Raw genomic sequence first — 57159 nt, forward strand, 5'->3', positions numbered from 1 at the left:
GCGACTCACGACCCGAGACCCTGCCGGGCCCGACGAGGAGCCGGCCACCGCGGCGCCGCTCGGCAGTGGTCCGATCGGATGACGGTGCGGGCGGTCGGCGCCGGACACACTAGGCTTCCGGCCCATGAAACTGCGCGTTCTGATCATGTCCGCCGCCCTGGCCACCGGCGCACTGGCCGGCACCGTCGCCGGAATCACCGCTCAGGCCGAGGCCAGCACCCCACGGCTCGGCGCGTCCTGCTCGGTCTCCGAGATCGGCACCTTCGCCCGCACCGCGAACGGGAAGAAAGTCCGCTGCACCTCCACCGGCGCCTCCGGCGTCAAGTGGGTACCGGTCGCCCAACCGGCCGCCCAGTAGGACCGGTGCGTCGCACCTACCCGGAATGGGAGGGCAAGACGCAGACCGTGTCCAACCCGAGGACCCGGTTCAACCGGCCGAAGGCCAGCCACGAACCCAGGCACATCGACAGTTCGACGATCTCCCGGTCGGTGTAGAGCGCGCGCATGCGCGACCAGAACTCGTCGTCGATCCCGTGGTGGTCGAGCGCATAGCGCTCGGCGTACTCCGCGGCGATCCTGGCTCGATCGTCGAGGGCCCCGCTGGTGCGCCACTGCCGCACCTCGTCGTCGAAGCCGGCCTCGACCTTCTGCCCGTCGCGCTCGGTGCGCCAGTCCTGGCAGAACACGCACCCGTTGATCTGGGCGATCCGTAACCGGGCGGCCTCGAACTCGCGCAGCGGCAGCGTGCTGTGTTCGTAGACGCTGGTCGCCGCCGTCGCGGCTGCCGGGCCGATGCCGGGGACGAGCTCGCCCCACACGTACGCGATCGGGTCCTTTCCTTCTGGGACGTCGAGGAACATGATCAGGCCTCCACCTTCTCGTCGGCGACGGTGCGCAGGTAGGCGCTCGGCGTCAGCGGGACGTCGAGGCCGTCGTAGATTCCCGGCGCCGCTGCGCGCAACCACGGGATGGCGTTGACGAGTCGGTTGGCGGCGGTGGCGTTGCCACCGGCCGATCGGTTGCCGTCCTCGTCGGTGGCCTCGATGGTGATTTCGATCCGCGGCCGGCCGTCGATGATCACCCGGTGGGCACCGGCACCGCCGTCGGCCGGGGTCGGCCACTCCGGCGCGATGTCGCCGGTGATCCGTGTGACGTGCTCGACGACGATGACGGGTCGGCCGTCGACGATTCCCTGGACCTCGAAGCGCAAGGCACCCTGCGTGCCCGCGCCGAACTCGCCGAGCGCGGTGGTGACGTCGGCCGACAGGGGCAGCCGGTCGACGACTTCGCGCACCTCGTCGACCTCGATGCCCAGCGCCCGGGCGATCAGTTTCACCTGCCCGCCCCACACCATCGTCGGGACCCCCGCGGCGACCATCGGCGGGTCATAGTCCATCGGCTGGCCCATCCCGACGAGGTAGCGGACCGAGTCCTCGGCGTCGTAGGTCGAGTAGTCGAAAATCTCTTGGCAGCGCACCTGCTCGACGGTGGCGGCAAGACCGCTCGCCAGCACGGGCAGCAGGTCGTTGCCCCAGCCCGGGTCGATCCCGCTGACGAAGAGCGACGCTCCACCCTCCCGACAGGCCCGCTCGACGGGGTTGCGCATTTCCACGGGTGCGTTGCGGTGGTCGTAGAGCGCGTAGACCGACGGGGTCACCACCACGGCGCCGGCGGTCAGGGCGCGGCAGATGTCGGCGACCGCGTCATCGGGGCGCAGTTCCCCCGATGCCGCATAGGCGACGGCGTCGACCTCCGCGAGCGCGGCGAGGACGTCGGTGGTGGCTCCGACGCCCAGTTCCCGATCGAGCCCGGCAAGCTCGCCGGCGTCCCGGCCGGCCTTGTCCGCGTCCGAGGTGATCACGGCGGCGAGCCGCAGTCCCGGGTGCGCGGCGACGGCCCGGATGGCGGCCCGTCCGACGTTGCCGGTGCCCCACACGGCGACCGGGATCACCGAGTGGAACGTGTTCTCATTCGCCATACCTCGCGAGCATATGCGGCACCCGAGCGCGCCACGCCCAAAACAACCAGGCGGGCACCGCCGGGACCCGTCCGCCCGGCTAGCAGGTGCTGGGCGCAGGCTTCCCGTCGAACCGATCCTGCAGGTAGTTGAACGCCGGCAGCAGTCCGATGACCGCCGCACTCATGTGGTCCGGCGACGGGGTCAGCAGGCTCTGCACGCGCACGCCGGCGCGGCAGTAGCGGCGGGTGGTGTAGTCGATCGACGCCACCGGGATGAGCACGTCGGTCGGGCTGTGCCACTCGAAGATCGGCATCGTGGGGACGCCCCGGTAGAGCGAGAGGCTGTTCTCCTCGACCTTGCTGCGGGCGGTGCGGTCGTAGAAGATCTGCTTCCCGCCGATCGCGACCTGCTTGGCGCTGTGCCCCGCCCCGACGCGCAAGATGTCGTTGGTGCAGGCGTTGCGCAGCTCGCTGTACATCTGTTTGCCCAGCGGGGAGAGGAAGCGGCGCATCGGGATGGCCGCGGGGTATTCGCGCGACATGCCGATGGCGGCGGCGAACGCGAGCCCGAAGGCCGGGTGCGGGTTCTCATAGCCGAGTCCCTCGGCCATCTTGACCAGGTTCATCGGCACCCCGCCGTAGGCGGCTCCGGCGATCTTGAGGTCCTTGGCATAGGTGGGCTGCAGCGCTGCGGCCCACGCGGTAGCCATGCCGCCGCCGGAGTAACCGGCCATCGCCACCCGGCTGTGTCGGGCTGCCGCCGGCCGGAACTGCTTGACCGCGCGGATCCCGTCGAGGGTGATCTGGCCGCCGAGTTTGGCCGCGCCGTAGGCGCTGCGCGGGCCGAGGTGGTCGGGAATCGCCACGGTCCAGCCACGCTGCAGCGCGATGTTCAGCCCGGGCGCCTCGCGGATCGTCAGGTTCGGGTCGGTGGTCCACAAGGCCTGCGACGGGGCGCATTGCAATCCGGTGGCGTTGACGACGTGTTGGAAGGACAGCACCGGACCATTGGCCGCTCGGCGATTTGGCACCAGCACCGTGGTCACGGCGGCAATCGGCTCACCGCGGGAATCGGTGCTGCGGAATTTCACCTGGTAGGTGCGGATGTCGAAGAATCCCTGCGGATTCGAGCGCGACCGGGTGGCGAGAATGTCACCGTTGCGCTTCTTGTCCAGGTTGTTGGGCTTGCGGTAGAAGGAGTCCGGCAGTGGCGTCGGCAGCGCCGCCGGGTCCGGCTCCACGGGTGCGGCCTGCACCTTGGCGGCGCCGATTCCCGACGCGACCAGCGCGAATGCCAGCACGAGGACTGCCGCCGCACGATTGTGGCGAACCTTGTTCAACCCATTCATCAACGTTTCATCCGCCTTTGACTCGGCCCCCGACCAAGCATCAACGGTGGGTGACGCAGCTGACATTGTCAAAGCCGACAATGTCGCTAAATCCGGCGCAATCAACCTCGGAATAGCCGCCGAACTGCAGTGTTATCCATGGTTAACACGGAATTAGGAAACTCGAATTCTCATAGTTACGAAACTGAGACAGTAATGGTGAATGACATCTTTACCATGATGGCATTCCCATTGGGAAACGCATCGTTTCGAATCGCTATCGCGGATCGTCGTCCGATCCGCACCGCCGTGCCCGAATTCCGCGCACCATGAAAACAAGGCCCGTGCGGCAGATCGGGGCTGGCACACTGCTCGGCATGCGCAGGGTCATCACCATGGTCGCAGCGATCGCGGTGGCCGCGACGCTGCCCGCCACCGCCGTCTCGTCGGCCGCCCCGGAACCGCGCCCCGTCGTCGACCTCGCGGGGTCCGACGCCACCGGCCGGTGCACCACTCTCGACGGACTCGCACCGGGCCGGTTCCAGTTGAAGGCCGCCGGATTGGGCACCTACTTGGCATACCGCGACGGCCGGTTCCTCACGGGTTCGCCCGGCAAGGCCCGATTGACCACCGAGCCGTCTCCAGCGTCGATCTGGCGCGTCACCGGGCAGGGCGGTCAGACGGGGCACGGCGGGCCGACCCGGTGGCAGTCGGCGACGGGCGCCGCCACCCTGGTCCGGGTGCGCGACGCCGCCGGATGCCGACCGTTCCCCGAGGCCCAGGTGAACGTCGCCGGCGCTCCGTTCAAAGGGACCGGTACCGACGGGAATCTGCGCGGCTTCGTCGACTCGCATGCGCACCTCACGTCGTGGCAGTTCCTCGGCGGGAAGCTGCACTGCGGTGCACCGTTCAGCCCCTACGGGATCGCCGTTGCCCTGCGCGACTGTCCCGACCACGAGCCCAACGGTTGGCCGGCCGTCAGCGAACACATCCTGTCGCGACCGGGCCCGCACGACACGTCGGGGTGGCCGACCTTCACCGGGTGGCCGCGCTATGACTCGCTGACCCACGAGCAGACCTACTACCGCTGGATCGAACGGGCCTGGCGGTCCGGTCTTCGCGTCGTCACCAACTACTACGTCCAAAACCGGGTGCTGTGCGAGCGCTACCCGTTGCGCAACCAGCCGTGCGACGAGATGGAATCGGTGCGGATCCAGCACCGGCTGCTGCACCGCCTGCAGGACTACATCGACGCCCAAGCCGGCGGCCCGGGCAAGGGCTTCTTCCGAATCGCGACCAGTGCCGCGCAGGTCCGGTCGATCGTCGCCGCGGGCCGGCTCGCGGTGACCCTCGGAGTGGAAGTCTCCGAGCCGTTTGGCTGCCGGTCGGTGAACGATCGCCCCCACTGCACGCGCGCCGACATCGACCGCGGCCTCGACGAACTGAAGGCGATGGGGGTGCGCCAACTCATCCTCACCCACAAGTTCGACAACGCGCTCGGCGGTACCCGCTTCGACCAGGGCACCACCGGCGCCGCGGTCAATGCCGGACAACTGCTGTCCACCGGCCACCCCTGGCAGGTGGAACCGTGCCGCACCGCCCAGCACGACAACCCGGTGCTCGGCTACCCGCGCGGCCGCTGCAACATCCGCGGACTCACCCCGCTCGGTGCGTACACGGTGAACGCGGTGATCGCGCGGCGCCTCGCGATCGACGTCGACCACCTGAGCGTCAAGACGGCCACGGCGGTCCTCGATCTGGCCGCCGCCCACCGCTACCCCGGCCTGGTCTCGTCGCACACGTGGACCGACAAGACGAACTACCGCCGCATTCTGGGTGCGGGCGGTTTCGTCGGCCTGTTCGCCACTCCCGCCGAGGCCGAACACGGGGAGACCGGACGCCACGGCGACCTGCCGCCGGACTTCCTGTCGGCGTGGCGCGTGCTGCGGTCGCAGCGGTCGGCCCGGTACTTCTTCGGAGTCGGCTTCGGTCCCGACATGGGCGGGCTGGGCAAACAAGCCCACCCCCGCCCGTCGGCGAAGCGCTCGCCGGTGCGCTATCCGTTCACCGCCGCCGACGGCCACACCCGGATCAGCCGACAGGTCACCGGCCGACGGGTCTTCGACGTGAACACCGACGGCACCGCTCACTACGGCCTGCTCCCGGATTGGATCGAGAGCCTGCGGATCGAGGCCGGGCGCGACGGGCCGACGCTGGTCGCCGACCTGTTCTCCGCGGCCGAAGCCTATGCCCGCTACTGGGAGCGGCTCGAGGCATACCTGTGACCACGGGCAGCCGGTTGGACCGCCGGGTCGTCGGCGCGTATGCGATCGGCAGTGTCGGAACCGGCGGCTTCGGGGTCCTGCCGGGCTTGGTGCTCGCCTACTACCTCACCAACTCGCTGGCGGTGCCCGCGCTCGCCGCCGCCGCCGTCGTCCTCATCCCGAAGCTCGTCGACGTGGGGATCAACCCGCTGATCGGTGCGCACAGCGACCGGCTTCTGCGCCGCCGCGGGTCGCGGCGAGCGGCGATGCTGGTCGGGGCGGTGGCCTTGGCGCCGCTGTTCATCCTCACCTTCTGCGCGCCGGTGACCGACTGGTGGGTGTCGGCCCTGTGGGTGCTGGTCGCCTTCACCCTGACCGCGGTCGCCTACAGCCTGTTCCAGGTTCCCTACGTCGCGCTGCCGGCCGAGTTGACCGGCGACTACGACGAGCGGACGCGCCTCGTCGCGACCCGGATCGCCGTGCTCGCGGCCGCCATCCTGGCGTTCGGCGCGGGTGGGCCGGCGATCCGCGACGCCGTCGGCAAGGCCCACGGCAACGCGGTCATGGCGATCGTGGCCGGCATCGTCATCAGCGCCGGGATGCTGATCGCCACCCTCGGCACCACCGGCCGCCCGACTCTCGGCACCGACAACGCGACCGACGGGGACGGGGCGGCACCGTCGTTCACCGATGCGTTCCGGGCCATCCGCACCGATCACCGCTACCGGGTCTTGGTGGCGGTCTACGTCGTGCAGGCGCTGGCGACCGCGGTCATGCTCGCCGGGGCGCAATACCTGGCGACCTACCGGCTGGACAGTGCATCGGCGGTCCAAGGCCTGTTCATCGCGCTCGTCGCGCCCGCACTGCTGGTGATGCCGCTGTGGTACCGGTTCGGCGAACGACACGGCAAGCTCGCCGGACTGCGCGCGGCCACCGGCCTGTTCTCCGTGGGCGCCCTGGCCCTCGTCGGCACCCTCTGGTGGAGCGGGCCCTGGGTGTACGCCGCGGTGTGCCTGGCCGGGGCCGGCTACGCGGGCATGCAGACCTTCCCGCTGGCGATGCTCCCCGAGGTCCTCGACGCCTACTCGCGGCGCATCGCCCGACCGGCGGCCGGGTCCTTGTCCGGGTTGTGGACGGCGGCCGAAACCGTCGCCCTGGCCCTCGGTCCCGCCGTCTTCCTCCTCGTTCTCGCCGTCACCGGCTTCGTGTCGTCGACCGGCAACCAGACCGTCGCCCAACCCGGGTCCGCGTTGATCGGCATCTCGGTAGGCTTCGCCGCGATACCCGCGCTGCTCGGCGCCGCCAGCCTTCTCCTCCTGCGGCGGTACACCGAACCGACTCCGGAGGTCTCCGATGAGCTCTGACCGTTCCCCATCGCCGTTCGCCGGCGACGCCGATGCCATCCTCGCGCGCCTGCGCGACCTACGGTCCGCCGACGCCCCCACCCACGGCGGGAAGGTGCTGTCCTACGTCTACGACTCCGGGCTGGCCGCACTCGACGAGCTCGCCGCGGCCGCCGCCCGCGCGGTCCAACCCGTCAACGGCCTCGACCCCACTGTCTTCACCTCGGTGGCGATCATGGAGCGCGAGCTGATCACCTTCGCCCGCAACGCTTTTCACGGTCCCGACGCGGTCGGATCGGTCACCTCGGGCGGCACCGAGAGCTGCCTGCTCGCGGTCAAGTCGGCACGCGACCACGGCTCGCACACCGACCGCGGCTCGATCGTCGCACCCACCACCGCCCACGCCGCCTTCATCAAGGCGGCCCACCTGCTCGACGTCGACCTCATCCGCGTCCCGGTGGACCCCGAGTCCACGGCGGTGGCCCCCGAGGCCGTGGCCGCGGCGCTGCGCGAGGACACCTTCCTCATCGTCGCGTCGGCGCCCAACTATCCGACCGGGGTCGCCGACCCGATCGCCGACCTGGCCTCGCTGGCCCTCGACCGCGGGATCGCGCTGCACGTCGATGCCTGCCTGGGCGGCTTCGCGCTGGCCTGGTGGCCCGAGGCCATTGCGCCGTGGGACTTCGCCGTGCCGGGCGTCACCAGCATCTCCGCGGACCTGCACAAGTACGGGTACAGCCCCAAGGGTTCGTCGGTGCTGTTGCACGCCGACCGCGACCGGCATCGCGCGCAGTACTTCGCCACCACCGACTGGCCGGGGTATCCGGTGGTCAACCCGACGCTGCTCGGCTCGCGCTCGGCGGCCGGGCTTGCCGCGGCATGGGCCATCGTCAACTATCTCGGCGACGACGGCTTCGCCACGCTGGTCGCCGACATCGCGCGGGCCGCGTCGGCGCTGCGCGCGACCATCGACGGGATCGACGGGTTGCGCGTCGTCGGCGATCCGGTGGGCCCGGTATTCGCGGTGGCCGCCGATGCCGCGTCGGCGCCGGTCGATCCGCACCGGTGGGCCCGGGCCGTGGGCGAGGCCGGTTTCGAGCTGCAACTGCAGCCGTCGTTCGCCCAGCCCGACGGCACCGCGTTGCCCGCCACCACGCACCTGACGGTGACCCCGGTGACCGAGCGCGTGGTCGACGAGTTGTCCACCGCGCTGGTCGATGCCGCGCAGCGGGTGCGCGGCACCGCACCGGCCCAGCCGCCGGCCGCCCTGGCCGCACTCGCCACCGCCCTCGACTCCGGCGACGCGGTCCTCGACGACCTGTTGGCGCTGCCCAGCGCGGTCACCGGCGAACTCCTCGTCGCGGCCGGGATCGACCCGCACGACGCCGACGGCGAGCTGGACATGCCCGCGATCGTCGCCGCCGTCGAGGCGCTGCCGCGGCCGGTCACGGCGAAGATGCTCACCGAGTTCCTGGCCTTGTTCACCAACCCCGCGTAGCCGGGCGCGCCATACCCGCCGCAGTGCGGGCGACCTGCGCCGTTGCTCGTGTACAAATGTACATGTACGTTTGTACACATGACTCGGACTGCGAAGCGCGCCCCCGCGGACCGCCGCCAGCAGATCATCGCGGCGGCGGCCGAACTGCTCAGCGACGGCACCGGCGGCAAACTGACCCATCGGGTGGTCGCGCAACGGGCGGGCGTCCCGCTCGGCTCGACCACCTACTACTTCGCCACCCTCGACGACCTCGTGGCCCGGGCGGTCGAACACCTGTCGGCGCAGGTCGACGCCGACCTCGACGAGGTGGCGGCCGCCATCGCCGCGAGCGACCGCTCACCGGGCGCGATCGCCGCGCTGATGCACGAGTACCTGCGCGACGCCGACCGCGTCCGCACGGAGATGGCGGTCTACGCGGCCGGCATCGAGCGCCCCGAGCTGCGCGGGCTGAGCCGCCACTGGTTCGACGGACTGGTGGCCATCCTCGCCGAGTTCACCGACGACGAGACCGCGCGGTTGATGTCCGTCTTCGTCGACGGGGTCACCCTGCACGCCTCCCTGTACGACGAGCCCCTCGAACTGTCCGCCATCGAGCGGATCACCCGCCTGCTTCTCGCCGGCCCGACCGATTCGGATCGATCATGACCACCCGATTGCAGACACCCGCGACGAACCCCGACGGCTCGCTCGTCGAGCCGCTGCCGGCGTGGCGCCGCTGGGCCGCCCTCGCGGTCCTGTCGATCGCGCTGCTGACCGTCGTCATGGACCTCACCGTGCTGAACGTCGCACTGCCGTCGATCAGTGCGGAACTGCGCCCGTCGGCGACGCAGCAGCTGTGGATGGTCGACGCTTATTCGCTGATCCTCGCCGGGCTGCTCATCTCGATGTCGGCGTTGGCCGATCGGATCGGTCGGCGCACGATGCTGATCGCCGGCTTCGCCGTGTTCGGCGTCGCGTCCCTGCTCGTCCTCTGGGCCACGACGCCGGCGATGGTCATCGCCCTGCGCGCCCTCCTCGGCGTCGGCGGCGCGATGATCATGCCCAGCACGCTGTCGATGCTGCGGGTGGTGTTCACCGACACCCGCGAACGGACCCTCGCGCTCGGTATCTGGTCGGCGGTCTCGGCGGCCGGTGCGGCGATCGGGCCGATCGTCGGCGGCTTCCTCCTCGAGCACTTCTCCTGGCATTCGGCCTTCCTGGTCAACGTCCCGCCGATGGTGGTGGCGATCGTGGCGGCGGCGGTGTTGCTGCCCGAGTCACGGGTCGCCGACGCCGGCGGGTGGGACCTGCTCGCCTCGGTGCTGTCCATTGCCGGCATGGCCTCGCTGGTGTGGGCGATCAAAGAGTTCGGCAAGCACTACGTGGCCGACGGCCTGGCCAACGCACCCGCCTGGGCCGCGTTGGCACTGTCGGCTGCGTTGCTCGGCTGGTTCGCCCACCGGTGCCTGCACCGCGACGATCCGCTGCTGGACCTGAGGCTGTTCCGGCGGCCGCAGCTGAGCGCCGGCGTCCTCGCCGCACTCTTCTCGATGATCGCCATGGGCGGGGGCATCCTCGTGCTGGCGCAGTGGCTCCAACTCGTGGAGGGCCATTCGCCGCTGCAGGCCGGGTTCCGGCTGTTGCCGTTCGCCGGCGGGGCGGTCGTCACCTCGGTGCTGGCGCGCTGGTTCGTCGACCTGTTCGGCCCGCGGTTGGTGGTCGCGGTCGGCCTCTGGTTGCCCGCCGCCGGGATGCTGCTGATCTATCTGGCACCCGGGTTGTCCTACCCGTGGGTCGCGGCCGGAATGGCGTTGCAGGGTGCGGGCGCCGGTTCGCTGGCGATCGCGTCGGCGATGATCATGTCCGGCAGCCCCCAGGCCAAGGCCGGCAACGCGGCGGCATTGGAGGAGACCGCCTACGACCTCGGCAACGTCTTCGGCGTCGCGGTCCTGGGTACCGTCGCCGCCGTCGTCTACAGCTCCCGCGTCGGCACCGCGGTGCCCGGCGCCGATGAATCGCTGGCCGCGGCCATCGAGATCGCCCGCAGGACCGGTTCGCCCGAACTCACGGCCACCGCAACGTCGGCGTTCACCGACGCGGTGGTCCAGGTCGGCCTCGTCGGCGCGGTTCTGCTCGCCCTGGCCGGTGCCCTGGTCTTCGTCTTGACGCCCAAGAGCCTCGATATCGACGTCCAGCACTGACCGGCGGTCCTACGCTGGGACGATGAGACGTCGGATCGGCATCGTCGTCGCGGCTGCGGCGCTTTTCGTCGGCGCTTGTTCGACCGCGGCACCACCCGAGCCGCCGACGCTCCCACCGGCGTACACGCCGGTCGTCGTCTCCCAGCTCGGAGCACCGACCTTCCCGTTCAAAGGTTCCGACGGCCGGTTCCACCTCGCCTACGACCTGCAGCTGACGAATGCGGCGGCCGTGCCGGCCACCGTCGTGAAGATCGACGTGGTCGACGCCGCCCGCCGCGACCGCGTCCTCGCGTCCCTGTCGGGCAAGGCGCTGGTGGACCCGGGCTGCGACAGCGGGGACTGCAACCGGCTGCGCATGCTGCCCTCGTCGCCGGCCACGTCGACGGTGATCGGCCCGCAGGAATCGCGCGGCGTGCTGGTCGGCATCGAACTGGAGTCGCTGACCGATGCCCCGAAGGCCGTGCTGCACCGGCTGTGGATCACCGGCGCGGCCAACCCGGCTGCGACGACGCCGACCCCGCAGGACTACCTCGCCGGTCGCGTCGACGTGGCGGCCGGCAGCACGCGCACGATCGCCGCACCGGTGCGCGGCCGCAACTGGGTCGCGATGAACGGTTGCTGCGGGATCGGCTCCGCGCATGTCTCGGCCCTGGCCCCGTTCAGCGGCAGCCTCGCCAACACCCAGCGATTCGCGATCGACTGGATGCGGACCAACGACGACGGCGAGTTCGTCACCGGCGAGCCCATCCGCAACGAGAGTTACGCGGGCTACGGGCAGGAGGTGCGGGCGGTCGCCGACGGCACCATCACCTCGACCCTGGACACCATGGCCGCCAACACGCCGGGCACCCTGCCGGCCGCGGACCCCGCTCTCGCCGCAACCATCACCGTCGAAACCGTCGACGGCAACCACATCATCCAAGACCTCGGCGGCGGGGTGTGGGCGGCCTATGCGCATCTGCAGAAGGGCTCACTACTGGTGAAACCGGGCGATCGCGTCAAGGCCGGGCAGGTGATCGCACGGCTGGGCAACACGGGCAATTCCAGTGCCCCGCACCTGCACTTCCAGCTGATGAACGGCCCGCAACTCGTCGGCTCCGACGGGCTGCCCTACGTGATCGGCGAGTTCTCCTACGCCGGATTCATCGGACCGCGCCAACTCGCCGCGATGAACCCCTTCGTCGCCGGCCGCTTCTTCGCCCACCACCTCGCGACCCCGCAACCGCGCCGCGACGAGTTGCCGATGGACGCGGTCATCGTCGACTTTTCGGACTAGGCGCGGACCGTCGACCTCACTCCCGCTCAGGTGTGTGCGTGTGGATCCGGTCGCCGGCGTCGTTGAAGATGCTGAGTACCTCGGCGGGCCGCTTGCCAGCGGCGATCATCGCATGCGGGACGCTGGTGTCGAACTCGGCGGCTTCGCCGCGGGTGAGCACCAAGTCCTGATCGCCCAGGATCAGGCGCAGCCGCCCGGACAGGACGTAGAGCCATTCGTAGCCGTCGTGGACCCGGGGTTCGGGCATCTCCTCGACAGGCAGGTAGGTGATCCGGTACGTCTTCATCGGCGAGCCGACGGGCACCAGCGGGACGATGACCATCCCCGGCCGGTGGATCGCGTCGCGGCGCACCCGCGGATCGGGGACCGACGGCGAAACGAGGTCGTCGAGGCCGACGCCGAGTTGCCGGGTCAACGGCAGGAGCAGCTCCAGACTCGGTTGGCGCTTGCCCGATTCCAGCCGCGACAACGTGCTCGGCGACATCCCGGCACGCCCGGCCAACTCCTCCAACGTCCAGCCCCTGCTGGTGCGCAGCACGCGCAACCGGGCGCCGACCTGTTTCACCTCGTCGATCATCGATCACCTTCCTTGCCAATTCCGCAAGAATACTTGCCACTTCTGTGAATCGGCGCTGCAATGGGCCACATGACACAGAACTGGGATGCCATCATCGTCGGCGGCAGCGCGGCCGGCCTGTCTGCCGCGCTGTTGCTCGGCCGGGCCCGGCGCCGGGTGCTCGTCGTCGACGACGGAACCCCGCGCAACCGCTTCGCCGACCACATGCACGGCGTGCTCGGCTGGGAGGGCGAGTCGCCGGCCGCTCTGTTGGCCCGGGGCCGAGCGGACGTGAGTCACTACGACGTGACCATCCGGGCCGGACGTGCCACCGCGGTCGACGCCGACGATCAGACCGTGACCGTCCACCTCGACGACGGCGACACCGTCGTCGGCCGCGCACTGATCGCCGCGACGGGCCTGACCGACGAGATGCCCGACATCCCCGGCTTCGCCCAGCGATGGGGCAGCTCGGTGCTGCACTGCCCGTACTGCCACGGCTGGGAGGTCCGCGACGGGCGCCTCGGCGTGCTGGCACTCTCGCCGATGGCCGCCCTGCAGGCCCAGCTGATCCGACAGTGGAGCCCCGACCTCACGCTGTTCACCGCGTCGGCGGCGGGCACCCACGATCCGGGCCCGGACGTACGGGCCCGATTGGCCTCCCGGGGAGTCGCCGTCATCGACACCCCCGTCGTCGAGATCCTCGGCGATGACCCGACGACAATCTCGGGCGTGCGTCTGGCCGACGGTTCCGTCGTCGGAATCGACGCGGTCTTCGCCTCGCCGGCCCCCCGTCCCAACGACGCCTTCCTCGAGGGACTGCACCTGGACCGGGCCGACAACCCGATGGGCAACTTCCTCACCGTCGACGGCTTCGGACAGACCAGCCATCCGCTGATCTGGGCGGTGGGCAACATCGTCAATCCGGCTCTGACGGTGCCGATGTCCATCGGTGCCGCCGCGATGACCGGCGGCATGGTGAACATGTCCCTGATCACGCGGGAGTTCGACGCCGCCCAGGTCGGTGTCTGAGGATGGCCGTCGTCTCGATCTCCACCGAACTGCCGCTGTCGGCGGCGCGCGCCCGGGCCATGGCCGCCGTTCCGGAGGTCATGCTGTTCGTCCTCGCCCCGGTCCTCACCTTCTCGATGGAACAGGCACCCCCGCCCGGTGAGGCGGTCACGCCCGGCTTCACCGCGACGGGTCGCGTGTGGTGGCTCGGCGTCATCCCCAGCTGGCGGCACACGATCAGCGTCGTGCGCCTCGACGAGTCAGAGGTCTACACCAACGAGCACGGCGGTCCGGTCGACACGTGGAACCACCGGCTGCGATTCGAGCCGCTCGGCCCGGACCGCTGCCGCTACACCGACGAGATCGAGGTGGCGGACGGGCCGCGCGGGGCGCTGACGCGTGTCTTCGTCCGGCTCATGTTTGCCCACCGCCACCGCCGGTGGCAGACGCTGGCCGCGGTGGTCAACGCGATCGACACGCCCGCCACCTGACCGGCCCGCTCACCCGACGGTGAAGTTGCGGAACAACAGCCAGGCCAGACCCAGTCCGACGAGCAGGTTCACCACGGTCGCGCTGCCGAAGACCACCACCGGTCGCCACCCGGCCTCGCGCAGACCGCGCAACGAGAACTCCAGGCCGATGGCGACGAAAGCGAAGATCAGGAACCAGGTCCGCAGGTCGTTGACCGTGCCGATGGTGGCCTTGGCCCCGCCGAACTGCAGGTACAGGGTTCCGACGATGGAGGCCGTGATGAATCCGAGGACGAACTTCGGGAACCGCTCCCACACCTGGGCGACCCCCACCTTCGTCTCCCCGCTGCGCTCAACCTTGACCGCGAAATAGAGCGTCAACGCGATCGCGACGATCCCGATCAGCGCGTTCTGCGTCGTCTTGACGATCGTGGCGATCTGCAGCGCCTGCTCACCGGCGATGGCGCCGGAGGCGGCCACGGCGGCCGTCGTGTCGATATTGCCGCCGATCCACGCGCCGGCCACCGCGTCGGGCAGGTTCAGTTTGTCCGCCAGCCAGGGCAGCAGGAAGATCGACGGCAGGGCGAAGGCGATCACCAACGACGCGGCATAGGCGATCTGCTCCTTGCGGGCCTGCACCGCCCCCGCGGCGGCGATGGCCGCACTCACCCCGCAAATCGAGACCGCCGAGGCGAGCAGTGCCCGCAGCTTGTCGTCGAGGCCGAGCGCGCCGCTGAGCCACCAGGTGAAGCCGAAGACGACGGTGATGAGCGCCAGCGCCTGCAGGATCGCCGGGCCGGCCGCGGTGACGAGCACCTTGAGGTTGATCGATGCGCCGAGCAGCACGACGCCGGTCTTGATGAAGAACTCGGTCCGGAAGCCGGCGGCCAGCTTCTCGCGCAGACCCAGCTTCGTCAGCACGACGTTGCCGAGCAGGCCCAGGGCGATCGCATAGACCGGGAACTCGACCGTCTCGCCGATCCGCTCGAACGGGGTCTTCTCCAGCCAGCCCGGCACATTGCTCTCAAGGAACCGGGTGAGCGCGCCCAGGAGTACGACGACGAGCACGCCGCCGACCAGCCACGGCCAGGCCCGGTTGACCGCCTCGCCCGACGACCGGTCGGCGCCGGCGGCGGTGATGGCCTCGTTCTCGGTGGGCAGCGACACCGGGGCTGCCTCCCCTCGCGTGGTCACGGGACCAACCCTCCCGGGATCGCCCCGACCAAGACGAGGGCCAACAGCGTCATCCCCGCAATCGTCGCCCACCAGTCCTCGCTGAGCCGGATCGGTCGGCCGCGCTTCTCGTCGCTGTCCGTCATGCCCATGAGGTTACGAATCACCGGGATGCCCGAACACCGTTGCGCTCGTGGCGATTAGAACACCCTCGGTCACGCATCGGCCCACGTAGAAAGACACGGACGAGGTGCACCGTTCCGACCCGGTGAAAACGGACATTCCGTAATGGTGCACGATGCTTACAACGCCCTGGTAAGAGGGCGAACAGGGGAGTGGAGCAGTGCCAAGGAAGCGCGATGTGGCGGGACGCCAAGCGGTTCGGCGCCTGATCGTCGGGGTCTCCGTGGCCCCTTGCCTGTCGGTCACGGCCACGGTCGTCGAAAACGCCGGACCACTGGCCGCCGCCGCGCCGCAGAGGACCCAGCCCCAGAAGCAGCAGCAGACCCAGCCGGGGCAGCAACAACAACGAAGCACGATCCCGACGAACCTCGACCCGACGACGAAGAAGGAGTGCGTCGGTTCCCGGTTCGCCACCCTCGGCGTCATCTTCGAATCAGTCTTCGACGCGCTGCTGCCGATCCTGCCCGCCCAGGTCAAGAAGGATGCCCCGGCCATCAAGGCCAGGGCGCGCGCGGACATGCGCAAGGCCAAGATCTCCACGTTGTGGGTGTCCAACCACCCCTATGACATGGGGGCCAGCGACGCGGACCCGATCATGCGGTACCGCGACCCGATCTCCCAATTCATCGTCACCCAGCTGGTTCGGATCCGTAGCGGCGAAACGTCGCACGCGATCTCCCTGGACAACCTCACGCTGGCGCAAGCCGTCGAAACCGTCTACACCTACCTCTACGTCACCGTGCTGGTTCCCGCGACGATCTTCCGGCGCAGCGTGCCCAAGCTGCTCGACGTCGGGCCGATCGGTCTCGGCACCCTCATCTCGATCCCCATCATCCTGGGCGTGGTAGGGGTCAACCAGCTCTACAAGCGCATGTCGGTGAACCTCACGATGGCGTGCATCGCCTCGGTCACCAAGGCCGAGAAGGAGAACGCCGGCAAGGCCGAGAAGGACCTGCGCTTCGCCTGGGCGGTGCATCCGATGCTGCGCGACGTCGCCAACGAGGTGTCAGTCGCCGACGCGGAGAACTGCCGCCACATCGGCACCCTGCCCCTCAAGCGGATCGTCACCCGCACGTCGAACTTCCTGGCCAAGACGAACCCGCAGATCGCCCCGCAGCTCAAGGACGTGACGCGGCAACTCGAGGTGTACATGCGCAACACGCGCGTGCATCAGAACGCGATCCCCACCGATCCGGCCGATTTCAACACCGCCGAGTGGATCCTCTCGCAGGTCTCCTACATGATCCCCTACGTCGGCGGCGCGCCGATCGAGGCGATCATCGGCCTGCACCGCAACCACCTCGACGGCCTCGACTTCCGCGAGACTGTGCCCCTGTCGGAGCTGACCGTCTCGCACACGATCACCGCGGCGTACTACGCCTACGGCCTGACCGCCCACATGGTGGAGCTCGTCTGGAGCCTCGGCGCACCCGACCCGGCGACCCAGCTTTTCGGCGACATCATCGATCCGGGAATGATCCCGAACCTGCTACCGAAGACCACCGGCATCCTCACCGCGCCGAATTACTATGGGCTCGTGGTGTACCACAACGTGCTCCGTTCGATCTGCCTCGACGAGGACCGCACCGGCCCGAACATCGACAACGGGACGAAGTTCAACCATCGTCGTCGCGGCATCGTGCACTGGTGATCGAGTGACCGGCGAAACCATCGTCGTCACGGTCAAGCCGAACAGTCGCAAGGGGCCGTTGGTCGAGGTTGCCGACGACGGTGCGCTCACCGTCTATGTGCGCGAACCGGCCACCGAGGGCAAAGCCACCAAGGCGGTGGCGCACCTGCTCGCCAAGCATCTCGGCGTCCCCAAGAGCCGCGTCACCTTGATCGCCGGCGCGACGAGCCGCGTCAAACGATTCCGGGTGGACTAACCGGTCCGAGCGGCTGGCGGACCGGAGATTGAACCACGTCCGAATCTCCGGCGCGACAGTCAAAGTCCGGGTGATCGTTAGGTGTTGGACGGCTCGCGGCGCCGATAGGTTTTCGGCATGTCGCACAGCTCCTTCACCAGCCCGTCCTCCCCCTGGCCCGTCGATCTGGCCCGGCCGCGCTTCGGTGTCTGGGCCCCGGTGTGGGGCCCGTTCGCCGCCCAGCACTACCCCGGCGACCGATTCGACGCCAGCTGGGAGTTCAACCGCCGCTACGTGCTCGAGGCCGAACGCCTCGGCTACGACTCGACGCTGGTGGCCCAGCACAACCTGAACCCGAACGGGCACGAGCTCGCAGAGCTGGAGGCCTGGTCGGGCGCCGCCGCCCTGGCCGCCGTCACCAGCCGGATCGAGATCATCGCGGCGATCAAGCCCTACCTGTTCCACCCGGTGTTCCTGGCCAAGATCGCCGCCCAGATCGCCGAGATCGCCGACGGCCGGTTCGCCCTCAACCTGGTCAACGCCTGGTACAAACCGGAGCTGGAGAAGGCAGGGGTGACCTTTGCCGATCACGACGACCGCTACGCCTACGGCGACGAATGGCTGTCCATCGTCGCGCCGCTGACCGCCGGCGAGCACGTGACCCACCAGGGCGACAACTTCACCATCGACGACTACGTGCTCGCCCCGGCCGACCCCTCGCGCAAGCCGAAGGTGTACCTCGGCGGCGAGTCCGAGCCGGCGCGGGACCTGGCCGCCAAGCGCGCCGACGCCTGGTTCATCAACGGCCAGCCCCTCGACGTGGTGCGCGAGCTGATCGCCTCCGTCGCCGACCGGCCGCGCACCGGCGACCCGATCGAGTTCGGTCTCTCGGCGTTCGTGATCGCCCGCGAGACCGACGAGGAGGCCCAACGCGAACTGGAGCTGTTCTGGCGGCTGGCCGAGGAGGACGCCCCCACGTTGGAGGGGGTCTTCGCCAACGCCGACCCGAAGGCCGTCATGTTCGAGACCTTCCGCAAGTTCCCGCACATCGGCACCAACGGCGGCACGGCGGCCGGGCTCGTCGGCAGTTATGACGACATCGCCGCCCGGCTCGTCGAGTTCTACGACGCCGGGATCGCCCTGTTCATGCTGCAGTTCCAGCCGGCCGAGCGGGAGGCCAAGCGGTTCGCCGAACACGTCTTCCCGCGGGTCGCCGCACTGCTGGCCGACCGTGCCGAGGTGGCGTCGTGAGCGCGGACGTCTGGTTCACCCGGTGCCCGGTCCCGACCGCGTTCTCCCTCGCCGTCAGCACGGGTCGGCTGACCGAGCGGCTGACCGGCCTCGACACGGCGTTCCGCTCGCTGGCCACCGCCCACGACGAGGAAACCCGGACCACCCACTTCACCCAGGCCCAGCCCCGGTCGGTCCGCCACGGCGGGAACATCCCGCCGCTCGTCGCGGCCTCCCGCGGCGCCGACGTCGCCATCATCGGGCTGTCGGTCGCCCCGTCCAACGCGGCACTGCTCGCGCGGCCGGAATCCGGGATCACGTCCGCAGAAGACCTGCGCGGCAAGGTGATCGGGATTCCGCGACGACTCAACGATCCCGTCGATTTCTGGCGCGCCACGGTTCTGCAGGGCGTCACCCGGGCGGTGCGCACCGCCGGCCTGACCCTCGACGACGTGGAGTTGCGTGACATCGAGATCGGGCGCAGTTTCGCGTCGGACTCGACCTCGCGCGACACCGCCGTCGCAACGCTGTGGGACGCCGCGTTCATGCTCGGGTTCCAGCGCGAGGAAAGCGCGGCGTTGTTGTCCGGACGGGTCGACGCGATCTTCGCCGAAGGCGCCAACCGCCCGATCACCGAGGCGTTCACCGGGGCCACCGCCGTCGTGGAGGCCGGCGAGACGGCCCACACCGACCCGCGGTTGTCGTCGAACCTGCGCCCGTTGACGCTCAGCGTCACCGGCGACCTCCTCCGGGCCGACCCGTCCATCGTGGATGCGATCCTCGACGAGACGACCGCGGCCGCCGTCTGGGCGCAGTCCCAGGCCGACGCGGCCCGTCGGATCATCGCGGCCGAAGTCGGCGTCGCCGAGGAACTGCTCGACCGATCATTCGCGCCCGGCCTGGCCGCCGAACTCGACGTGTCCCTCGACCCGGACCGGCTCGTGCTGCTGGAGCACCAGATCGCGTTCCTCTACGACCAGGGCTTCCTCGACCGCGCGGTCGACGTCGCCGAGGTGGTGGTCGACCGCGCCGCGGTGGCCTGACTACCCCGGCCGGGTAAACGCCTGGCGGGCCGCATCGACCTCGGCACGCGTCTTGCACGCGTGCTGGTGGTCGTTGATCAGCCCCATCGACTGGATGAACGCGAACGCGGTGGTCGGCCCGACGAACCGCCAGCCACGCTTCTTCAAATCCTTCGACAGCGCCACCGACGTGGCCGACGTCGTCTTCGTCTGCGGGATGCCGACCTCCCCCGCGTCGGGTTCGAACCGCCAGACGTAGGCCGCCAACGATCCGGCTTCCGCCTCGAGTTCGACCGCGCGGCGGGCATTGTTGATCGCCGCCTCGATCTTGCCGCGGTGCCGCACGATGCCCGGGTCGGCGAGCATCCGCTCCACGTCCGGCTCGTCGAACCGCGCCACCGCGTGGAAGTCGAATCCGGCGAACGCGGACCGAAACGCGTCCCGCTTGTTGAGGATCGTCCGCCAGCTCAGGCCGGATTGAAACCCCTCGAGGCAGATCTTCTCGAACAGCCTGGTGTCATCGCCGACCGGGAAACCCCACTCGGCATCGTGGTAGGCGAGCAATTCCGGTGCGCCACCGGCCCACGCGCAGCGCGGGTCCCCGTCGGGGGCGACGAACGGTTCCATGCGGTGAGTCTAGGACGCCGCGACGACACCCCGCTCGACGAGGAGGTCGACGATCCGCTGCGCCAACTCGGTGACGTCGGCGCCGGTGGTGTCGAACCGCAGATCCGGATCGGTCGGCTTCTCGTACGGTGCGTCCACCCCGGTCAACCCGCGCAGCGATCCCTCACGGGCACGCCGGTACAGACCCTTCGGGTCGCGCCGCTCGCATTCGGCGACCGGCGTCGCCACGTGGACCTCGACGAAGTCGAGTCCGGCGGCGGCATGCAACTCGCGCGCGATGTCACGGTCCGAGCGCAGCGGCGACACCATCGATGCGACGGCGATGACACCGGCGTCGGCGAAAAGCCGGGCCAGGTGCCCGACGCGCCGGATGTTCTCGGCCCGGTCGCCGGGTGAGAATCCGAGGTCGTCGGAGATGCCGTGGCGGATATTGTCGCCGTCGATCAGGTAGGCGACCCGGCCCTGCGAGACGAGCAGCCGCTCCAGCACCACCGCGACCGTCGACTTGCCCGACGCCGGCAGCCCGGTCAACCAGACCGTCGCGCCGCGTTGGCCGGTCTTGCGCCAGCGCTCGTCGCGCGCCAGCGAACTGGGATGCCACTTGATGTCGTTGCGGGTGGCCCGACCGGGCACGACCTCGCGCGCCTCGTCGATGGTGCCGGCCCCGACGGTGTCGTTGGACGCCTCGTCGATGAGGACGAACGCGCCGCCGTCCCGGTTCTGTTCGTAGGTGTCGGCGAGCACCACCGAGGAGGTGCGCAGCGTGACGGTGCCGATGTCGTTGAGGACGAGTTCGCCCGGGCCGACCTGCTCGATCAGGCTGTCCGGGTCGAGCCGCCGATCCAGCGACTGGACGGTGGCGCGCACCGTCGTCGAACCGTGTTTGAGGGCGACGCGGTCGCCGGCGCGCAGCGGCTTCTCGGCCAGCCAGCACACCGTCGCCGACAGTTCCCGGGCCACGACCGGCAGGTGCGCGTCCGCGCGTCCCGACACGATCACGTCGCCGCGCGACACATCGATCTCGTCGGCGAGCTGGATCGACACCGACAACCCGGCCACACCGACCGCCCGACCGTCGTCGAGGGTGTCGAGTGCCACGACGGTGCTGCGGCTGCCCGACGGCAGCACCGTGATCTCATCGCCCACCGCGACCGTGCCGGCGACGATCCGACCGCTGTAGCTGCGGCGGTGTCCTTCACTGGGCCGCGACACCAGCTGCACCGGCAGGCGCAGCTCCCCCGGCTGCGGCGACGGCGCGGCCAACTCCACGTCCTCGAGATACTCCAGCAGGGTGGGACCGTCGTACCAGGGCGTCGACGACGAGCGGTGCACGACGTTGTCGCCGGCCTTGGCGGCGACCGGGATGGCAGTGATCTCGCCGATCCCGACCTGCAGGGCCAGCTCGTCGAGCTCGGCCCGCAGTTCCTCGAAGCGCTCCGCCGAATAGTCGACGAGGTCGATCTTGTTGACCGCGGCCACGACGTGCGGCACGCCGACCAGGGCGGCGATCCGGGCGTGGCGGCGGGTCTGGCGCTGCACCCCGTGACGGGCGTCGACGAGGACCACCGCCACATGGGCGTTGGAGGCACCGGTGAAGGTGTTGCGGGTGTAACGCTCGTGGCCGGGGGTGTCGGCCAGCACGTAGCTGCGGTGCTCGGTGGAGAAGAACCGGTAGGCCACGTCGATGGTGATGCCCTGCTCGCGTTCGCTGCGCAGCCCGTCCGACAGGGCCGCGAGGTCGAGCTGGCCCTGCTGGTCGGTGACCGACTCGATGTGGTCGCTCGGCAGGCTGCCGGTGTCGTGCAGGATGCGGCCGATCAGGGTCGACTTCCCGTCGTCGACGCTGCCGACCGTGGCCAGCCGCAGGAATTGCCGATCGGCGGCAGTGGTGGTCGCGGTCATCAGAAATAGCCTTCCCGTTTGCGGTCTTCCATGGCCGCGCTGGACGTCCGGTCGTCGGCGCGGGTCTCGCCTCGCTCCGACACCGTGGCCTCCTCCACCTCGGCGATGACCTCGGGCAGCGTCGTCGCGGTGGAGCGGACGGCACCGGTGATGGTCAGGTCGCCGACGGTCCGGTAGCGGACCCACTCGGTGGCGACCTTCTCGTCGGGCCGCGGGTGGGTGAACGGCGACGCGGTCAGCAGGATCCCGTCACGGGTGAACACCTCGCGCTGCGAGGCGAAGTAGATCGGCGGCAACTCGATGTTCTCCAGTTCGATGTAGCGCCAGATGTCCAACTCGGTCCAGTTCGACAGCGGGAACACCCGGACCGACTCGCCGCGGCGGATACGGCCGTTGTACAGCGACCACGGCTCGGCGCGCTGGGCGCGCGGATCCCACTGGCCGAACTCGTCGCGGAAGCTGAACACGCGCTCCTTCGCGCGGGCCCGGTCCTCGTCGCGGCGGGCCCCGCCGAAGGCCGCGTCGAACTTGTAGTGCTCCAGGGCGTCGAGCAGCGTGCGCGTCTGCAGCCGGTTGCGCGACCCCGACGGATCGTCGGGTTCCTCGACGCGGCCGGTGTCGATGGATTCCTGCACCGACGCGACGATGAGCCGGATGCCGTCCGGGCGCGCCGCGGTCGGCGTCACCCGCTTGTCACGGAAGGCGATGACCTCGCTGAAATTGTGGCCGGTGTCCACGTGCAGGATCGGGAACGGCAGCGGGTGCGGGCGGAACGCCTTCTCCGCCAGGTGCAGCAACACGATGGAGTCCTTGCCACCGGAGAACAACAGCACCGGGTTCTCCAGTTCGGCCACCACCTCGCGGATGATGTGGACGGCCTCGGATTCGAGGATCCGCAGGGCGGGGATGTGGTCGATCGCGGGATCGACGGTCGTCGTCGACGTGGTCATCTCGGGTATCCGTTCCGGTCGGCATCGGTTCGATAGCGCAGCGCCCACTCCTTGGACCGGGCGTTGGACTGTGGTTTGAGCGACGGCGGGGGCGCGAGCGCCGGATCGAGGCCGAGGGCCGCCAGGACGCGGCCGGTCGTCCCGGTCGGGTCGCGGGTGAGCTCGCCGAACTCGATGTCGACGGTCTCGATCCCCTCCTCGTCGAACCAGGTCCGCCAGCGGCGCTCCTGGTCGGCCAGGATCCCGGCGAGATGCGCGATGCCCTCGGCGTTGTAGAAGGCCTCCTCGTCGGGCACGCCCTCCAGGTGCAGGCCCTCCGGCTCCGGGCTGTCGCGCCAGACGCGGGTCTGCACCGCCCGCCACATCGACACCGCCTGGCCGATCAGGTCGTCGCGGTGGACGTGCACGAACACCGGGTCGGTCCCCAACAGCCACCGCAGCGCGGTGCGCAGCGACCCGGACGCGACGCGGGTCCGCGCGATCAACAGCGGGGTCTGGTTCCACATGAGCTTGCCGCCCCAGACGCCGTTGTCGGTGCGGCCCGCCGCCACCACGTCGGCGCGCCACTGCTGCGCGGTCCGCACATCCACGGTCCCCTGGTCGGTCGCCGCGAGGCCACCGACGATCTGCTCGTCGTCGACGCCGGCGAACCACTCGAGTGGCTGCGGCGCCAGCGACGAGGAAGCGAAGTATTGGAAGAACTCGGCGGGCCGCCCGGCCACACCGGTGGCGGCCAACGACTCCACCAACAGGGTGCTGCCGCTGCGCTGGCTCGCGCAGACGAGATAGGGCTTTGCGTCGGTCACGCGGGGAACGATACGACGGGAGTCGCCACCCCGCGCGACGCCGGATTTAGAACCAGCGCGGGCGAAACGCCGATCGCGGGCGAGGTGGTGCCGGGGTGGGGTTTGCGACGCCTACCCGGCGCCGGAATCGGTGTGCGACTCCGTCGTCCGCCCGACCGTCAGGCCGCCGGCCAGCTCTCGACGCGCGCCGAGCGGCCGGCGCGACGGCAAGGCCTCCTCACCTGGGTCGATAGTCTTGGAACGATTCGCCCAGGCGCGCATGAAGCGCTCGGCAACAGCGGTCCCGACCGCGTCTTCGGGCAGTTCGTCACCGGTCTCGGAGCGCCAGCGGGCCAGCCGTCCGGCCAGGCCCGCCGCGATCTCGGTGTAGAGCGGATCACCGGCCAGATTGTTTCGCTCACGAGGATCGAAACGCAGGTCGTACAGCTCGTGGCGGGCGCGCGGCACGATCGTGGCGCGGGGGTCGAGCGAGCGCGCCGAACTGGAGTCGGCGATGTCGAGGGGCAGCACTAGCTCCGGGCGCGGCGCATAGTTCTCGATATAGCTGAAATCCTTGGTGCGCACGGCCCGGATCGGGTCGAAGGCGTCGTGATAGGTCTTCTCGGTGAACAGCTCGTCGCGGACCGGGGAATCTCCGCTGCCACGGAACGCGCCCGCGTGCGACACCCCGTCGGCCTCGTCGGGAATCGGCTGGCCGAGCAGGTCGAGCAGGGTCGGGGCGAGGTCCACGCCGGAGAACAGGCCGTCGTAGACGAGGCCCGTCGGACCGCCGTTCGGCGGGCGGATGATCATCGCGATCCCGGTGCCCTCGGCGTAGAGGGTCGACTTGGCGCGGGGGAAGGCCACGCCGTGGTCGGTGGCGAAGACGATCCAGGTGTTGGCGTCGAGCCCGGCCCGGGCCACCGCGTCCAGGAGGCGGCCCACGGCGGCGTCGGCCTTGGTGATGCTGCCGTGCAGCCCGGCCAGGTCGGCGCGCACATCGGGGGTGTCCGGGAGGAAGTCGGGCACCCCGATGGTCGTCGGGTCCGGGTGGTCGTACTCGTCGTCGGGATAGGGGCGGTGGGTCTCGAAGAACCCGGCCGTGAGGAAGAACGGCTGGTCGTCGACCCCTTCGCGGGTCAGCCAGGAGATGGCCTCGTCGGTGACGTAGTCGCAACGGGAATCGGAGACGTCGACGGTGTCGAAGCCGAGGCTCGTCGGGTCGGTGCTCTCGTGCTGCATCCCGATCAGCACGGTGCGGTAGCCGGCCGCGCCCAGCAGTGACGGCAACGTCCGGGTGCCCTCGCGGTAACCGAAACCGTGGTGGGCCAGCCCGATGAGACCGTTGCGGTGCGGGTATTGCCCGGTGAACAGCGAACCGCGCGCCGGCGAGCAGAGCGGCGCCGTCGCGTGGGCGTCGGTGAGCCGGATCCCCTCCTCGGCCATCCGATCCAGCGTCGGACTCACCACCCCCTGCGCGCCGTAGCAGGACAGGTGCCGACCCAGGTCGTGCCAGTGGATGAAGATGACGTTCGCGGGTGCATCGGCCATGTCCCCATCATGCCGCAGGAGTGACGACTAACCTGGGACGACGATGGCCGAGCAGACACGAGTACGACGCGGCCGGGGCCGCCCACCCGGTCCGCCGGTCGATCAGAAGCAGCGGCGGGCACAACTGCTCGACGCCGCCGAAGCCGCGATCCGCGAGTCGGGGCCCGACGTCGGGTTGGCCGATGTCGCAGCGGCCGCCGGACTCACCCGGTCGGCGGTCTACGCCTCCTTCGCCGACCGCAACGCGCTGCTCACCGCCCTGGCCAACCGACATGCCCGCCTCATCGTCGAACGGCTTGGCGCGATCATCGGCGGCATCACCGATCCGGCCGATCAGACCCGTGCCGCCATCGACATTTTGGCCGGGTGGTTCGAGGACGAACCCGAACTCGCCCGGGCACTGTCGGCGCACCTGCTGCCGACCACCCCGTCGGCTGACGGAGTCGTGGTCGACGCGCTGACCTCGATCCTCACCGAGGGATTCCGGGCGCGCGGCCGCGACGAGGCGCCCGCCGCGACGTGGGCGCATGCCCTCGTCGGCGCCATCTCGACGACGATCGCATGGTGGTCGACCACGCGTACGGTCAGTCGGTCCGACGTCGTCGACCACCTGTTCCTGCTCGTCTGGTCGGGCTTCGCCGGCCTCGGCTGACCCTCTCCCTTCCGCCGACTGGGCCCTCTTTCTCGCCGACTGGGCCCTCATCCTCGCCGACTGGGCCCTCATCCTCGCCGACTGGGCCCTGATGTCTTGTCCCCGCGCCACGCCGACGGCATTCTTGACGCCCGCCAATGTAAAAGACACACTGTCTTTATGACTGCAACCGTGTCTTCGGCAACGGCGGCCACCATCACCGGCGCACAGAACTGGGACGAGGTGGCCGCCCACCACCCCGACCACGTCCACGCCATGGCGCAGGGACTCCTCGTCGGCGACCCGCGGGCCGACGCGGTGATCACCGAGCTGTTCTCCGGGGCCGCGCACCGGTGGACCGACATCGTCTCCGCGCTCGACGACCCCAGCCTCGTCGACCCGACCTTGCTCGCCGGGGCGCCCGAGTTCCGCGCCTTCCTCGAGCACGCGAGCACCCCACCCGCCTGGTTCGACCCGGCGCTGGCCCGAGCCGGCGCCGACGCCTGGTGGCGCTTCGGGTCGCTGCAGTCGAGCACGCTGTACCAATCGCTGATCTACGGCTATCAGGCCCGCGGCTTCACCCGCCCGCTCGCCGCCACCGGGCGCCTGACCGAGGGGACCTGGGACCGGGTCCAGGCGACGGCCCGCTGGGTCACCCTGGCCACCGCGCCCGGGCTGATGGACGTCGGGGCCGGGGGCTGGGTGGAGACCCTGCGGATCCGCCTGGTCCACGCAATGGTGCGCCACCACCTGCATGCCGCGAACGACTGGGACGACGACGCCTGGGGCGTCCCGATCAACCAGACCTACGCGCAGCTGACCATCACCGCGGGTTTCCTGGCCCTGCCGCTGCACATCGCCAAAGACTTCGGCATCCACTACTCGCGGGCCGACCTCGAGGCCATCACCCACCTCTGGCGGTGGATCGGATGGGTCATCGGCGTCGAGGAGAACCTGCTGCCGACCAGCTACGAGGACGCCATGCGGATCTGGCGGATCTCCCGCGAGTTCCAACTGCAGCCCCACGAGGACGCCAAGACCCTGGTACGAGCCCTGCTCGACGACGGGTACCGCGCCGACCTGGGCCTGCCGGGCCCGCTCAACAATGCCTTCCACCTCGTGACGAAACCGTTCCTGCGACCGGTGTTCGCCGCCGTGTCGACTCGATGGGTCGACGCCGAGATCGCCACCGCAATGGGACTGCGCTCCACGCCGCTGCACCACCTCGTCGACCTGGCCCGCCCGGTGGTCCGATCCCGCGAGCTGGTCCGGGCGATCGGCCTGCTCGGGTCCGAGCGCACCGTCGCGCGCCGCGAACTGCGGCTGGTCACCTGGCGGTTGGGGATCGACCTGACCGACCCGAAGATCGTCGGCGCCCGCTACCGCGCCGCCGACGAGAACCGGATGGACAGCGTCGCATGACCGCCGAGTTCACCCTGTCCCGGATCCTCGACTGCCCGCCGGCCACCGCGTGGCGGCTGGCGACCGATCCCGACCTCATGCGCTCGTGGTCGACGGCCCGGGTCGACCTCGCCGAGCCCGGTCCCGGCGACCGTCCAGACACCGCCGGCACCCTGCGCGTCATCACCCTGCCCGACGGGAAGCGCAAGCTGCGCGAAGTCGTCGAATACGCCGACCCGGCCCGCGAGTTCCGGTACCGCGTGTACGACGGCGGGCCGATGCTGCTGAGTCATCAAGGCGTGCAGCGGTTTTCCGCGACCGATGACGGGCGTACCGAGTTCACCTGGCAGGTGTCGATGCGGCTGATCAGCCCGCCGCTGTCGCACCTGCTGTGCCGGATCATCCGCACGCAGGTCGACGAATCGCTCGACCTGCTCGCCGAGCAGGCGTCGTCGGCCCGTCTCGACGACGAGCCTGCGCCGCCCCTCCCCATGGGGACGCGCCACCCCGTGGGCTCGGCCGGATTCGAGCAACTCCTCGCCGACGCGCAGGAGTCGCTGCGGACCCAGCGCGCACTCGCCGACGAACTGGCCGACGACGACGATCCCAAGCAGTGGTTTGCACGCGTCTATCAGTACGTCACCGAGGAGATGATCACCGCCGCCAGCGGAATCACCCACGGTGCGGCACCGAAGTGCCCGCCGATCGCCCTCGACAACCCCGACTGGGTCCTGGCCCTGATCCCGGTGTTCCACGAGTACTACGAACGGAATCTCACCGGATACCTGACCGGCGCCGAGGTCGAGCCGGCCTGGCAGCGCGCCTGGTCCACCGCCGAGACGAACGACCCCCGACGACCGCACCTCCCGGTGATGAAGGGACTGCTCTACGGCGTCTCCGCCCACATCGACGCAGACCTTCCCCGGGCCCTCGTCGACGTGCATCGCCGCCGCTTCGCCGACCGCGACCTGCGCGAGTTCCGACCCGACTACTTGCGCCTGGCCCCGGTGTTCACCGCGGCCTCGGACCGTCTGCTCGCCGACCTGCCGCGCAGCCACAAGCCGTGGTGGGTCCCGTTGGCGTCGCGGGTGCACCCGCAGTTCCGCGATGCCATGCTGGGGCGCACCGGCTACGACGTCGGGCGCCATCGGGTGAAGACCTTCGCCAGCGCCGTCGACGCGGTGAACAGCAGCGCCGTCTCCCCCGGCTGATGGGGCCGCTCTTTCATCCTTATTGATAACGGTTATCATTAAGGGATGAGTCCTCAGTCCCGCACCCCTGTCACCGTGCTATCCGGTTTCCTCGGCGCCGGCAAAACCACCCTCCTCAACCACATCCTCGCCAACCGCGGCGGATTGCGCGTCGCCGTCATCGTCAACGACATGAGCGAGGTGAACATCGACGCCAAGCTCGTCGACGGCCCGCTGGCCGGCACCGCCGCACTGGACCGCACCGAGGAGAGGCTCGTCGAGCTGACCAACGGATGCATCTGCTGCACCCTGCGCGAGGACCTCGTCGAATCGGTGGCCCGCCTCGCCACCGACGGGCGGTTCGACCACATCGTCATCGAATCGACCGGAATCTCCGAGCCGATGCCGGTCGCCGCCACCTTCGACTGGGAGTTCGACGACGGCTTCTCGCTCTCTTCACTCACTCACCTCGACACCATGGTGACCGTCGTCGACGCCGCCACGTTCCTGGGCGAGCTGACCAAGGGCGAACAGCTTGCCGAGCGGGAGCTCCAGGCCGGCGACGGCGACTCCCGCAACATCGCCGACCTCCTCGTCGACCAGGTCGAGTTCGCCGACGTCATAGCGCTGACCAAGACCGACCTCGTCACCGAAGCCGTCGCCGGTGCGACCGAGGCAACCGTCCGCCGCCTCAACCCCCACGCCGAAATCATCCGGGTGACCCGCGGCGACATCGACCTCGACCAAGTCCTGGGCACCGGGCGCTTCGACGTGAACGCCGCGCGCCAGCTCGCCGGCTGGACCGAGGAGATGACCAACGCGCACACCCCCGAGACCGAGGAGTACGGCATCGGCAGCACCGTGTTCCGCGCCGACCGGCCCTTCCACCCGCAGCGGCTCGCGGCGGCGCTCGACGGCCTGCGCGGAATCCTGCGCAGCAAGGGGTTCTGCTGGGTGGCCACCCGCCCGGATCTGGCGGCCATCTGGTCGCAAGCCGGCCCCAACCTGTTCATCGAGGCCGCCGGACCGTGGACCAACACCGACGAACGCCCCGGACAGGAGATCGTGTTCATCGGCGTGCACCTCGACCGCAGTGAGCCCGCCCGGCTGCTGTCCGAGGCCCTGCTCACCGACGACGAGTGGGCGGCCGGCCCGACGGCCTGGGCCGACTTCCCCGATCCGCTGCCCGCCTGGGCCGGCCCGCACGTGCACGCGTAACCGGCACGAGCGGCCCGGGCGCCTCGTACGATGAGTCGCACCGCCGTCGGAAGGCCGCCGATGAACCACCGCCACACCAGCCACTCCGTCTACCCGGATGGGTTCTACGCCGACGACGGGCGCGACTTCGCCGTGCGACTCCTGTTGGGGTACTGCGCTTCTGGCGGTGCCGATGTCGGCGAGGTGCTGACCACCATTGCCGGCTGCCGCGACGACCACGACGAGGAGTGGTCGAACGCGTGGCTGGCCCTGGGCCGCCGCCTCGTCGCTGCCGCCGATGGGTCGAGCCGATCCGGGCACCGGGTGAGCGCCGCTTCGGCCTACCTGCGGGCGGCGAACTACTTGTCGCAGGCCTTCGACGGCCTCGACGGCATCGCCGACGACGCGCAGCGGATGCCGGTCTTCGCCGAGCACCGGGCGGCGTGGGAGAAGTTCCTCGACCACGGCGACTTCGACGTGGCGCGGCTGTCCATCCCGTACGAGGGGTCGACCCTTCCGGGCTGGTACCTCACGCCGACGCACGGGCACACCGGCGCGACCCTGGTGGTCATCAACGGCAGCGACGGGTCGGTGTCGGCGCTGTGGTCGGCCGCGGCATTCGGAGCGTTGGCCCGCGGCTACGGCGTCGTCCTCTACGACGGTCCGGGCCAACAGTCGATGCTGTTCGAACGCGGCATCGGCTTCCGCCCCGACTGGGAGGCGGTACAGACCCCGGTCACCGACCACGTGCTGACGCTGCCCGGCGTCAACCCGAACCGCCTGGCGCTGTACGGGATCAGCCAGGCCGGCTACTGGGTGCCGCGCTCGTTGGCCTTCGACCACCGCTATGCCGCGGCCATCGCCGATCCCGGCGTCGTCGACGTGGCGGCCTCGTGGACGAAGCATCTGCCCAAGCACCTGACCGACCTCCTCCATGCGGGCAAGGCGCAGGCGTTCAACCGGGACCTGGCGATGGGGTTGAAGCTGTCCCCGGCCACCCGGCGCATGTGGGATTGGCGGGCCCGCCCGTATCGCGCCGCGGACCCGGACGCCACCGATTTCGACACGGTCACCGCCGTTGGCGAGTACCGGATCACCCCGGATCTGGCCGCATCGATCACGACGCCGCTGCTGATCACCGACCCCGACGACGAGCAGTTCTGGCCCGGCCAATCCGACGAGTTGGCCGCCCGCTGTGCGGACGGCCTCGCCACCGTCGTCCGGTTCACCACCGCCGAGGGGGCCAGCTGGCATTGCCAGCCGATGGCGCGGTCGCTGACCGACGAGCGCATGTTCGACTGGCTCGACGACCAGCTCTCCCCTCCGCCGAGTGGGCCCTAAATCCCGCCGACTGGGCCCTCATTTCTGCCGACTGGGCCCTCATTTCTGCCGACTGGGCCCTCAGTGCCCGCCGCGAATGAGCTCCGCAATCTCGGAGCGGTCGGCGACGTCGAGTTTGGTGCACGCTCGGTAGACATGCCCTTCGACGGTGCGCACCGAGACGAACAGCCGATCGGCAATCTCCTTGTTGCTCAACCCCGCCGCGACGAGGTTGGCGATCTCGCGTTCCCTCGCGGTCAGCGGCAGCGGTTGGGCCGCAGTCACCAACGCCGGGGTCCGCGCCCCACCGCATTCCGCCGCGAGCCGATTCGCCAGCGACGCCGCGGCCACCGACGCCGACCGGGCGCCGCTGTCGGCATGAAGCACACTCGCCTGCGCCGACGAGTCGGCGGCGGCCAGCTTGAACCCCAATGCGGTGAATTCGTCGGATACCTCGTCGAGCACCGCGGCATCCCCGTCGACGACCGCCCGGGCATGCCTGGCGTAGACGTCGCTCAACGGTCCGTCGAGCCGACCGGCGAGCTCGGCCAGCCGTTGCGCCCCTGCCCCGTCGCCGAATCGCGCAGCCAGATGCCAGGCCTCGGCCTCGATCGCGAATTGCCCTGAGGCAGCAGCATTCTGGGCAGCCGTCACCGCCAGCTCCGCGGCGCGGGAGTACATCCCCGAACCGGCCGCCTGCCATGCGGCGGCCACGTCGAGGGTCGGCCCGAAAACCGCGACGTGCTCGTCGTAGAACGCGCGGGCGGTGGCCAGCGCCTCGCCTGCGGCATCACCCTGACCAAGGCCGGCCAACGCAATGACCTGCAGCATGAAGGCGGGGTAGCTCCACGACGCCGCCGTCCCCTCCTCGCCGAGCGCGGCAAGAGTCTGGTCGAGCCGTTCGGTCGCCCCTTTGAGGTCGCCCCGCATCACCGCGACCTCGGCGGCGTGAATGCCCGACAGTGCCCACCCGAGGTAGTGCCCGGCCGAGGAGAAGTCGAGGTAGTGCTGTGCCGCCGCCTCTGCGTCGGCGAGGTGCCCCGGCAGGGTTAACGCCAAGATCTCGCCGAATCCCGCGGGGAACCGGAGTAGTCCATCGGTGACCCGCTCGGCCTCGCGCGCCTTGGCCGCAAGCGGGGCCACCTCGTCGCCCCGACCGCTCAGCGCACGCGACAGGCTGCCGCCGAATACCGCCCATTCCACCGCCCACGGTGTCGCCAACGGATCGCCGAGCACCTCGTCGGACAAGGTGATCGCCTCGTCGAGGCGGTTGGTGAACAGCGCCATCGCCGACGCCACGCCCTTGACGATGAGTGCGAGCGCCGGCTCGGTCACCCGGCTCCCGACGAGGTCGAGCACCGCCTTGGCCTGTGCGGCGTCACCGACGGCCCAGAACAGGTTGCCGATCCGCAACAGTCCCCATCGGATGAGCTCGACCTGGTCGAACCCGTCGGGGTCGAAACCGGCGAGTGCCGCCTCTGCCTCGTCGGCCCGGCCCTGCCACATCAACGCGCGGGCCAACGGCTCGACGGCGCCGAGTCCTTCCCCGGCGTCGACCGCGGCTTGGGCGAAGCGTTGCGCCATCGGGATGTTCGCCAGGGTCAGCGCTTCGCGCGCCGCCGCCGCCAGATCGTCACCGGCGATGTCCACGTCGGAATCGAGCCCCAAGTCGGCGATCAGAATGCGGTCCGCGGCGGTCCGAACCGGCTGCGCCTGCAAGACCGACACCAGCTTGCCGCGCAGCCGGCGGGCGGCGAGGGAGCCGAGACGGCGGCGGATGACCTCACCGAACAAGGGGTGGGTGTAGAGCACCCGCAGCGTTCGGCCCTCGCGTGCGATCCGGACCACACCGAGCGCCTCGGCGCGTTCCACCGCAGCCTCACCGGTCAGTTCCACCAGCGCGTCCAGCGACGCCGGCTCGCACAGGCTCAGGTACTGCAGCACGCTGAGCACCTCGTCGTCGAGCCGGTCGATCCGTCCTTCCAACAACGACGCCAGCTCCGAGGTGATCGCGGTGCGGCCGCGCAACTGCCAGACGCCGTTGTGCTCGCGCAGGGTCCCGGCCTCGATCGCGCCATCGACGAGGTGCCGCAGGAACAGCGCGTTGCCCCCCGATGCATCCCACATCAGGTCGGCCGAGAGGCCTTCGAGTCGCCCACCCAGGACCGACTCGACCAGTTCGACGCTCTGCTGCTTGCTGAACGGGTCGAGCGTCATCCGCAACAGGTGCCGGTCCTTCCACAGCGACGTCACCGCGTCGGGCACGGCTTCCCCGCTCCGGACGGTCGCGACGATGCGCACCGCACGATCGATGGCGAGTTGGTGCAGCAGGGTCGCGGACAACTCGTCGAGCAGGTGCGCATCGTCGACGCCGATGATTGCCTGCCCTTCGGCCAGCAGCGACTGCCGCGCGGCGGCGAGGTAGGCGACCGGGTCGCTCGTCGCCGACGGCCCGACCAGGTGGGCGAAGACGCCGAGCGGAATCGTGCGGGCCGACTCCGTGCCGGCCACCCATCGGGCGCCACCGAGCTCCGACGTCACCATTCGGGCCAGCGTCGTCTTACCGACTCCGGATTCCCCGGTGAGGATGATGCCGCAACTATCCGACTCGGCTTGCAGCGCATCTCGAATCACCTGGAATTCGTCGGCTCTCCGCACCAACGGCCATTCGAACGGCATGGATAAATGGTAGTAGCGGAGAGAACGAAAAACGCCCCAACGGCAGATGTGCGGGACACTCGTCCCACACCGGGAACGCTACTCCTCCCAGCCGATGTCCTCGACCGGCCCGACGAAGAACATCCCGGCGCCATAGTTGGCGAGTTTGCGCTTGACCGCGACCATGGTCGGGCCGTTGGTCAACGGCAGATTCGAATACTGCCGGAAAGCGTCCGCTTCGACGTCGTTCGCCGCCCTGATCTGGGCGTTTGGGTCCGCGATTTGTTGCACCCGCCGGATGCGCGCATCCAATTCCGGGGAACCCGCGCCAGATCGGTTCAGCTGAGAATTCGAGCACCAGATTTGGCAGAGGTACGCGACCCCAAAAGGATCGCTCGAACTGAATCCCATCATGAATACATCGAATTCTTTGTCTTGAATCACCTTGGAGAAATCCGAGCTGGGCCGCACCTGGATCGCCAGCGATATCCCAACCTGCTTCAGCATGGCCTGCATCGCCCGCGCGAGATTCGACGACGTCGCGTCGTCGCCGAGAATCGGCAGCGTCAGCGCGAGCCGTTGGCCGCCGCGGTGGCGCACCCCGTCGGCCCCGACGACCCACCCGGCCTCGTCGAGCAGTCGACGGGCCCGGTCCTGGTCATGGGTGACGGTCGTGCCCAGGTTGTCCCGGTACCCCGGCTGGAACGGGAACAGCAGGAACGACCCCGGCAACTCCTCGGTGTAGCCGAGACCAGTGAACCGGATGCGGGCGAGGATCTCCCGGTCGATACCGCGCAGCACCGCCTCGCGCACCCGGGCGTCGCGCAACGCCGGGGTGGCCAGATTGACGACGAGCAGCGAGTTCGCCGGCGTGGCCGACACCCGCACGTCGATCCCACTCATGGTGATGACCTGCGCCCGGTTGTCCTTGCTGCCGACGCCGGTGGCATCGAGCTCGCCGTTGCGGAAGGCGTTGATCGCCGCTTGCGGCTCCATCTGACGGAACACCCGGCGGTCGAGCTTGCCGCGATGACCCCACCACTTGGGGTTGCGGGTGAAGACCACGGTCTTGGCGTTGGGGTCGTAGGACTCGACGGTGTAGGGGCCCGCCCCCAGGTCGGCGCGCGGATTCTTGAGGTAGGAGCGGTTGAAGTCATCCGGGGTGACGATCTTCGGGTGGACCAGGTTGTTGAACAGCCCGTCCGGCCACGCCCAGATACCGCGGAATCGGACGACGGCCTGCTTGGCGTCGACGCCGCGGGTCACCGATTCGATCTGGTCATATCCGTCGGTGCTGCTCGCCGCGTAGCGCACATCGGCACCGCTGTTGAGCCGCCAGGTGTTCGCAAACGCGCGCCAATCGATGGGCGTCCCGTCGTTGTAGGTCGCCCGTGGATTGATCGTGTAGGTGACGACGGTCCGGCCGTCGACCACCGCCTTGGTCACGTCGGTGAGGTAGTCCCGGTTGAAGGAGTACTTCCCGTCTGGTGAGAAATACGCCAGCACCGGGTTGTACCAGCGCCACAGTGCGAGGGTGTACGCCGTGCCGTCGGCGTGAAAGCTGTTCCACTGCGGCGTGATCTCGGTCAGCGCCGTGGTGAGACTCCCGCCATCACGCAGCTTTTCGCGCGGCTGCTCGTTCAGCTGCGCCTTCCCCGGCTCGACCGTGCTGGTGGCCGAGAGGTCGACGCCGCATGCACCGATGGTCGTACCCACCAACAGCACGGCAAGCAACCGCACGGCCACCAATCGCTTCCTCATGAATCCGCCTCCGTCGCTTCCGGCGCCCCCATCGTCGGCTCCCTCGTCCCCGGCACACCCGTCGCCGGCACCGCAATGCGGGCGCGCCGCGGGTCCAACGGCGGCACGGCACTGATCAACTCACGCGTGTAGGGATGCTGCGGGTGCCCGAAAACCTGTGTGGTGGGGCCGATTTCGACGATCTCCCCGGCCTTCATCACCGCCACCCGATGGGCGATCTTGCGCACGACGGCCAGATCGTGTGCGACGAGGAGGTAAGCCACACCGGTGTTTTCCTGGACCTCGAGCAGCAGGTCGAGGATGTCGCCCTGAATTGAGACGTCCAGCGCCGACAACGGCTCGTCAAGGGCGATCACCGACGGCGCGGTGGCCAGTGCGCGGGCGATGGCCAATCGCTGACGTTGGCCGCCAGAGAAGGCTCGCGGAAACCGGTCGCCGTGGTCGGGTTCCAGTCCGACCTTGGTGAAGAGCTCGGCCACGCGCACGTAAGCCTCGTCACGGGAGACCCCCGCCACGCGCAGCGGCTCGGCCACCACATCGCGCGCCGTCAACCGCGGATCCAGCGCACCGGCGGGATCCTGGAAGACCATGGAGATCTCACGCCGCAGTGCTCGCGCGGTCCGACCGCGGGTGGCAGCCGGGTCGACGCCGGCAATCGTGACCACACCCGGCGACTGGGTGAAACCCATGATCTCGTGCAGCGTCGTCGACTTGCCGCTGCCGGATTCGCCCACGATTGCCAGCGTCTCCCCGGCGGCCAGATCGAACGAGACACCTTTAACCGCTTGCACCTCCCCGGTCCGCCGCCGCAGGAACCGCGACGTGACGGCGAAGGTCTTGGCCAGGTCGTCGACGGCCAGCGGTGGCGCATCCTCCGCGTCGTCGGACCCGGAGTCGGTGCGCGCCAATGGTTCCCGCATCGGCCCGTCGATGCGCGGCACGGCACCGAGCAGCCGCACCGTGTACGGATCGCGCGGGTCGTCGAACAGCTCCTCGACGGGTGCCCGCTCCACCGCGTCGCCGCCGTTCATGACGACCACGTCGTCGGCGATGCGCGCCACCACGCCGAAGTCGTGGGTGATGAGCAGCAGACCGGCATCGGTCTCGTGTTGCAGCGTGGTGAGCAGTCGGAGAACCTGTCCGGCGACGGTGACGTCGAGTGCGGTGGTCGGCTCGTCGGCGATGATGAGGTCGGGCTCGTTGGCGATCGCCATGGCGATCATGACCCGCTGCCGCTGACCCCCGGAGAGCTGGTGCGGGTAGGCCTGCGCCCGCGTGTGCGGGTCGGGGATCCCGACCGCCTCGAGGAGCTCGACGGCGCGCGCACGGGCGGCCGCGGCGCCGATCGACCGGTGCGCCTGCAGCGCTTCGACGATCTGGGCGCCGACGGTGAACACCGGCGTCAGCGAGGACAGCGGGTCCTGGAAGATCATCGCGATCTCGTTGCCGCGGATCTCCGACAGCGCCTTGTCGTCGAGGCCGATCAACTCCCGGCCGTTCAACCGCGCCGACCCGGCGACCGACGCCGCGTCGGGCAGCAACCCCATGATTGCCAGCGCGGACGCCGACTTGCCCGAACCCGATTCGCCGACGATGGCCAGCGTGCGGCCGCGTTCGACAGTCAGGTCGAGCCCGCGCACCGCGTCGACCCGGCCCGCCTCCGAACCGAAGGCGACTCGCAGATCCGACACCGCCAACAGCGGGCTCATGCGACTCCTCCCGCGTCGGCCGCCCGTGCCGGTTCGGCGACGGTGGGGTTGGCGGCGTTGGGATCCAGCGCGTCGCGCAGCCCGTCGGCCATCAGCGTCATCGAAACGGTGAGCAAGGTCAGGACACCGGCCGGGAAGTAGAACAACCACGGCGACGCGACGATCGTCCCGACGCCGGCCTGCAGCAGCGAACCGAGCGAGACGTCGGGGATCTTGACGCCCAACCCCAGGAACGAGAGTCCGGTCTCGGTGAGCACCGTCCCGACGACACCGAGCGCGAAGTTGATGACCAGCAACGACGAGAGGTTCGGGATGATGTGCCGGGCGATGATCGTGAACGGCCGCTCCCCCATGTACCGGGCGGCGATGACGAACTCGCGCTCCCGCAACGACACCGCCATCGAGTGCACGACGCGCGCCAACATCATCCAGCCGAACACGATGAGCGCCACGATGATCCAGCGCCAGTCACCGCCGGTGGCGTTGGCGGTGAGGGCGAGGATGAGGAAGCTGGGCACGACGAGCAGCAGGTAGATGACGCCGAGGACCGTCTTCTCCACCCAGCCGCCGAAGAACGCGGCCAGTGAGCCGGCCACCGCGGCGATCAGCGTCGTACCGACCGCCACGGCCAGGGCGATGATCAACGAGCGCTGGAGGCCGTGGACCACCTGGGCGTAGAGGTCGTTGCCGGCGTCGTTGGTGCCGAACCAGTGGCCGCGGCTCGGCGGGAAGCCGATCGCGAGAAAGTCGGAATCGGTGTAGTTGTAGTGGGTCAGGAATCCACCGAACAGTGCGAAGAGGACGAGCAGGACGAACAGGATCAGCCCCGCGACGGCCGAGCGTCGTCGGGAGAACCGTTGCCACATCAGGGATCTCATCGTTCACTCCGCACTCGTGGATCGAGCATCACCACGGCGACGTCGGCGAGGATCGCGCCGATCGCGGTCGCCAGGGCGCCGAACGCCGCGACCGCGACCGCGCCGTGGATGTCATTGGTGTTGATCGAGGTGACGAAATACCGGCCCATGCCCTCCCAGCCGAAGATGGTTTCGGTGATCACCGCGCCGGTGAAGATCGCGGGGATGGCGAAGGCGACGCCGACCGCGACCGGGATGATCGCGGTGCGCAACGCGTGCTTGCGCACGGCACGGCCACGCGTGAGCCCCTTGGCCCGGGCGGTTCGGACATAGTCGGCGTCGACGGTGTCGAGGAGCAGTGAGCGCTGCAGGAAGTGCAGACCCGCATATTGACCGAGGACCAGCGTGATCGTCGGGAGCGCAAGATGTTTCAGACGGTCGACGACCGTGGGCCAGAAGCCGTGGATGTCGATGCTTCGCGCCCCGGAGACCAGGAAGATCGATTGGCCGGTCTTCTGGTTGATCGTGATCCCGATCAGCACGACGGCCAGCCCGAGAACGGCGATCGGGAGGTTGATGAAGAAGATCGAGATAGCCTGGAAGACCCGGTCGGACACCTGGTACTGGCGCATGGCGGTGTAGACACCCAGGCCGACTCCCAGGAGGGTGGCGAGCACCGTCGCACCGAAGACGAGTTGCGCGGAAACCCCTGCCCGATAGGCGATTTGGCCGTTGACGCTCTCGCCGACCGGACTGGTTCCCCAGTCCCAATGCAACAGGATGCCGGTGAGCCAGTGCCACCAGCGCTCAAGGATCGGGGTCTTGTCGTTGAGGTTGTAGGCGGTCAGCTGGGCGTCGACCACGGCGGGCGGCAGCGGTGGTCGTCGTGCCGCGTAGTTGGACCGGGGATCGAGGAAGGCGGCGGCGACGAAGTAGGTCAGATTCACCGCGACGAAGACGAGCACCGCCCAGGTGCCGACCCGCCTCGCGATGTACCCGATCAAGTCCGGACCCCTTTCGTCCGCCGTGCGCGTTGTCTGCGGCTGTTCCGCGTCCGTTCAGTATCGCCGAGTGGGCCCCATTTTCCGCCGACTGGGCCCACTTTCCCGCCGAGTGGGCCCTCGATCTCGCCGACTCGGCCGACCCACGATCGTCAACCACCGGTTGACGCGCAGCGAACGTCAACCTAGAGTTGACGCATGGCTGAATCTGAGATCACCCCCGCACAACTCACCGGAATCCGACTCGACGACCTGATCGCGGGGATCCGCAAGGCCTACGACGATCCGCTCGAGCAACTCACCGGCGCAATGACGGCCTCGGAACACCTGGGTGAAGTCGGCGACTCACTCATCGGTCACTTCGTCGACCAGGCTCGCCGAGCCGGCCAACCTTGGAGCGCCATCGGCGCGAGCATGGGCGTGACGAAGCAAGCAGCACAGAAGCGCTTCACCTCACGGGACAGCGGGAGCGACATGTTCGCCCGATTCACCCCTCGTGCACGAAATGTCTTGGTCCGCGCCCACGACGACGCGGTCCGCGCCCAGGTGACGGCCATCGACCCCGGTCTCCTGCTCCGCCACCTGCTTTCCGATGAGCAGTCATTGGCCGTCGTCGCCCTGCGCAAAGCCGGCGCCGACGTCCCTGGATTGCGCAAGTCCTCAGGTGACCCGACTCCGCAGGACGTCACCCTGCCCAACGACGCGCCAACGCTGGTTCCATACTCGGACGACTCCAAACGCACATTGGAGCGCACCGTCGCCATTGCCGTGGACAAGGGCCACAACTACGTCGGAACCGAACACCTCCTGTTGGCCCTATTCGACGACGAGAAGACCGCCGCGAACCTGGCAGAGTTCGGAGCACACGCCAGCGCCGTCGACGGCGCGATCACCGACCTTCTCGCGACGGTCTCGTCGGACCGCTAGGGCCCACTCGACGAGATCGAGGGCCCACTCGACGAAAACGAGGGCCCACTCGGCGGAAATGAGGGCCCAGTCGGCGAAAGGTTAGCGGCGCCAGGACTCGTACGACCGAGGATCGTCGATCGGCTCCAGATGCACGACGACGACGAGGTCCTCAACCGCCTCGCGCAAGGCGGACTCGACCTCTTCGACGAGGTCGTGTCCCTGCTGCACCGACCAGTCACCGGGCACCAGCATGTGCAACTGCAGAAACCGCATATGCCCGCCGACCCGGGTGCGCACATCGTGAAAATCCACCGACCGCGACCGGAACTCGTCGAGGACCTGCTCGATCTGCTCCCGATCATCGTCGGGCAGCGACGCATCCATCAGCCCTGACGTCGAATCGACGATCAACCGGTACCCGACGAAGAGAATGTTGACCGCAACCGCAATCGCGATGACCGGATCCATCCGGTGCCAACCGGTGATGGCGACGACGGCCACGGCCACGATCACCCCCACCGTCGTGACCACGTCGGTCATCAGGTGCTTGCCGTCGGCGCTCAGCGTCGGCGATCGGTGCTTGCGGCCCGCACGGATGAGGATCCATCCCACGACGCCGTTGAGCACCGCCGCGACGACGGAGATCGCCAAACCCAGCCCGAGGGATTCCAACTCCCTCGGATGGAGGAGTCGGTCGACCGCCGAGTAGATGATCACCACCGCGGCGACGAAGATCATCGCCCCTTCGACCCCCGCGGAGAAGTACTCGGCCTTGGCGTGGCCGAAGTTGTGCGAGTCATCGGCCGGCCGCGCGGCCACCCCGAGCGCGACGAGCGCGACGATGGCCGCGACGAGGTTGACCACCGACTCCGCGGCATCGGACAGCAGGCCCACCGAACCGGTGATCCACCACGCACCCGTCTTCAGCGCGATGGTGGCGATCGCGGTCGCGATGCTCAGCCAGGCGAATCGCTGCAGTCGACTGCGGTTGGACACGACACCATTATCGCAAACCCGGGATATGACACAGATCACATCGGGATCGGCCACACTGGGAACATGCTCGATGAGATGCAAGCCGAGGCGACAGCCCTGTACGCCGACGGCGAGTTCGTATCCGCACTGGCCGAGTTCTCCGTCCTGGCGGAGATCCGCGCACGCCGAGAAGGCCCCTACTCACCCGCGTACCTGGACAACCTGCACGACTGCGTTCGCTGTACCTACGAGTTGAACCGATGGCCCGACTGCGCCGGTCTGTGCACCGAATTGCACGGCAAATATGTCCGGACCCACGGACGGGCGGAATCCGACACCGTCGACGTCGCAAAGAAATGGGCGTGGGCCCTGTTGAACCTGCACGACTATCGGTCCGCCGTTGCGCTTTACCTGCAAACCGCCGATGCCCTCTGGGAAAGCGACCCGATCACCGCACGGCGAATGCTCGGCGCACCCGCGGTGTATCGCGATACGGTCGCCCCCGCCGATTTCGCAGAATCGCTTCGCCACAGTCATGACTTGCTGGCCGCCATCGCCGATCTGAACATCGACGGGCCGACCACTCTGCGCCTCGACACAAAAGGAACCGACGCCAATCCAACCTTGACGGTGGACGGATTGGCGTCGGCCTCGTAGCCATAAGCGCCGGTTTCCCGACGCGGGGGGACTAGACCTTCTTCGGAAGGTTGAACAGCGACACGATGCTGATCACGATCAGCAGGATGCCCGAGACCCACACGAAGGTCGACAGACCCAGGTTCGGCCACGCGATCATGATGATGCCCGCGGCAATCGCGACGACACCGGAGAAGATCGCCCACCAGACCGACGAGTGACGCGAACCGGTCGTGGCACCGAACAGGTCGCCGAGTCCCTGGAAGATCCAGCCGATTCCGATGAAGACGGCGAGGAACCAGGCCCGGTAGTCGTTGTCCCAACCGTCGCTGGCCGGGTGCCACAGCACGACGATGCCGGCCCACAGGATCATCAGGCCGATGAGCCCGAGGGCGAACCGCAGGCCGCCGGAAAGGTAGGTGGCGGCAAACGACTGGTAGATACGGAACAGACCCGCGACCACCAGCGCAATGCCGAGCAGAATACCAAGGACGTTAATCGTCGCCGACGGCCAAACGAGGCAGGCAATACCGACGGCAAGCCCGACGAGGGCGGAGAAGATGACGGTGCCCCGGACGGCACCCACGACGGTTTCCGGAATTTGACGTTCGATGTCAGCAATGGTCATGAGATGAGGCTAGCCCACACCGTCCGGGGTGTCCCGATGAACAACCATTTCTTTTGGCGTGATTAGGGGCACCACATTCGCGCTGGCGGCAGGGGTGTAATAAGGAATAATGGCCAGTCCCAGTTTCTTCACCGAGGCCGACGGACACTTCGACCCCACCCGCTATGCATTGAGCATGTGGGCCCCGCGCGCACTGAACGGACCCGCGGTCTGCGCCCTGTCGGCGCGCGCGGCCGAACGTGCCGCCGACGCCGAGGGCTTCCGCCCGGCGCGGTTCACCATCGACTTGTTCCGCGCGGCGATGCAAGACCCGACGACGACGACGGCCACGCTGCTGCGCGACGGCGGGCGGGTGCGGGTCGTCGAGGTCGACGTACACCAGTATCCGAATGGCCTTGACGCCGAACCGGTCCGAGTCGCCCGCTCGACGACGGTGTTCCTCCGCGGATCGTCGAATCCGCCCGGTGAGCGGTGGACCCGGCCGGCCGGCAACTTCACCCCGCCCGCGCTGCCCGCCGACGACTATTACCCGCGCTTCGCCGCCGACGCCTGGACCGACGCCGAGGGCACCTCCATGCCCGCCGTCGAGTGGACCCGCGAGATCGGCGCGCTCCAGGGCGCGGGACGCAAGCGCCAGTGGACTTACCCGCTGCCCGTCGTTCCCGACGAGCCGGCGTCGCCCTTCGTCGGCGCTGTCACCGCGGGAGAATCGAGCAGTCTGCTGGGAAACTGGGGCACGACGGGAATCGGCCTCATCAACTGCGACCTCACCGTCGCCCTCACGCGTCTGCCGCACAGTGCGCGCGTCGGAGTCGTGTCCGACTTCCACGTCGAGGAGGATGGAGTCTCGGTGAGTCAATCGATTCTTTACGACGCCGACGGCCCCATCGGCACCGGCATGGTCACCGCGGTGAACAATGCGAAAGCCGAGATCGACTTCACCGCGGTCGACCCGGAGGAGCGCTTCCGACAGGCGTAAGACAATCATGATGTAGTCGAGTCGTTACCCTCCCACGTATCAACTTGGTAACAGACGGCTGATACCCTGCTTCCCATGTTGTCTCGCTCCACGCGCATGAAGTTGGTCGCGGTTGGCGCCGCAGCCGCCACCGCGGCGACCCTCGCCACTGCCACCGCACCCGACGCCGATGCGTTCGTCGCCGGACGCGGAACGATGGTCGCCCGGATCACCGGGCCCGGATCGATCAACGACACCGTCGGCCGCTACAACATCATCGGCACCGACCTCGGCATCCTCTGGGACAACGGGCACAAGGAGATCCTCGCCGCCTTCGGCGACACGCAGTCGTTCAACGGCTGGTCGATCCTGTACGGGCAGCTGTTCCACATCCGCTCCAACGTGCTGCTGCGCAGCCGCGACCGGGTGTTGTCCGACGGCCTGACCTTTACCGGTCATTCCGGCCGACCCGGCCACGCCAAGCGTCTGATCAAGCCGACCCGTCGCGAGATCACCATCGTCCCGACCGGCGGTATCGCGGCGAACGGCAAGCAGTACATGGGGATCCAGGCCGTCAACCTCTGGGGCGACGCGGGCCGCTGGCAGACCCGGTACGGCGCACTGGCCGTGTCCGGCAACAACGGCCGCACTTTCAAGCGCATCACCGCCTACCGCCCCAACTACAAGGGCAACCGCAAGTTCCAGCAGGTTTCGCTGATGAAGGACGGCGGCTTCGTCTACGTCTACGGCACGCCGAGCGGCCGGTACGGCGCGGTCTACCTCGCCCGCGTGCCCGAGGCGAAGATCGAGAACCTCGGCGCATACGAATACTGGTCGGTGAACCACTGGGCCAAGCGCAAGCCGTCGGCGGCCACGCCGATCATGAGCGCACCCACCGGCGAACTCTCCGTGGCCTACAACCGCTACCTCGGCCGCTACGTCTCGCTGGCGACACGCGACGGCGCGACGATGCGCACCGCACCGACCCCGCAGGGGCCGTGGACCCGCGGCCACAACATCGTGCCGGCCAACGACCCGATGGGCGGCTACGCGCCGTTCATCCACCCGTGGTCGCTCGACGGCCCGACGATGTACTTCACGTACTCCATCTGGCACGGCTACCAGGTCTACCTGATGCGCGTGAACCTCCGACGCCCGTAGCCCGCGGCTTGCGCCGATCCCCCGCCGTGGATCGCCGGCCACCCGTAGGATGGTGAGCCAGCTCACATCACCGGTCGGAGGCGCTTGTGACGAACCGTTTCCTGCACTACGGCGGCAGCAAGTACATCCTCAACCGCGAGGGCGAGGCGCGGCTCCAGCGCGTACTCGAGGCGGTATACGGCGGCGGGGTGAACCACCAGTGGTTCACCCTCTACCCGGACAGTCCGACGCCGTGCAGCCTGCTGATCGCGCCGGGGGTGCCGATGTCGGTGGAGACCGAGTTCGAAGTCGGCGACGACGCCCGCGCTCGGTGAGCGCGCCGCGCGGCCGCCTATCGTAGAACCATGCGAATCGGAGCCCACCTGCGCGAAGAAGACGACCCGTTGGCGACGGCCGAGGAGCTCGGCATCGACGTCTTCCAGATGTTCGTCACCGACCCGCAAAGCTGGAAGAAGCCACAACCGCGGGCCGACGCCGACGCCATCGCCGCGTCGCCGATCGACGTGGTGGTCCACTCCAGCTATCAGATCAACGTGGCGAGCCTGAACAACCGGCTGCGGATGCCCTCGCGCAAAGCCGTCGAGCAGCAGGCCGCGGCGGCCGCCGACCTCGGCGCCTTCGGCCTCGTCGTGCACGGTGGGCACCTGCGTGACGGCGAGGAGCGCGACCTGGGATTCGAGAACTGGCGCAAGCTGTTCGAACGCCAGGAGGACAAGGGCGGGTTCGGCGTCCCGATCCTGATCGAGAACACCGCCGGCGGGGACCACGCGATGGCCCGGACACTCGAATCGATCGAGCGCCTGTGGGAAGCCGTCGGCGACTACGAGCAGGCCGGCTTCTGTCTCGACACCTGCCACGCCTGGGCCGGCGGCGAGGACCTCGTCGGCCTGGTGGAGCGGGTTCGGGCGATCACCGGCCGGATCGACCTGGTGCACCTCAACAACTCTCGCGACGAGTTCGACTCCGGCCGCGACCGCCACGCCAACCTGGCCGACGGACACATCGACCCCGACGTGTTGGTCGGAGTGATCGAGGCGGCCGACGCACCGGTGGTACTGGAGACGCCTTCCCCTGGAATCCGCGATGACCTGGCCTTTCTCCGGGATAGGCTGTAGGTCGGGTTGGTTGATCGAGGTCACAGGGCTTCCAGTTGTCCAACTCGGTGAGCAGGAGTATTCTGACATAGTTACTGACGAGTAACTTAGCTCTCCGGGGCAAGCTCCCCGGCGACCGACACACGAAACATCGGGCCTCGCCCGACAGCCCAAGACAAAAGGAATGCACCGCCATGGGCCATTACAAGTCCAACCTGCGTGACCTGCAGTTCAACCTGTTCGAGGTTCTCAACCTGGAGAAGGTTCTCGGCGACGGCGAGTTCAGCGACCTCGACCGCGAAACCGTCAACGACATGCTCCGCGAGGTCGCGGCGCTGGCCGAGGGCCCGATCGCCGAGCCGTTCGCCGACACCGACCGCAACCCGCCGGTCTTCGACCCGGAGACCCACACGGTCGCCATTCCCGAGGGCTTCAAGAAGGCCGTCAACACCTTCCAGGAGTCGGGCTGGCAGTTCACCGGCCTGCACGAGGAGCTCGGCGGCGTGCCGGTTCCCTCCCCCCTCCGCTGGGCCATCGCCGAGCTGCTGCTCGGCGCCCAGCCCGCCGCCTTCATGTACATGGCCGGCCCGTCGTTCGCCCAGGTCTTCTACAACAACGGCACCGACGAGCAGAAGGAATGGGCCAAGGTCATCGCCGAGCGCGGCTGGGGCGCCACCATGGTCCTCACCGAGCCCGACGCCGGTTCCGACGTCGGCGCGGGCCGCACCAAGGCCGTCCAGCAGGAGGACGGCAGCTGGCACATCGACGGTGTGAAGCGCTTCATCACCTCGGCCGACTCCGACGACATGTTCGAGAACGTCTTCCACCTCGTTCTCGCCCGCCCCGAAGGGGCCGGCCCCGGCACCAAGGGCCTGTCGCTGTTCTACGTCCCGAAGACCCACTTCGACTTCGAGACCGGTGAGTTCGGCGAGCGCAACGGCGTCTTCGTCACCAACGTCGAGCACAAGATGGGCCTCAAGGCCTCGGCCACCTGTGAACTGACCTTCGGCCAGCACGGCGTACCGGCCAAGGGCTGGCTCGTCGGCGAGGTCCACAACGGCATCGCCCAGATGTTCGACGTCATCGAGCACGCCCGCATGATGGTCGGCACCAAGGCCATCTCGACGCTGTCGACCGGCTACCTCAACGCGCTCGAGTACGCCAAGCAGCGCGTCCAGGGCGCCGACCTGACCCAGATGACCGACAAGTCCGCACCGCGCGTCACCATCACGCACCATCCGGACGTGCGCCGTTCGCTGATGACCCAGAAGGCCTACGCCGAGGGGCTGCGCGCGATCTACCTGTTCACCGCCGCCCACCAGGACGACGTCACCGCCGATCTCGTCAGCGGTGCCGACAAGGACATGGCGTTCAAGGTCAACGACCTGATGCTGCCGATCGTCAAGGGCGTCGGCTCCGAGCGCGCCTACGAGAAGCTCACCGAGTCGCTGCAGACGCTGGGCGGTTCGGGCTTCCTCCAGGACTACCCGCTCGAGCAGTACATCCGCGACTCCAAGATCGACTCGCTGTACGAGGGCACCACGGCCATCCAGGCACAGGACTTCTTCTTCCGGAAGATCATCCGCGACAAGGGCCAGGCCCTCGCGCACGTCGCCGGCCAGGTCCAGGCCTTCATCAACACCGACGAGGTCGACGGCCGTCTGAAGGGCGAGCGCGCCCTGCTGAACACCGCCCTCGAGGACGTGCAGGGCATGGCGGCGACGCTGACCGGCTTCCTCATGTCGGCCCAGGAGGACCCCAAGCAGCTGTACAAGGTCGGCACCGGTTCGGTCCGCTTCCTGATGTCGGTGGGCGACCTGCTCATCGGCTGGCTGCTGCTGCGCCAGGCGGAGGTGGCCCTGGCCGCCCTCGACAACGGCGCCGAGGGCGACGACAAGGCGTTCTACGAGGGCAAGGTCGCCGTCGCGACCTTCTTCGCGAAGAACATGCTGCCGCAGCTCACCTCGACCCGCAGCATCCTCGAGAACGTCGACAACGACATCATGGAGCTCGACGAAGCCGCGTTCTGATCGGCTGAACACCGCACAGCGGCCCGCGACGACACCGTCGCGGGCCGCTGTTCTATCGGTCGGGTACCGTCGGAGCAATGACGTCGGCGCAGCATCCGCAGCGGTGGGCCTTCGGCTTCCTGCTCGCACTGCTCGCCCTCGCCCTCGGCGTCTCGGGCCTGCCGTCGCCGCTGTATCCGATCTATCAGAGCCAATGGCACCTGTCCCCGCTGACGATCACCATCGTCTTCGCCGTCTATGCGCTCGGCGCCCTGGGCTCGGCGCTCACCGTCGGACCGATCTCCGACTCCATCGGCCGCAAACCGGTCCTCATCGCCGCCCTGACCGCCATCCTCGTCGGCCTGGGCCTGTTCCTCGTCGCCGGGCAGGCGTGGCACCTGGAGATCGCCCGGTTCCTGCACGGCGCGGCGATCGGGGCGATCACCGTCGTCTCCGGCGCCGCCCTGCTCGACGTCCGGCCGCACGACGGGGCGCGCAACGGGATGCTCAGCGGCGTCGCGCTCAACGTCGGCATCGCGATCACCGCGCTGGGTTCGGCCGCCGCGGCCCAGTGGTCGTCGATCCCGCTACGACTGCCCTTTGCGATCGTCGCAGCGGTCGTCGCGGTCATGATGGTCGCGCTGCTCGTACTCGTCGAACCGCACCAAGACCGGACCGGTGAGCGTATCCGGATCGCCGCTCCGGCCGTGCCGTCCTCGATCCGGGCCGACTTCTCCTTCTCCGGAATCGGCATCTTCACGTCGTGGTCGGTGCTCGGCGTCTTCCTCAGCCTCTACCCGGCACTGACCCAGCGGGCCACCGGACACACCTCGGTCATGTTCGTGGGCGTCGTGATCTCGGCGATGGCGGCGGCCTCGGCGCTGTCGCAGTGGTTGAGCGGCCGCTTCAACCCGCGGAGCACCGCCATCGTGGGGAACCTGGGGATGATCGTCGCACTCGGCTGCGCCGTCTGGGCCCTGGACACCGGGGCAACCTGGTTCATCATCGCCGACTCCGTCGTCCTCGGCGCCGCCTTCGGACTCGCCTTCGGCGGATCGCTGCGCCACCTCAACCAGGTCACCCCCGCCGACGCGCGCGGCGCCGTGATGAGCGCCTACTACCTGCTCGGCTACCTGGCGATGGCGATCCCGACCATCACCGCGGGTGCCCTGGCCTCCCGCTTCGGCACCGAGGCGATCTTTCCGTGGTTCGTGCTCGTGGTGGCGCTGGCCGCGCTGGGCGCAGCCGTCATCGGTCTCCGCGGCGTGCGCGACCGGCCCGTCGTGATCACCGAGGTATCGCCGCCCTGCGGCGTCAGTGGGTGAACTGCGGTGTGGTCTTGCCGTCGCGCGGCATCGGACCGTCCAACGAGTCAAGGAATGCCACCTGGCTCGTGATCTCCTCGAGCAACTGGTCGGCCAGGTCGCGGCTCAACCCGTTGCGCACCACGATCCGCTGGACCGTCAGCCCTGACAGGTCGTCGGGCATCGGGTAGGCCGGCACCAGCCACCCGCGCAACCGCAGCCGGTCGGCCAGGTCGTAGAGCGTCCAGTTCTTACTCGCCCCGTCCTTGAGGTACCAGGCGAACACCGGGATGTCCGACCCGTCGTTCCACAACTCGAACGGCGCCATCGCGGCGATCCCCGACGCGAGATGCTGCGCCACGTCGAGGCAGGACTGCTGCACCCGCTGATAGCCGTCGGCACCCAACCGCAGGAACAGGTAGTACTGCAACAACACCTGCGCCCCGGGCCGGGAGAAGTTCAGCGCCAGCGTCGGCATGTCGCCGCCGAGGTAGCTGACGTAGAAGACCAGGTCGTCGGGCAACACCGTCTTGTCGCGCCACACCACCCAGCCCAGGCCCGGGTACACCAACCCGTACTTGTGTCCGGAGGTGTTGATCGAGACCACCCGGTCGACGCGGAAGTCCCACTCCAGCTCGGGCTGGCAGAACGGGGCGATGAAGCCGCCCGACGCCCCGTCGACGTGGATCGGGATGTCCAGCCCGGTGTCACGCTCGATCTCGTCGAGTTTGGCGGCGATCTTCTTCACCGGCTCGTACATCCCGGTGTAGGTGACGCCCATGATCGCGACGACCCCGATGGTGTTCTCGTCGATGTACTTCTCCAACTCGAAGCCGTCGAGCACCTTGTGTTCGTGGCTGATCGGGACGAAGCGGGGCTCGACGTCGAAGTAGTTGCAGAACTTCTCCCAACACACCTGAACCGCGCTGGAGAGCACCAGGTTCGGCTTGTCGACGGGTTTGCCGGCGGCCGTGCGCGCATGGCGCCAACGCCGCTTCATCGCCAGCCCGCCGAGCATGGCCGCCTCCGACGAGCCGATCGTCGACGTGCCGATCGTGGCGTCGGGATCGGGCGCGTGCCAGAGGTCGGCGATCATGGTGGCGCACTGCGATTCGATCTCCGCGGTCGCCGGGTACTCGTCCTTGTCGACCATGTTCTTGTCGAAGGCCTCGGTGTAGAGCCTGACCGCCTCGTCGTCCATCCACGTGCCGACGAAGGTCGCCAGGTTCAATCGCGCGTTGCCGTCGAGCATCGCCCGGTCGTGCACCACCTGATACGCCGTCGACGGCAGGCTCTCCTCCTGCGGGAAGCGGTCCTTCGGGTACGAGGTCGCCTCCCCCGGCCGCACGAACACCGGGTTGATGCTCAACTTGTCGCCGCCGTCGTCACCCTGCATTGCCATGTGCGTCACACCTTTTCGCCGATCGGATTACCGCCCACCGTACTGAAGCGAGCCACCGGCACGGTATCAATCCGGACAACAAAGCGCCCCCGTGCGCGACGGGCGCGCACGGGGGCGGTGATCGATCGGGTGGGACCGCCTACTTCGGTGGCATCCGGATGCCGCCGTCGACGCGAACGACCTCGGCGTTCATGTAGGAGTTGGTGATCAGCTCCTCGACCATCGAGGCCAGCTCGTCGGGCACGCCGAGACGCTTCGGGAACAGGACGCTCTCACCGAGCTTGGCCTTGAACGCCTCCGACTCGGGCCCCTCGCCGTAGATCGGGGTGTCGATCAGCCCGGGGGCGATGCAGTTGACGCGCACGCCCACGGCCGACAGGTCGCGTGCCACCGGCAGGGTCATGCCGACGACGCCGCCCTTCGACGACGAGTAGGCGGCTTGGCCGATCTGGCCGTCGAAGGCCGCAACGCTGGCCAGGTTGACGATCGCACCGCGCTCGCCGTTCTCGTTGGGCTCGTTGCGGCTCATCGCGGTCGCGGCCAGGCGCACGACGTCGAAGGTGCCGACCAGGTTGATGGCGATGACCTTCTTGTACAGGTCCAGGTTGTGGGCGGAGTCGAACTCACCGTCCTTGCCGATGGTGCGCTGCGCCCAGCCGATGCCGGCCGAGTTCACCACCGCGCGCAGCGGGCCGAGCTCGACGGCGGCGTTGATCGCCGCCTTGATCTGCTCGGTGTCGGTGACGTCGACGGTGACGAAGGTGCCGCCGATCTCCGACGCGATCTTCTCACCGTCCTCGGCCTTCAGGTCGGCGATGACGACCTTGGCGCCCTGCGCGGCGAGGCGACGGGCAGAGGCCGCGCCGATACCGGACGCACCACCGGTGACGATTGCACTTGCTCCCTTGATATCCATACCGCCGAGGATACGAGAACCGTGTGATTCAGGTAACCCTCGGGGTCGGATACCGGCCTACTTGCAAGTGACGTTGGGTTCCGGGTCGTACTTGACCGTCCGGGTATGGCGCGAGATGACTTTTCCCGTCTTGGCGTCGGTGACGATGCGGGTGTTCGACGTCGTGAACCCGCGGCTGCCGTTGGACGGCAGGCAGTTCTCGCCCTTGGGCAGCACCAGCTTCGGCGGATCGGTGTACGAGTGCCGGGTACCAGTGACCGACTCGACGTTCGTCGTCTTGGTGCTCCACATCCGCACCGAGACCGCCGACGACGACCACGACGTCTCGATGTAGATGCCGAAGGGGGTGTTGTTGCGGAACACCAGGTCGATCGCCCCCTCGAACACGGTCGCTTCGCGCGCCTCGGGGTATCGCGAGATGTAGTAGCTGTGCTCGGTGTGGGTGATGTCCTCGAGCCCGGCGAAGTAGGCCGCGTTGTAGAGGGTGGTCGCGAACTGCGAGATGCCGCCGCCGACCGCCTTCGACGCGTGCCCGTGGTCGATGATCGTCGACGACACATAGCCCTGCGCCTCGCCGCGCGGACCGGTGAAGTTGTTGAGCGAGAACTTGTTTCCCGGCTTCACCAGCGCGCCGTCGACCGCGTTCGCGACGCGGCGGATGTTCTCGCCGGAGGTCTGGGAGAACCCCGACGTGGAGAATTCGCTGACCACTTCCCGGACCCCCAGCTTGCGGGCGGCCTCGGTCGTCAGGCGTGGCTTGTTCTCCCGGTACGCGACATCGGCGGCGCGTTCGGCGCCCGTCACGGTCGACGCCACCGTCGAGGCCGTGGCCGGCCAGTCGACGGTGAATCCGGAATTGCCCGGCACCACGGTGGGCCGTCCGCCGCGCATGGTGAAGGTCGCGCTCTTGGGCTTGGACTGGGTTTGGCCCAACTCCGCCAACGCGGCTTTGAGCTTGTCGTCGTCGACCTGCGGGGCGAGCCCGCCCTTGCCGTCCGGGCCGAATGTGACGAGCGGTGCGAACCGGCTGGGCGGGAGTTCGAGCGTCTTGCCGCGCGCCTTGAGCGTGATCGGCTTGGCGACGGCCGCCCGGGCCGGGCCGTCGAGTGTCGCGGTGACCTTCGCCGCGGTGACCGTCGGATAGAACTGCTCCATCGGGAACAGGATCTCGTCACCGTCGAGCCAGTGCGCGGCGATCAACTCCGCCGCCCGGTCGCGATTGATCCGCAGCCCGCTGGCCGGCATGTCCGGGTGGGCGGTCACCCGATCCCCGTCGACGGTGTAGTGCACCCCGCCCTCCACGGCGGCCTTCTCCAGCGTCTTGCGCTCCGAGTCGAGCGCCTTGTCGAACTTGGTGCGGTCCACGGTGACGACCGGGCGGACGTGGCGCTTCACCCCGAACACGGCCAGGAACCGGGTCAGCGGGTTGTGTGGTTGCTCCATCGCCCGGTTGATCGTGCGCCCCTCGTCGAAGGAGAGGCCGAGTTGCTCGGCGGTGAACTGCGCGTGCCCCGACGAGGTACGCACCCGCACCGGCGCGGCGATGACTTGGCGGAGGTCGTCGAGCCCCTTGTCGACGTCGACGCGGACCTTGTTGCTGAGCGGCAGATCGGCGACCGTCGTGCCGCGGGCGGTGCGGCCGTGTGTGGCCCACGCATCGGCTCCGGTGACCGCGCTGAAAACCAACAGGGACGCCGCAGCCACTCGGCCAGTGGTGGCCAAGCGTCGTCGTCGGCGGTTGGTGGGGGCGGACATCAGGACCAAATGTACTGGGTAACCCCGGTGATCGCCTGCTGGCGGCATCGAACTGACCAAAAGGATAGGCCCGATTGAACTGCCGGTCGGGGGGTCATGCAGTTCAATCGGGCCATCCTGGATATCGATGGGCGCCCGCAGGGCGTTACACCGCGATCAGCCCTCGATGATCGCCGTGACGCCCTGGCCGCCGGCGGCACAGATCGAAACGAGGGCGCGGCCACCACCGTTTTCCTTGATCTGCTTGGCGGCCTGCGCGACGATTCGACCGCCGGTAGCGGCGAACGGATGCCCCGCTGCCAGCGACGATCCGTTGACATTCAGCTTGTTCCGGTCGATGGAACCCAGCGCCTTGGACAGGCCCAGGCGCTCGGTGCAGTACTCCTCGGACTCCCACGCGGCCAGTGTGGCCAACACCACAGAAGCGAAGGCCTCGTGGATCTCGTAGAAGTCGAAGTCCTGCAGGGTCAGGCCGTTGCGCTCGAGCAGCCGCGGCACCGCGTAGGTCGGGGCCATCAGCAGGCCGTCGGGGCCGTTGACGTAGTCGACCGCCGCCGTCTCGCTGTCGACGAAGTAGGCCAAGACCGGCAGGCCCTTCTCCGCCGCCCACTCCTCCGAGGAGAGCAGCACCGCCGACGCGCCGTCGGACAGCGGAGTCGAGTTGCCCGCGGTCATCGTCGCGTCGCCGAGGGAGACGCCGAACACCGGCTTGAGGGTGGCCAGCTTCTCCACCGACGAGTTGGGGCGCAGGTTTTCGTCGCGGGTCAGGCCGCGGTACGGGGTGACCAGGTCGTCGAAGAAGCCGCTGTCGTAGGCCTTGCCCATCTTCTGGTGGCTCGCAGCGGCCAGCTTGTCCTGGTCTTCGCGCTTGATGCCGAACTCCTTGGCGGTGATGGCGGCGTGCTCGCCCATCGACAGCCCGGTGCGCGGCTCCCCGTTGCGGGGGATTTCGATGCCCAGCTTGGTCGCCAGGGCCAAGGCGGCCTTGATCCGGTCACCGGTGCTGCGGGCCCGGTTGACCTCGAGCATCTGGCGGCGCATCGCCTCGGAGACACCGATCGGCGCATCCGAGGTGGTGTCGACGCCACCGCCGATGGCGACGTCGTAACGGCCCGAGGCGATGCCGTCGGAGACCGCGGTGATGGCCTGCAGACCGGTGCCACACGCCTGCTGCACGTCGAAGGCCGGCGTGTAGGGCGACAGCTCCGAGCCGAGCACCGACTCACGGATCAGGTTGAAGTCGCGCGAGTGCTTCAGCACGGCGCCGCCGGCGACCATGCCCAGCTGCTCACCCTGCAGGTTGAAGCGGCTCACCAGTCCCGAGAGGACGGCGGTGAACATCTCCTGGTTGCTGGCCGTCGCATAGGCCTTGTCCTGGCGCGCGAACGGAATGCGGTTGCCGCCGAGGATCGCGACCTTGCGCTTCGGGGCGGTGGCGAACGCGCTCACCGAACCGCTGGCGGCCTTCGGTGCCGCCTTCTTGGCAGCGGCCTTGCGGGCGGGGGCGGCCTTCTTCGCCGGATTGCTGGGGGTGGTGGCCATTGGCTCTTCCTACTCCTGAGTGGTTGGCGTACTTCTCGTAGAGTATTCTTACTCCCGAGTAAGTTGCTTGTCGACTCGGGTCGAGCCGACCGCAACCCAACGTCGCGAAAACCACACAACTCTCAAAGGAGTAATCCGTGTCCGGTAAAGCCAACAAGGACCTCTACTCGGCCTTCGTCACCTCCGGCCCTGGCTCGTTCATCGCCAGCCGCGTCGGCCTGCCGCAGCCGCCGACCCTGCGCCGCTACTCCGCGTCGCAGGCACCGCTCGGCGGCCCGGTCATCCTGGGCGGCGAGGGCCGCCTCGTCGAGCCGCTGCGCGAGATCCTGACCGCAGCCGACGGCTACGACCTGATCAGCAACAACACCACCGGCCGCGGGGCCGACAAGCTCGGTGCCGCCGTCTTCGACGCGACCGGCATCACCGACCCGGCCGGCCTGCAGCAGCTGTTCGAGTTCTTCGGTCCGGTCATGCGGTCGACGGGCAACTCGGCGCGCTACGTCGTGTTCGGCACCCACCCCGAGCTGTGCCGCAAGCCCGACGAGCAGGTCGCCCAGCGCGCCCTCGAGGGCTTCACCCGGTCGCTGGGCAAGGAACTGCGCAACGGTGCCACCGCCCAGCTGGTCTACGTGCACCCGAAGGCCAAGACCGGCCTGTCCGGCGTCGAGTCGACCCTGCGCTTCCTGCTGTCGGGCAAGTCGGCCTACGTCGACGCCCAGGTCATCCGCATCGGCGAGGACGACGCCACCGCTCCCGAGGACTGGGACAAGCCGCTGGCCGGCCGCGTCGCCCTCGTCACCGGCGCCGCCCGCGGCATCGGTGCGACCATCGCCGAGGTCCTGGCCCGCGACGGAGCCCACGTCATCGCCGCCGACATCCCGGCCGCCGGTGAGGCGCTGAGCGAGACCGCGAACAAGGTCAAGGGCACCGCCCTGCCGCTCGACGTCACCGCCGAGGACGCCGCCCAGACCATCGCCGAGCACGTTCTCGAGCGCCACGGCGGACTGGACATCATCGTCAACAACGCGGGCATCACCCGCGACAAGCTGCTCGCCAACATGGACGAGGCCCGCTGGAACGCCGTCATCGGCGTGAACCTGCTGGCCCCGCAGCGCCTCGTCGACGGCCTGGTGAAGGCCAAGGCGCTGCGCAAGGGCGGCGCGGTGATCGACGTGTCGTCGATCGCCGGTATCGCGGGCAACCGCGGCCAGACCAACTACGGCACCTCCAAGGCCGGTGTCATCGGCCTCGTCGACGCCTACGCCCCGATCCTGGCCAAGGAGGGCGTCACCATCAACGCCGTCGCTCCGGGCTTCATCGAGACCGCCATGACCGCGGCCATCCCGCTGGCCACCCGCGAGGTCGGCCGTCGCATGAACTCGCTGCAGCAGGGCGGGCAGACCGTCGACGTCGCCGAGACCGTCGCCTGGTACGCCAACCCGGCGTCGAGCTCGGTGACCGGCAACGTCGTCCGCGTCTGCGGTCAGAGCCTGCTGGGTGCGTGATGGGCAAGGTCATCACTCTCGACGCAGTGCCGTCGAACCTCGACCTGTACGCGCGCGCCGCGGGCGCCCTGCTGCCCGTGGTCGGGAAGTCGGGTCCGGCACGGGCCGACGCGCCCGTCCCGGACACGGTCTACCGGTTGACGCTCGGCCCGGCCGAGCTGAACCGCGTGCAGGAGTACTGCCGCACGACCGGAATGCAGCTGGGTGACACCCTGCCGCTGACCTACCCGTTCGTGCTGCAGTTCCCGCTCGTCATGAAGCTCATGACCAGCCGCGAGTTCCCGTTCGGTGCCGTCGGATCGGTGCATGCGCTGAACCGCATCCGCCGCTTCCGCCCCATCTCGGTCAACGAGCACCTCACGATCAGCACGCAGGCGGGGAATCTCCGCGAGCACCGCAAGGGGCTGTTGATCGACGTCACGTCGACGTTCGAGGTGGGCGGCGAGCTGGTCTACGAGCAGGTCGGCACCTTCCTTTCGCAGCAGCGGACCAGTCTGTCCGGCGAGCCGAGCGGACCGGTCCCCAAGGAGGGCACTCCGCCCCCGCCGGACGCGGTGCTGTCGGTGAACCTCGGCCAGATCCGCAACTACGCGTCGGCGTCGGGCGACCGGAACCCGATTCACATGGGGAATCTGCCCGCCAAGGCGTTCGGCTTCCCGCGCGCGATCGCGCACGGCATGTGGAGCGCGGCGGCCGCGGTCGCCAACGTCGAGCGCCAACTGCCCGACGCGGTCGAGTACCAGGTCCGCTTCGGCAAGCCGATCCTGTTGCCGGCGAAGGTGAACCTGTACACGAAGCCGGCCGGCGGCCGGGGCGACTACGACATCTCGCTCCTCGACCGCAAGAAGGGCTTCCCGCACCTCACCGGGTCGACGCGCCAGATCTCGTAGGTGTCTCCGAGTGGGCGTCTCCCACGCGAGAACATCGAACCCCGCACCTGCGCTGGACGAGTCCAGAGTGGTGCGGGGTTCGTTCGTCTCCGCCGACTGGGCCCTCGATCCCGTCGACTGGGCCCTCAATCCCGCCGAGTGGGCCCTCGATCTCGTCGAGTGGGCCCCGGCTTTCCGATGATCAGGCTTCTGCCGGCGCGTCGATATGCACGCCAACGCCCTTCAAACCGCGCCAGGTGATTCCGACGAGGAGGTCGGTGGCGGTCTCAAGCGACACGTCGCCATGACTGATCCGATCGCCGACGGCCTCGCCCGCTCCGACCAGAGCCACAGCGGTCAACTCGAAATCGACTTCCGTCGCGCCTTCAACTGTCGTGCCTTGCTTGATCAGCGCTGCAACCATCTCAATGACCCGACGACGACTCTGGACCACGAGATCGGCGAAAGTCGCGGTCCCGACGGCGACGCTGTAGAGCACCTGCCACGATTGGGCATTCTCGTGGACGAATTTCAGGAACTCACGCACGACGGTGCGAGTTTGCTCCCGTGGGCTGAGTGCAGGATTGAATCCAATCGA

The 57159-nt window shown here is 68.8% G+C and carries 52 protein-coding genes (2 of these 52 running past the window's edge); 29 read left to right on the forward strand and 23 right to left on the reverse strand.

The features are described 5' to 3' along the window. Window positions 1–82, forward strand: partial view of a DUF2339 domain-containing protein gene (locus nbrcactino_RS16295; protein WP_161928519.1) — the end only. The gene continues 1856 nt to the left of window position 1, outside the view; only the last 82 of its 1938 coding nucleotides appear in the window; the start codon falls outside the window, past its left edge; it ends in the stop codon at window positions 80–82. 42 nt (window positions 83–124) lie between these two features. After that, window positions 125–358, forward strand: a complete 234-nt coding sequence (locus nbrcactino_RS16300) for a hypothetical protein (RefSeq protein ID WP_161928520.1) — start codon at window positions 125–127, stop codon at window positions 356–358. A 16-nt stretch (window positions 359–374) separates the two neighbouring features. On the opposite strand, the gene nbrcactino_RS16305 is transcribed toward nbrcactino_RS16300, so the two are convergent. The 3 genes from nbrcactino_RS16305 to nbrcactino_RS16315 form a co-directional block, all read right to left on the reverse strand. Continuing rightward, window positions 375–860 (reverse strand): carboxymuconolactone decarboxylase family protein, encoded by a 486-nt coding sequence (locus nbrcactino_RS16305; RefSeq protein WP_161928521.1) that lies wholly within the window; start codon window positions 858–860, stop codon window positions 375–377. Between the two features lie 2 nt (window positions 861–862). After that, window positions 863–1978, reverse strand: coding sequence for an NAD(P)H-dependent amine dehydrogenase family protein (locus nbrcactino_RS16310; RefSeq protein ID WP_161928522.1), 1116 nt, complete (start codon window positions 1976–1978; stop codon window positions 863–865). 79 nt (window positions 1979–2057) lie between these two features. Further along, the gene (locus tag nbrcactino_RS16315) at window positions 2058–3308 is read right to left on the reverse strand and encodes a lipase family protein (protein WP_161928523.1); all 1251 of its coding nucleotides are present in this window, start codon (window positions 3306–3308) and stop codon (window positions 2058–2060) included. A gap of 356 nt (window positions 3309–3664) precedes the next feature. Here nbrcactino_RS16315 and nbrcactino_RS16320 point away from each other — a divergent pair, with 356 nt between their 5' ends. The 6 genes from nbrcactino_RS16320 (at window position 3665) to nbrcactino_RS18445 (ending at window position 11848) form a co-directional block, all read left to right on the forward strand. Further along, the gene (locus tag nbrcactino_RS16320) at window positions 3665–5572 is read left to right on the forward strand and encodes an amidohydrolase family protein (RefSeq protein WP_161928524.1); all 1908 of its coding nucleotides are present in this window, start codon (window positions 3665–3667) and stop codon (window positions 5570–5572) included. After that, window positions 5569–6915 carry an MFS transporter gene (locus tag nbrcactino_RS16325; protein ID WP_161928525.1) on the forward strand — a complete coding sequence of 449 codons (1347 nt, stop codon included), beginning with the start codon at window positions 5569–5571 and terminating at the stop codon, window positions 6913–6915. The genes nbrcactino_RS16320 and nbrcactino_RS16325 overlap by 4 nt, the downstream gene beginning before the upstream one ends. Continuing rightward, window positions 6905–8392, forward strand: coding sequence for a pyridoxal phosphate-dependent decarboxylase family protein (locus tag nbrcactino_RS16330; protein WP_161928526.1), 1488 nt, complete (start codon window positions 6905–6907; stop codon window positions 8390–8392). Before nbrcactino_RS16325 ends, nbrcactino_RS16330 begins: the two co-directional genes overlap by 11 nt. A 78-nt stretch (window positions 8393–8470) precedes the next feature. Further along, window positions 8471–9037, forward strand: coding sequence for a TetR/AcrR family transcriptional regulator (locus tag nbrcactino_RS16335; RefSeq protein ID WP_161928527.1), 567 nt, complete (start codon window positions 8471–8473; stop codon window positions 9035–9037). Continuing rightward, on the forward strand, window positions 9034–10572 hold the full coding sequence (locus tag nbrcactino_RS16340; protein WP_161928528.1) for an MFS transporter: 1539 nt from the start codon (window positions 9034–9036) through the stop codon (window positions 10570–10572). Before nbrcactino_RS16335 ends, nbrcactino_RS16340 begins: the two co-directional genes overlap by 4 nt. 22 nt (window positions 10573–10594) lie before the next feature. Further along, on the forward strand, window positions 10595–11848 hold the full coding sequence (locus nbrcactino_RS18445) for a M23 family metallopeptidase (protein WP_161928529.1): 1254 nt from the start codon (window positions 10595–10597) through the stop codon (window positions 11846–11848). A 16-nt stretch (window positions 11849–11864) separates the two neighbouring features. On the opposite strand, the gene nbrcactino_RS16350 is transcribed toward nbrcactino_RS18445, so the two are convergent. Further along, complete coding sequence (locus nbrcactino_RS16350; RefSeq protein ID WP_161928530.1) at window positions 11865–12425, reverse strand: helix-turn-helix domain-containing protein; 561 nt, start codon at window positions 12423–12425, stop codon at window positions 11865–11867. A 69-nt stretch (window positions 12426–12494) separates the two neighbouring features. Between nbrcactino_RS16350 and nbrcactino_RS16355 the strand changes: the two genes are divergently transcribed. Further along, complete coding sequence (locus tag nbrcactino_RS16355; RefSeq protein WP_161928531.1) at window positions 12495–13436, forward strand: NAD(P)/FAD-dependent oxidoreductase; 942 nt, start codon at window positions 12495–12497, stop codon at window positions 13434–13436. Window positions 13437–13438: 2 nt separating this feature from the next. Then, on the forward strand, window positions 13439–13906 hold the full coding sequence (locus nbrcactino_RS16360) for an Rv1443c family protein (RefSeq protein WP_161928532.1): 468 nt from the start codon (window positions 13439–13441) through the stop codon (window positions 13904–13906). A gap of 9 nt (window positions 13907–13915) precedes the next feature. On the opposite strand, the gene nbrcactino_RS16365 is transcribed toward nbrcactino_RS16360, so the two are convergent. Together nbrcactino_RS16365 and nbrcactino_RS18400 are read right to left on the reverse strand one after the other, a co-directional pair. Then, complete coding sequence (locus nbrcactino_RS16365) at window positions 13916–15025, reverse strand: YeiH family protein (RefSeq protein WP_186343412.1); 1110 nt, start codon at window positions 15023–15025, stop codon at window positions 13916–13918. 50 nt (window positions 15026–15075) lie between these two features. Beyond that, complete coding sequence (locus tag nbrcactino_RS18400) at window positions 15076–15204, reverse strand: hypothetical protein (protein WP_267130412.1); 129 nt, start codon at window positions 15202–15204, stop codon at window positions 15076–15078. A gap of 215 nt (window positions 15205–15419) precedes the next feature. Here nbrcactino_RS18400 and nbrcactino_RS16370 point away from each other — a divergent pair, with 215 nt between their 5' ends. The 4 genes from nbrcactino_RS16370 to nbrcactino_RS16385 all read left to right on the forward strand — a co-directional run bounded on the left by nbrcactino_RS16370 (window position 15420) and on the right by nbrcactino_RS16385 (window position 19379). After that, complete coding sequence (locus nbrcactino_RS16370) at window positions 15420–16892, forward strand: hypothetical protein (RefSeq protein ID WP_228460984.1); 1473 nt, start codon at window positions 15420–15422, stop codon at window positions 16890–16892. Window positions 16893–16896: 4 nt separating this feature from the next. Next, the gene (locus nbrcactino_RS18055; protein ID WP_186343414.1) at window positions 16897–17127 is read left to right on the forward strand and encodes a DUF167 domain-containing protein; all 231 of its coding nucleotides are present in this window, start codon (window positions 16897–16899) and stop codon (window positions 17125–17127) included. Window positions 17128–17244: 117 nt separating this feature from the next. After that, window positions 17245–18357: an LLM class flavin-dependent oxidoreductase gene (locus tag nbrcactino_RS16380; protein ID WP_161928534.1), complete on the forward strand. Its 1113-nt coding sequence runs from the start codon at window positions 17245–17247 to the stop codon at window positions 18355–18357. Continuing rightward, window positions 18354–19379, forward strand: a complete 1026-nt coding sequence (locus nbrcactino_RS16385) for an ABC transporter substrate-binding protein (protein WP_161928535.1) — start codon at window positions 18354–18356, stop codon at window positions 19377–19379. Before nbrcactino_RS16380 ends, nbrcactino_RS16385 begins: the two co-directional genes overlap by 4 nt. Here nbrcactino_RS16385 and nbrcactino_RS16390 read toward each other — a convergent pair whose 3' ends face one another. From nbrcactino_RS16390 to nbrcactino_RS16410, 5 genes are all read right to left on the reverse strand, one after another. Further along, window positions 19380–19985, reverse strand: coding sequence for a DNA-3-methyladenine glycosylase I (locus nbrcactino_RS16390; RefSeq protein WP_161928536.1), 606 nt, complete (start codon window positions 19983–19985; stop codon window positions 19380–19382). Window positions 19986–19994: 9 nt separating this feature from the next. Beyond that, a complete protein-coding gene (cysC, locus tag nbrcactino_RS16395; protein ID WP_161928537.1) occupies window positions 19995–21887 on the reverse strand; it encodes an adenylyl-sulfate kinase in 1893 nt (630 codons plus the stop codon). Further along, complete coding sequence (gene cysD, locus nbrcactino_RS16400) at window positions 21887–22837, reverse strand: sulfate adenylyltransferase subunit CysD (protein ID WP_161928538.1); 951 nt, start codon at window positions 22835–22837, stop codon at window positions 21887–21889. The genes cysC and cysD overlap by 1 nt, the downstream gene beginning before the upstream one ends. Continuing rightward, window positions 22834–23643, reverse strand: coding sequence for a trehalose 2-sulfotransferase (gene stf0 / locus nbrcactino_RS16405; RefSeq protein ID WP_161928539.1), 810 nt, complete (start codon window positions 23641–23643; stop codon window positions 22834–22836). Before stf0 ends, cysD begins: the two co-directional genes overlap by 4 nt. 111 nt (window positions 23644–23754) lie before the next feature. Continuing rightward, complete coding sequence (locus nbrcactino_RS16410) at window positions 23755–25173, reverse strand: sulfatase family protein (RefSeq protein WP_161928540.1); 1419 nt, start codon at window positions 25171–25173, stop codon at window positions 23755–23757. Window positions 25174–25216: 43 nt separating this feature from the next. Here nbrcactino_RS16410 and nbrcactino_RS16415 point away from each other — a divergent pair, with 43 nt between their 5' ends. From nbrcactino_RS16415 to nbrcactino_RS16435, 5 genes are all read left to right on the forward strand, one after another. Then, window positions 25217–25825, forward strand: coding sequence for a TetR/AcrR family transcriptional regulator (locus nbrcactino_RS16415; protein ID WP_161928541.1), 609 nt, complete (start codon window positions 25217–25219; stop codon window positions 25823–25825). A 159-nt stretch (window positions 25826–25984) separates the two neighbouring features. After that, entirely contained in the window at window positions 25985–27226 is a 1242-nt protein-coding gene (locus nbrcactino_RS16420; RefSeq protein ID WP_161928542.1) for an oxygenase MpaB family protein, read from the forward strand. Further along, a complete protein-coding gene (locus nbrcactino_RS16425; RefSeq protein ID WP_161928543.1) occupies window positions 27223–28416 on the forward strand; it encodes an SRPBCC family protein in 1194 nt (397 codons plus the stop codon). Before nbrcactino_RS16420 ends, nbrcactino_RS16425 begins: the two co-directional genes overlap by 4 nt. Before the next feature lie 45 nt (window positions 28417–28461). Continuing rightward, on the forward strand, window positions 28462–29613 hold the full coding sequence (locus nbrcactino_RS16430) for a GTP-binding protein (RefSeq protein ID WP_161928544.1): 1152 nt from the start codon (window positions 28462–28464) through the stop codon (window positions 29611–29613). Window positions 29614–29673: 60 nt separating this feature from the next. Next, window positions 29674–30933, forward strand: a complete 1260-nt coding sequence (locus nbrcactino_RS16435) for an alpha/beta hydrolase family protein (RefSeq protein ID WP_161928591.1) — start codon at window positions 29674–29676, stop codon at window positions 30931–30933. A 60-nt stretch (window positions 30934–30993) separates the two neighbouring features. Here the strand turns inward: nbrcactino_RS16435 and nbrcactino_RS16440 are convergent, their stop codons facing one another. The 5 genes from nbrcactino_RS16440 to nbrcactino_RS16460 form a co-directional block, all read right to left on the reverse strand. Beyond that, a complete protein-coding gene (locus tag nbrcactino_RS16440; protein ID WP_161928545.1) occupies window positions 30994–33591 on the reverse strand; it encodes a helix-turn-helix transcriptional regulator in 2598 nt (865 codons plus the stop codon). A 78-nt stretch (window positions 33592–33669) separates the two neighbouring features. Further along, a complete protein-coding gene (locus nbrcactino_RS16445) occupies window positions 33670–35331 on the reverse strand; it encodes an ABC transporter family substrate-binding protein (protein WP_161928546.1) in 1662 nt (553 codons plus the stop codon). Continuing rightward, window positions 35328–37040 (reverse strand): dipeptide ABC transporter ATP-binding protein, encoded by a 1713-nt coding sequence (locus tag nbrcactino_RS16450; protein WP_161928547.1) that lies wholly within the window; start codon window positions 37038–37040, stop codon window positions 35328–35330. Before nbrcactino_RS16450 ends, nbrcactino_RS16445 begins: the two co-directional genes overlap by 4 nt. Then, window positions 37037–37918, reverse strand: a complete 882-nt coding sequence (locus nbrcactino_RS16455) for an ABC transporter permease (protein ID WP_161928548.1) — start codon at window positions 37916–37918, stop codon at window positions 37037–37039. The genes nbrcactino_RS16450 and nbrcactino_RS16455 overlap by 4 nt, the downstream gene beginning before the upstream one ends. Then, the gene (locus nbrcactino_RS16460; RefSeq protein WP_161928549.1) at window positions 37915–38901 is read right to left on the reverse strand and encodes an ABC transporter permease; all 987 of its coding nucleotides are present in this window, start codon (window positions 38899–38901) and stop codon (window positions 37915–37917) included. Before nbrcactino_RS16460 ends, nbrcactino_RS16455 begins: the two co-directional genes overlap by 4 nt. Window positions 38902–39096: 195 nt before the next feature. Here nbrcactino_RS16460 and nbrcactino_RS16465 point away from each other — a divergent pair, with 195 nt between their 5' ends. Next, a complete protein-coding gene (locus nbrcactino_RS16465) occupies window positions 39097–39825 on the forward strand; it encodes a Clp protease N-terminal domain-containing protein (protein WP_161928550.1) in 729 nt (242 codons plus the stop codon). An 81-nt stretch (window positions 39826–39906) separates the two neighbouring features. On the opposite strand, the gene nbrcactino_RS16470 is transcribed toward nbrcactino_RS16465, so the two are convergent. Continuing rightward, window positions 39907–40803: a cation diffusion facilitator family transporter gene (locus tag nbrcactino_RS16470; RefSeq protein WP_161928551.1), complete on the reverse strand. Its 897-nt coding sequence runs from the start codon at window positions 40801–40803 to the stop codon at window positions 39907–39909. Between the two features lie 63 nt (window positions 40804–40866). Between nbrcactino_RS16470 and nbrcactino_RS16475 the strand changes: the two genes are divergently transcribed. Then, window positions 40867–41439, forward strand: coding sequence for a hypothetical protein (locus nbrcactino_RS16475; RefSeq protein WP_161928552.1), 573 nt, complete (start codon window positions 40867–40869; stop codon window positions 41437–41439). A 31-nt stretch (window positions 41440–41470) separates the two neighbouring features. On the opposite strand, the gene nbrcactino_RS16480 is transcribed toward nbrcactino_RS16475, so the two are convergent. After that, window positions 41471–42046, reverse strand: coding sequence for an HdeD family acid-resistance protein (locus tag nbrcactino_RS16480; RefSeq protein WP_161928553.1), 576 nt, complete (start codon window positions 42044–42046; stop codon window positions 41471–41473). 109 nt (window positions 42047–42155) lie between these two features. Here nbrcactino_RS16480 and nbrcactino_RS16485 point away from each other — a divergent pair, with 109 nt between their 5' ends. The 6 genes from nbrcactino_RS16485 (at window position 42156) to nbrcactino_RS16510 (ending at window position 48593) form a co-directional block, all read left to right on the forward strand. Then, the gene (locus nbrcactino_RS16485) at window positions 42156–43025 is read left to right on the forward strand and encodes an acyl-CoA thioesterase domain-containing protein (protein ID WP_161928554.1); all 870 of its coding nucleotides are present in this window, start codon (window positions 42156–42158) and stop codon (window positions 43023–43025) included. Between the two features lie 75 nt (window positions 43026–43100). Then, window positions 43101–44165, forward strand: coding sequence for a glycoside hydrolase family 183 protein (locus tag nbrcactino_RS16490; RefSeq protein ID WP_161928555.1), 1065 nt, complete (start codon window positions 43101–43103; stop codon window positions 44163–44165). Window positions 44166–44251: 86 nt separating this feature from the next. Further along, window positions 44252–44479: a hypothetical protein gene (locus nbrcactino_RS16495; RefSeq protein WP_161928556.1), complete on the forward strand. Its 228-nt coding sequence runs from the start codon at window positions 44252–44254 to the stop codon at window positions 44477–44479. A 30-nt stretch (window positions 44480–44509) separates the two neighbouring features. Continuing rightward, entirely contained in the window at window positions 44510–45280 is a 771-nt protein-coding gene (locus nbrcactino_RS16500) for a deoxyribonuclease IV (RefSeq protein WP_161928557.1), read from the forward strand. Between the two features lie 173 nt (window positions 45281–45453). Beyond that, window positions 45454–47289: an acyl-CoA dehydrogenase gene (locus nbrcactino_RS16505; RefSeq protein ID WP_161928558.1), complete on the forward strand. Its 1836-nt coding sequence runs from the start codon at window positions 45454–45456 to the stop codon at window positions 47287–47289. 77 nt (window positions 47290–47366) lie between these two features. After that, window positions 47367–48593 carry an MFS transporter gene (locus tag nbrcactino_RS16510; protein WP_161928559.1) on the forward strand — a complete coding sequence of 409 codons (1227 nt, stop codon included), beginning with the start codon at window positions 47367–47369 and terminating at the stop codon, window positions 48591–48593. On the opposite strand, the gene gad is transcribed toward nbrcactino_RS16510, so the two are convergent. The 4 genes from gad to nbrcactino_RS16530 form a co-directional block, all read right to left on the reverse strand. Continuing rightward, a complete protein-coding gene (gene gad, locus nbrcactino_RS16515) occupies window positions 48583–49974 on the reverse strand; it encodes a glutamate decarboxylase (RefSeq protein ID WP_161928560.1) in 1392 nt (463 codons plus the stop codon). The genes nbrcactino_RS16510 and gad overlap by 11 nt on opposite strands. A 139-nt stretch (window positions 49975–50113) precedes the next feature. Then, window positions 50114–50890 (reverse strand): SDR family NAD(P)-dependent oxidoreductase, encoded by a 777-nt coding sequence (locus nbrcactino_RS16520; protein ID WP_161928561.1) that lies wholly within the window; start codon window positions 50888–50890, stop codon window positions 50114–50116. A gap of 57 nt (window positions 50891–50947) precedes the next feature. Continuing rightward, complete coding sequence (locus tag nbrcactino_RS16525) at window positions 50948–52645, reverse strand: VanW family protein (protein ID WP_161928562.1); 1698 nt, start codon at window positions 52643–52645, stop codon at window positions 50948–50950. A gap of 156 nt (window positions 52646–52801) precedes the next feature. Continuing rightward, the gene (locus nbrcactino_RS16530) at window positions 52802–54187 is read right to left on the reverse strand and encodes an acetyl-CoA C-acetyltransferase (protein ID WP_228460986.1); all 1386 of its coding nucleotides are present in this window, start codon (window positions 54185–54187) and stop codon (window positions 52802–52804) included. A 137-nt stretch (window positions 54188–54324) separates the two neighbouring features. Here nbrcactino_RS16530 and nbrcactino_RS16535 point away from each other — a divergent pair, with 137 nt between their 5' ends. Then, window positions 54325–55692, forward strand: coding sequence for a 3-oxoacyl-ACP reductase (locus nbrcactino_RS16535; protein ID WP_161928563.1), 1368 nt, complete (start codon window positions 54325–54327; stop codon window positions 55690–55692). Further along, window positions 55692–56582, forward strand: a complete 891-nt coding sequence (locus nbrcactino_RS16540) for a MaoC/PaaZ C-terminal domain-containing protein (RefSeq protein WP_161928564.1) — start codon at window positions 55692–55694, stop codon at window positions 56580–56582. The genes nbrcactino_RS16535 and nbrcactino_RS16540 overlap by 1 nt, the downstream gene beginning before the upstream one ends. A gap of 181 nt (window positions 56583–56763) precedes the next feature. On the opposite strand, the gene nbrcactino_RS16545 is transcribed toward nbrcactino_RS16540, so the two are convergent. Continuing rightward, on the reverse strand, window positions 56764–57159 hold the 3' portion of the coding sequence (locus nbrcactino_RS16545) for a TetR/AcrR family transcriptional regulator (protein ID WP_161928593.1). It continues 225 nt past the right edge of the window; 396 of the gene's 621 nt are visible here — the last part of the coding sequence; its start codon lies off the right edge, out of view — the gene reads right to left on this strand; the stop codon is at window positions 56764–56766.

Origin of the sequence: Gordonia crocea, from assembly GCF_009932435.1 — a bacterium.
Taxonomy (GTDB): domain Bacteria; phylum Actinomycetota; class Actinomycetes; order Mycobacteriales; family Mycobacteriaceae; genus Gordonia; species Gordonia crocea.

Coding starts and splice junctions, on each gene's coding strand:
- nbrcactino_RS16300 (WP_161928520.1), top strand. CDS start 125: ATGAAACTGCGCGTTCTGATCATGTCCGCCGCCCTGGCCACCGGCGCA.
- nbrcactino_RS16305 (WP_161928521.1), bottom strand. CDS start 860: ATGTTCCTCGACGTCCCAGAAGGAAAGGACCCGATCGCGTACGTGTGG.
- nbrcactino_RS16310 (WP_161928522.1), bottom strand. CDS start 1,978: ATGGCGAATGAGAACACGTTCCACTCGGTGATCCCGGTCGCCGTGTGG.
- nbrcactino_RS16315 (WP_161928523.1), bottom strand. CDS start 3,308: ATGAATGGGTTGAACAAGGTTCGCCACAATCGTGCGGCGGCAGTCCTC.
- nbrcactino_RS16320 (WP_161928524.1), top strand. CDS start 3,665: ATGCGCAGGGTCATCACCATGGTCGCAGCGATCGCGGTGGCCGCGACG.
- nbrcactino_RS16330 (WP_161928526.1), top strand. CDS start 6,905: ATGAGCTCTGACCGTTCCCCATCGCCGTTCGCCGGCGACGCCGATGCC.
- nbrcactino_RS16335 (WP_161928527.1), top strand. CDS start 8,471: ATGACTCGGACTGCGAAGCGCGCCCCCGCGGACCGCCGCCAGCAGATC.
- nbrcactino_RS16340 (WP_161928528.1), top strand. CDS start 9,034: ATGACCACCCGATTGCAGACACCCGCGACGAACCCCGACGGCTCGCTC.
- nbrcactino_RS18445 (WP_161928529.1), top strand. CDS start 10,595: ATGAGACGTCGGATCGGCATCGTCGTCGCGGCTGCGGCGCTTTTCGTC.
- nbrcactino_RS16350 (WP_161928530.1), bottom strand. CDS start 12,425: ATGATCGACGAGGTGAAACAGGTCGGCGCCCGGTTGCGCGTGCTGCGC.
- nbrcactino_RS16355 (WP_161928531.1), top strand. CDS start 12,495: ATGACACAGAACTGGGATGCCATCATCGTCGGCGGCAGCGCGGCCGGC.
- nbrcactino_RS16360 (WP_161928532.1), top strand. CDS start 13,439: ATGGCCGTCGTCTCGATCTCCACCGAACTGCCGCTGTCGGCGGCGCGC.
- nbrcactino_RS18400 (WP_267130412.1), bottom strand. CDS start 15,204: ATGACGGACAGCGACGAGAAGCGCGGCCGACCGATCCGGCTCAGCGAG.
- nbrcactino_RS16380 (WP_161928534.1), top strand. CDS start 17,245: ATGTCGCACAGCTCCTTCACCAGCCCGTCCTCCCCCTGGCCCGTCGAT.
- nbrcactino_RS16390 (WP_161928536.1), bottom strand. CDS start 19,985: ATGGAACCGTTCGTCGCCCCCGACGGGGACCCGCGCTGCGCGTGGGCC.
- cysC (WP_161928537.1), bottom strand. CDS start 21,887: ATGACCGCGACCACCACTGCCGCCGATCGGCAATTCCTGCGGCTGGCC.
- cysD (WP_161928538.1), bottom strand. CDS start 22,837: ATGACCACGTCGACGACGACCGTCGATCCCGCGATCGACCACATCCCC.
- nbrcactino_RS16410 (WP_161928540.1), bottom strand. CDS start 25,173: ATGGCCGATGCACCCGCGAACGTCATCTTCATCCACTGGCACGACCTG.
- nbrcactino_RS16415 (WP_161928541.1), top strand. CDS start 25,217: ATGGCCGAGCAGACACGAGTACGACGCGGCCGGGGCCGCCCACCCGGT.
- nbrcactino_RS16420 (WP_161928542.1), top strand. CDS start 25,985: ATGACTGCAACCGTGTCTTCGGCAACGGCGGCCACCATCACCGGCGCA.
- nbrcactino_RS16425 (WP_161928543.1), top strand. CDS start 27,223: ATGACCGCCGAGTTCACCCTGTCCCGGATCCTCGACTGCCCGCCGGCC.
- nbrcactino_RS16430 (WP_161928544.1), top strand. CDS start 28,462: ATGAGTCCTCAGTCCCGCACCCCTGTCACCGTGCTATCCGGTTTCCTC.
- nbrcactino_RS16435 (WP_161928591.1), top strand. CDS start 29,674: ATGAACCACCGCCACACCAGCCACTCCGTCTACCCGGATGGGTTCTAC.
- nbrcactino_RS16440 (WP_161928545.1), bottom strand. CDS start 33,591: ATGCCGTTCGAATGGCCGTTGGTGCGGAGAGCCGACGAATTCCAGGTG.
- nbrcactino_RS16445 (WP_161928546.1), bottom strand. CDS start 35,331: ATGAGGAAGCGATTGGTGGCCGTGCGGTTGCTTGCCGTGCTGTTGGTG.
- nbrcactino_RS16450 (WP_161928547.1), bottom strand. CDS start 37,040: ATGAGCCCGCTGTTGGCGGTGTCGGATCTGCGAGTCGCCTTCGGTTCG.
- nbrcactino_RS16455 (WP_161928548.1), bottom strand. CDS start 37,918: ATGAGATCCCTGATGTGGCAACGGTTCTCCCGACGACGCTCGGCCGTC.
- nbrcactino_RS16465 (WP_161928550.1), top strand. CDS start 39,097: ATGGCTGAATCTGAGATCACCCCCGCACAACTCACCGGAATCCGACTC.
- nbrcactino_RS16475 (WP_161928552.1), top strand. CDS start 40,867: ATGCTCGATGAGATGCAAGCCGAGGCGACAGCCCTGTACGCCGACGGC.
- nbrcactino_RS16480 (WP_161928553.1), bottom strand. CDS start 42,046: ATGACCATTGCTGACATCGAACGTCAAATTCCGGAAACCGTCGTGGGT.
- nbrcactino_RS16485 (WP_161928554.1), top strand. CDS start 42,156: ATGGCCAGTCCCAGTTTCTTCACCGAGGCCGACGGACACTTCGACCCC.
- nbrcactino_RS16490 (WP_161928555.1), top strand. CDS start 43,101: ATGTTGTCTCGCTCCACGCGCATGAAGTTGGTCGCGGTTGGCGCCGCA.
- nbrcactino_RS16500 (WP_161928557.1), top strand. CDS start 44,510: ATGCGAATCGGAGCCCACCTGCGCGAAGAAGACGACCCGTTGGCGACG.
- nbrcactino_RS16505 (WP_161928558.1), top strand. CDS start 45,454: ATGGGCCATTACAAGTCCAACCTGCGTGACCTGCAGTTCAACCTGTTC.
- nbrcactino_RS16510 (WP_161928559.1), top strand. CDS start 47,367: ATGACGTCGGCGCAGCATCCGCAGCGGTGGGCCTTCGGCTTCCTGCTC.
- gad (WP_161928560.1), bottom strand. CDS start 49,974: ATGGCAATGCAGGGTGACGACGGCGGCGACAAGTTGAGCATCAACCCG.
- nbrcactino_RS16520 (WP_161928561.1), bottom strand. CDS start 50,890: ATGGATATCAAGGGAGCAAGTGCAATCGTCACCGGTGGTGCGTCCGGT.
- nbrcactino_RS16525 (WP_161928562.1), bottom strand. CDS start 52,645: ATGTCCGCCCCCACCAACCGCCGACGACGACGCTTGGCCACCACTGGC.
- nbrcactino_RS16530 (WP_228460986.1), bottom strand. CDS start 54,187: ATGGCCACCACCCCCAGCAATCCGGCGAAGAAGGCCGCCCCCGCCCGC.
- nbrcactino_RS16540 (WP_161928564.1), top strand. CDS start 55,692: ATGGGCAAGGTCATCACTCTCGACGCAGTGCCGTCGAACCTCGACCTG.